This window comes from Leptolyngbya sp. CCNP1308, assembly GCF_034932455.1.
In the GTDB taxonomy this organism is placed as follows: Bacteria; Cyanobacteriota; Cyanobacteriia; order Phormidesmidales; family Phormidesmidaceae; genus Nodosilinea.
The window spans coordinates 56,884-104,869 of the sequence record NZ_JAYGIH010000078.1 but is presented as its reverse complement, the minus strand read 5'-3'; the positions used below and the strand labels follow the sequence as shown (position 1 = coordinate 104,869).

The window sequence follows — 47,986 nt, the reverse complement described above, 5'->3', positions numbered from 1 at the left end:
AATTTAATCCTTGACAGGAACCTTGGCTTTGTTTCTAGACTATGTAGTTGTCGAGGTTCGCTGCTAACCCTCGGTCAGTGGCACCAGTGCGGTGCGCTTCCCTCAGGCGCTTTACTAATATAAGGCGATTACCTGGCTGAGTCAACCCCTTAAGCTGTTTTTTCTCCTATGGCCGAAACCCCTTGCAATGCAAGGGGTTTCGGCATTTTTGGGGGACTTTCCGAGAAGGTTTGACAATTTTTTTTGAGGAAATCTTTTTGGCAGGTACCGCATATGGGGGTCAGCAAAGGCAGGATTACGGCAGGGATAGCGTAGTCAAATTGCCTTTGGGCAAGGGTTAAGGGCTTTAAGATGGCCTTAAGAGCGCTCTGTAATTGGATATACAGACGGCCTAAAAAAGTTTTGCATGAGTTTCTACACTGGGCCGCAGGGCGTGGGCGGTGGCCTGAAGGGATCCGGAGAAGAATCTCTCTACGTTGGGGCCAAGTCTGTTGAATACTATTAAGGGCGATGAGTATGCGTCTAGGTTAACAACCGGGGGGAACTGTGCACTTTCAGTCTGTAATTGCGACGCTGAATGAGTTTTGGGCTAAGCAGGGCTGCGTGATTATGCAGCCCTATGACACGGAGAAGGGGGCGGGAACGAAGAGCCCCCATACGTTTTTGCGGGCGCTGGGGCCGGAGCCTTGGGCGGTGGCCTATGCGGAACCCTGTCGTCGGCCGGCGGATGGTCGCTATGGGGAGAACCCGAACCGCTATCAGCATTACTTTCAGTATCAGGTGTTGGTCAAGCCGTCGCCAAGCGATATTCAGGAAATATATATAGAGTCACTAAGGGCACTGGGCATCAAACCCGAAGACCACGACATTCGCTTTGTGGAGGATAACTGGGAAGATGCGGCGGTGGGGGCCTGGGGCGTGGGCTGGGAGGTGTGGCTAGACGGGATGGAGGTGACTCAGTTCACGTACTTTCAGCAGTGCGGGGGGATTGATTGTCGCCCGGTGTCGATTGAGCTGACCTATGGGCTGGAGCGGTTGACGATGTACTTGCAGGAAGTGGATGCGATCGCCAAGATTCAATGGAATGATCATCTGACCTACGGCGATATCTACATGCAGGCTGAGATTGAGAACTCGACATACAATTTTGAGGCATCGAACCCGGAACTGCTGTTTACGCTATTCGACCTATACCAGCAGGAGGCGGAGCAGCTGATGGATCGAGGGCTGGTGCTGCCGAGCTATGACTTTGTGCTGAAGTGCTCTCACACGTTTAACCTGCTGGATGCACGCGGGGTGATCTCGGTGACGGAGCGCACCCGGTACATTCGCCAGGTGCGGGGGTTGGCGCGGCGGGTGGCGCAGCTGTATCTGGAACAGCGGGAGAAGCTGGGGTTTCCCCTGCTGGAACATGCGCAACAAAAAGTGGCCTAGCAGCTAAGTGGCTACAACAGCAGGGCTTCTCCATAGACTATGGAGAAGCCCTGCTATTTTTTATTCATTGTATAAACTAGGTAAGCAGAGTAGATAGACAGCTTGATTTGTGTTAAGCAACCTGACGCAGAACTGTAGCTAGGGCATGCAGTAGGGTATCCACATGCTCTCGCTGGCTGTTGTAGCCCATCAGACCAATGCGCCACACTCTGCCGCCGAGTTCTCCGAGACCGCCGCCGACTTCAATGTTGTAGTCGGCCATGAGCTGGCGGCTGACGGCTTTGGCATCGACTCCATCGGGCACGCGCACGGTGGTGAGGGTGGGTAGCCGGAGGGTTTCTTCAACATGGCAGCTCAGACCAAGCTCGGCGAGCCCTGACCAGAAGTATTCAGCGGTTTGCTGATGCCGCTGCCAACGGGAGTCTAGCCCTTCTTCGGCTAGCAGGCGCATGGCTTCGCGCAGAGCGTAGGTAAGATTGACCGGGGCGGTGTGGTGGTAGACTCGCTCTGGCCCCCAATACTTGCGCAGCAGGGCAGCATCGAGGTACCAGTTAGCGACGGGCTGGCGGCGGCTCTCTAATTTGGCCACGGCGCGATCGCTCATGGTAAATGGGGAAATACCAGGGGCGCAGCTCAGCCCTTTTTGGCCACAGCTGTAGGCCAGATCCACCTGCCATTCATCCAAAAAAATGGGGACGCCACCTAGGCTGGTGACGGTATCGACCAACAGCAAACAGTCGTGGGCAGCACAGGCAGCGCCTAGCCCTTCGAGGGGTTGACGCACCCCGGTAGAGGTTTCGGCATGGACGATCGCCAATACCGCAGGCCGATGTTCATCTAGAGCAGCCGTTAGCTCTTCTAGCGTAAAGGCTTCGCCCCAGGGTCGATTAATGGTGACGACGTCGGCTCCGTAGCGCTGGGCCATATCTACCAGACGATGACCGAAATAGCCTTTGACCGCAACTAAGACGCGATCGCCCGGTTCAACAGCATTGGCGATTGTGGCTTCCATCGCGGCAGAACCCGTACCGGCCACAGCGTAGGTGAGGGGATTGGCGGTCTGCCAGGTATAGCGCAGCAGATCCTGAACCTCATCCATCATGGTTAGATAGGCGGCATCTAGGTGGCCGATAGGCTGCTGATTCATCGCGGCAATAACGCGGGGGTCAGCGTTGCTCGGGCCGGGTCCCAACAACAACCGTTTGGGTACCGTTAGGGGCGAAAGAGGTGCTGGCGGTGCCAGCCGGGCAGCGAGATTTGAGGATAGGGTGGTTGCCATGGATAACACCGAAGACAATAGAGAGCTGAACCTAATGAATAGACTGGTTTCATTCTCCTATGGATGCGGCATTCTGTAGTATTAAGCACATCGGCAGAACCTTAACTTACTATCTGGATGGCTCTAGACTCCAGGGTCTAGAGCCTTTAGCCAGACTACAAACAAAGCGCCGGGATTTTTGGGATGATTAGCCGCCTCTGGCGGCAGCCACGGCGTGCCTTGAACCGGGCTAATGAGATCGATATGTCCTCCCATACCCTGCACCAGATCTTGCACAATTGCTAACCCTAACCCTGTACCCGGAATATCACCCTGGGCCTGAACGCCGCGAAAATAACGGGTGAACAGCTGGGGCTGATCGCTAGGGGGAATACCTGTACCGGTATCGCCGATGGCTATGCCCTGAAACATTTTTTCGCCTACCCGCTGCACTAGCCCGGCAACGACCCAAACTAAGGATCCGGCAGGCGCATATTTCAGAGCGTTGTCAAGCAGGTTATGGAGCACTTCTCCTAAGGCAGCAGAATCAAGCCAAACCGGGGGTAGGGGGTGAGGAATATGGTGCACCAGGTGCAGTCCCCGCTCATAGGCCAGGGGTGCGATCGACTGCACCAGCGGCATGGCGACCTCAGCGATCGCTCCAGGCTGCACCGTGAGCGATCGCCCCAGGCCATGGCCTGTAATTAGTGCTGAGGCATTGAGGGGATGATCTTTGGCTAAGGTGGCGGTGTCTTCGTTGCCGTCACCAATGGCGCTGGGGCGATCGCTCAACTCACGGGTTGAACCGGGCAGCAACAGGCGAGCCGGTGGAGTGGTGTCCTGCTCCAGCGTTTCATCCCCCTCGGCGACAGCGGTATCAAAGTGCTGGGCTAAATCTTGCAGTCGCCGACTCTCGCGCACAATGCCTTCAGCAATCGGTCGATTGGTGTCTTCGGGAGGCAACCGTTTGACCATCAATTTGCCAAAGGTTTGCAGCGCCGTGAGCGGATTGCGAAACTGGTGCAGCAGGTCGTGGAAGGTTTCGGACTGATCGGCCTGGGTGAGCTGGCGCTGGGTGAGCTGGCGCTGAAGCCACTGACTGCGCTGATCCATCACACAGGCGATCGCCAAGGTACTGGCGACTTGCTCCGCCTGGCGGTAATCGTCCGCCGTCCAGGGCAGGGCTTCCCGCGTACTCACGATCATGCCTATTACCACCCCATCGTGGGCTAAGGGCAGAACCAAGGGGTAAGCCGTCACGTCAGACGCTAGGGTCTGAAACCTTTTTCCAGACTTTAGCCCAAAGGGAGGCGAGAGGGGCTCTTTCTCTGGAGAAGCAGCGTTTTGGGGCTGAGACCAAAGCTGTGATGGGGCGATCGGAGGTTGCGTACTGGAGCTGACTTCACCGGCAGCCTCAGAGATCGCCAACAGCCCTTCACCCAGGTCACTCCAAAGATCGGCGGTCTCTGGGTAAGCCACTAAAGGTATAAGGGTAGGGTTGATCGACTCAGCCGCAGCTTCGGCTAGGTAGACGACGGTTGAAGCAGCTCCCAACGCCTGAGTCAGCAGGAGCACCTGGGACTGACACAGGGCGATAAATTCAGAGCTGGGAGAGCCAATCATGGCAGCGCAACATAAGAGTGTGACGGAAGAAAAATTAAAGTTTTGTCAATTTTTTAACAATTCTGTTCAGGCCTGAGTTCCTTAAACGCCCTTGTATCCGTTGCGGGCCTTGGCATTTAGAGGTTTTAGGTCAGTTTTTAAGAGAAGTTGAAATTCTTATTTTGAGCCTATATACTTGGCCTGGTTAACAAATTTTGTAACCGAAACTACATCCAAATATCCAATGAGAGGGAGGTAGGCAACTTGGCAAGGAGACGCAAGCGTAAGAGTCGTCGTCGCTTAGAAGGCCGTCGCATTTTAGAAGCTGTTCCTCAGTATAGTATTGAGAGCGGCAACGAAAAACCCGTAACCGCAGCTCGGAATTTTATCCATTCCGAGGGCATTGCCCCCCCAGCCCTGCTGCTGGTTAAGCGGAACGAGCACACCACTGACCGGTACTTCTGGGCCGAGAAGGGTTTGTTTGGTGCCCAGTACGTGGAAGAGAATCATTTTCTCTTTCCCAGTCTGCGGGTGCTGCTCGGCGAAGAAGATGAAGAAAACGCCTCAGTTCTAGAGACCTTGACTCACTAAGGTAACCATTCTGGCTGTGAGCATCTGCCTTACCGATGCCTCCGTCAGAGTTACTGTTTACCTAAAAAAGCTAGCCAAAGGGCTAGCTTTTTTTTGGCCTAGCGATCGAAACCTTGATTGAGGGCAATGAGTTCATCCCGGTGGGCTGTAATAGCCACCTTGGCAAGCACACCGTCTGGTGGGCTGTCGATTGCCGCATCGGGCCGCACTTCTAGCCGAATCTCCTCATCGCGATCGGCGCCATGCCAGTAGAACCAGCCCGCCCCTGGACTGAGCGCTAACAGTCCCAAAAAGATAGCGCTATGGGCTGGCCACAGATTGGCCAGTACTAGGGCAAAGCAGAGAGCTCCCACAGCGGCAAGCAGGGTTAAAAATCCCGCTAAAAATAGGCTGGGGCGAACTCTCCCGCGCAGGGTAATGCGCTGAGGCTCGGCTTCGGCGGCGATAACGGCATAGGCCCGCGCTTCGAAATAGGCCGTTAGGTCTTGCAGCAGAGCAAGGGGATCGGCGGGGCGCGTTAGCATCAGGGTTTCAATACGGTCTTTGGTGGAAGCCCGAATGAAAAAAACTAACCCCACTATCATCAGTAGGGTCAGCAACAACGTCGAATAGAGTACGGTGTCAGTCACGCCAGGCCATGCAAAGCTACCTCTCTAGGGTACGAAATGATGGATCATTCAGGTAGGCCTTGCGGGATTGATTCATCGGTGGGGGGCAGAGTAGGCTGGACTTTGGGTGCAAGCAGGCCGGGCGGGATCGCCCATATAGGTTTTCCAAAATTCGGCCAGTTCTTCGGCCTGAAGCCGCCAGTCGGGGTTAAGACGATACATGCGGCGGGGACGACCCCGACCTTCTACTTTCTTCCAGTAGCCGTCAATGGCATTTTCGTCCTCTAGAAACTTAAGTGCCCCGTAAAGCACTGTGTCTGACAGGCGATAGTGAGAATACTGGTGGGTTAACCGCTGGATTAACTCGGTGCCGTAGGAGTCTTGCTGGAGCAATACTGATAACACGTAGCAAACGGCAAGCTCTTTGTTGAGGTAAATTGGCGGTGGATCCTCGAAGAACTGATAAATATCCTCAAATTTCATGGGATCGCTCCAGGTATATTTAAAATTTGCTTGCCCTAGGACAAGCCAGAGTTAAAAAGCAACCTATTAGCAGCCGACAGATTTGTAGGTTAATTCTAAGCACAGGTGATCCCCACAATATCGAAGTCGGGGCAGATGGTAACTATCTGCAAATCTTTTTAGACATTATTAAATATTCGCCACCAAAGATAATTTGGCTTGGATCCCCTTCGGTTTTAGAGCCCTCTAGGGGCGCGGCGGTTTAGGAGCTGATCGCTGCTATCGCCTAGGGGATTGTTCAATTCACCGGTTTGAAATAGAATCCGCCCGTCACGCACCGCCGCCAGATGAATCTGAACTGGCCCTGCTGTGAAGATATCGGTAGCCGCGATCGCCTGAAGATCGACCGCCTGTCCTGATTGCTGCACCGTTTCTAAAAAGTTGAGCACCGTTTCAGGCCGGTTGTCGGCCACTTGCAGCGTGTCGCTAACGACACCATCCTGCCGGGCGCGAAATTGAGCTGCCGCTAGCAGCAGATTGAGACGCTCGACTAGCTGGCGATCGCCCAGGGGAGGGGGGTCGAGGGTAACGGTCGCCAAGCGCTCGCCGAGGGCATAGACCTGCTGATTGGGGGTGGCATCGATGAAGACCTGGACGCAGGGCTCGCCCTGCTGCACGACACAGGGCTCACCCGTGATGTAGTTGGCCGCCGAGAGCAGCCGCACCACATAGTCTTCGCCCGTGGACAGGCGGTCAATCAGCGCCTCGACTTCGCGGTTGCCGATTAGCAAAATTTGCTGGTCGATCAAAGCCCCTGGGGCAATGGCCCGAGACACTAGACGGTTGGCTTCGAGGAGAAAACTCGTGACAAACTCCTCGGCCTGCTCCCGATTTTCGGCGCGTCCCTGCCCGACTAAAATTTCCTGGTTGCGGTTGAGCGCAATATTGCCTCGAAACAACCCCTGGTATTGCGTCTGCAGAACGGCTACCTGCTGCTCTAAAAAGTCTTGCTCGGCCTCTAGGCTAGTGAGGCTGCGCTCACGCTGGGCGATGGCGCGATCGCGATCGGCAATCTGCTCGTCTAGCTCGGCGATGGCGCGATCGCGCGCAGCAATCTGGCTGCCAATGGTGGCCTGCTGCCGCAGCAGGTTATCGCGCTGCACCCGCAGAGCATCCGTCGACTGGCGAAGGGCGGCGGCCTGTTGAGAGACTGCATCCAGCTGGCTAAGGGTTTGGCGCAGTTGCCCCTCAGTAGCCTCCTGCTGGGCCACCGCCTGATTGAGCGATTGATTGATTTCCTGGAGTCGAGCCAGCGCCCGCTGCCGTTCGTCGGTAGCTGACTCCAAATCGGCTTCTACACTCTCCTGGGTAGCCTGAGCCTGAGCGAGATCGGCCTCAGCACTTGCCAGATCATCCTGAATTTTACCCAGCTCAAATACCCCGGTGCGCAGCTGACTACTGACCCCAAACAGCAGAGCCAGCGTAGACGCCGAAATAACGCTGCCCGTGGCGATACTCACTAGGGTGGCCGTTTGTCGAGGGCGCAGGTTGAACAAGCTGAGACGCGCTTTGCCCACCTTGGTGCCCACGCGATCGCCCAGAGTAGCAATAAAGCCCCCCAGAATCAAAACCGCCAAAATCAATACGTAACCAGAAACCATGCACCAGCCACAGGGGAGTTTGCACCTACTCTACTGCATGGGTTAAGCCCCTGGACGCCCCAATATTGCCGATAGCTAGGTTGGCTATCAAACCCAGCAGGCCTAGGCCAAACCCGCGCTAAGTAAACTGCTGACTCAGATTAACCGGATCGTGCACAGTAATCTTCTTTTTATAAATAGAGATCATGCCCTCCTGGCGCAGATCTCCCAAGAGGCGAGTCACGGTCACGCGGGTAGAACCGATGGCCTCGGCAATAGCTTGGTGGGAGAGCTTCAGGTCAATGGTGATGCCGTCCTGGCTGGGCACGCCGAAATCGCGGCAGAGAATGAGCAAAAAACTGACCAGGCGAGAGCCCATGTCTCGGTGGGCCAGAGTTTCAATCATCATCTCAGTCTGCAAAATTCGAGAAGACAGACCCCTCAGCATCAGTAAAGCTAGCTCAGGGTTTTCTTCTAGCGCCTGCTCAACCTGTTCGATAGGCACCGACAACAGTTCTACCGGAGTAAACGCCACAGAGTGATAAAAGCGATCGGAACGATTGCCGGTGATAAGTGATAAAACCCCAAACACACTATTCTCTCGCAGCAGAGCGACCGTAATTTCTTCTCCGGCCTCGTATACCCGCGACAGTTTGACGGCTCCTTTTAGCAGAAAATATACCCGTTCTGCTGGATCTCCAGGAAAAAAAATAGTCTTGCCCCGTTCATAGGACTCGACTACAGGGGGAAATGCTCCTCCAGATAGCTGACGAAAAACATTGGCAAGGGGCTTATCTTGGGTCACTACCATAACGTTCTGCTAAGAGCATCACAGAGAGCATCTGCACTAAATTCGCCGTTCCGATGTCGCTATGACAGCCAAACGTACAGCACAGAACACCTTGGGCATAAAGCATAAAGCAGTCTGACTGGTCTGGCACGTTAGCCAATGCAAACATTCCATGACTTTAGATCAATTAACCTCAACTGCAAGGTAGGTGTTTGTATACCAAGCTACCTTATTCGTCCCAGTGCTGATTTTGCAGTGCCCATAGGAGCTGCCCAGCCGCAGATTGGCGGCGAAACGGCAGCAATTCCCGCAACCGTGCGATCCATCGCTTCTAGGAAATCAGCCCTGACAGGGCAAACCGCTAGCAGATAGAAGCTTCGCCTATACCCGACTTTTTTGGTCGGGTACATTTGACCAAGTATTGTTTCCAGTGTTACGTTCTGGATCAATTGAGCAAAGCTAACGATCGCTCCCCAGTAACCGCAGTAGAGAACGCCATGACACAGTCCCTCGAACAAGCTATCGCCGCAAAGCCCACCTTTTCGGCCTTGAAGTGTCGAGAATGTGGTGAAACCTACGACCTTGGCGCTAAGCATGTGTGCGAAGACGTGTGCTTTGGCCCCCTAGAGGTCGCCTACGACTACGATGAAATTCGCCGACGGGTCACTCGCAGCAGCATCCAGGCAGGCCCGCTCTCAATTTGGCGCTACAAAGACTTTTTACCCGTCAGCACCGACAACCCAATTGATGTAGGAACTGGTATGACGCCCCTTGTGCGCGCCAATCGGCTGGCGCGGCAGCTAGGCCTAAAGGAACTCTATATAAAAAACGACGCCGTCAACATGCCCACCCTGAGCTTTAAAGATCGGGTGGTATCGGTAGCGCTGACCCGGGCGAGAGAACTGGGGTTTACTACTGTTTCCTGTGCCAGCACGGGCAATTTGGCCAACTCTACGGCGGCGATCGCCGCCCATGCGGGTCTTGACTGCTGTGTGTTCATCCCCGCCGATCTAGAAGCCGGCAAGGTGCTGGGTACGCTCATTTACAACCCTACCGTAATGGCCGTACAGGGCAACTATGACCAGGTCAACCGGCTGTGCTCTGAGGTAGCTAATACCCAGGGCTGGGGTTTCGTCAACATCAATCTGCGCCCCTACTACTCTGAGGGTTCCAAAACCCTGGGCTATGAGGTAGCTGAACAACTGGGCTGGCGCTTGCCCGACCACATCGTAGCGCCGTTGGCATCGGGGTCACTGTTTACCAAGATCTACAAAGGCTTCCAAGAATTTGTTAAAGTCGGCCTGGTTGACGATAAGCCTGTACGCTTTAGCGGTGCCCAAGCTGAGGGATGTTCTCCCATTGCTCAGGCCTTTAAAGAAGGCCGCGATTTTGTGACTCCGGTAAAACCCAACACGATCGCCAAGTCCATCGCCATTGGCAACCCCGCCGACGGCATCTATGCCCTCGATATTGCTCGCAAGACCAATGGCAACATCGAATCGGTAACCGACGCCGAAGTGATTGAAGGTATGAAGCTACTGGCCGAAACCGAAGGTATCTTCACCGAGACTGCTGGTGGCACCACCATTGCGGTGCTCAAAAAGCTGGTGGAAGCGGGTAAAATTGACCCCGATGAGTCTACAGTGGTCTACATTACTGGCAACGGCCTAAAGACTCAGGAAGCCGTGCAGGGTTACATCGGCGAGCCCTTTACCATTGAACCTAAGCTCGACAGCTTTGAGCGTGCCCTAGAGCGATCCCGCACCCTCGACCGGCTAGAGTGGCAGCAGGTATTGGTCTAAGGTTTAAGGTATAAGGCTCAAGGTTAATCGGCTTTTTTCCCACATTAAATCTTGAGCCTTCTTCTCTACATTTCTGCTGACAGATCAAACTTACTTTCCCGATTCATTTACTACACCTATGGCTGTCAAAGTACTGATTCCAACTCCGCTGCAAAAGTTTACTAACAACCAGGCTGCCCTCGAATGCAGTGGTAGCAATATCGTAGATCTGCTCAACGATTTGGAGAGCAACTGCCCCGGCATTAAAGCTCGGCTCTGCGACGATTCTGGTGAGCTGCGCCGCTTTGTCAACTTCTACGTCAACAGCGAAGATATTCGCTTTCTCGACGGCAAAGAAACGGCCCTTAACGATGGCGACGAAGTTAGCATCGTCCCCGCCGTAGCTGGGGGCTGATGTCAATAGTTACAGCGCATGATTAAAAATCGCTAGCAAACAGCTTGGCGGCGCAAGTTAGCAGTGATTCTGAAGGTGCCAGGCATGGTTACAGATTCATGCCAGACTGTGTTGGCTACAAGGCCAGCTGAAGGGTTGTTTTCCTTGGGGCTAACATTGACTTATGTGTCTGCCTTGATGCCCTATGTCCAATACCGCTGATGATGTCTGGCGCTTACTGGGCGAGCTGACCGAAGCTCAAAAAGAAACCGAGCACCGGTTTCAAGAGACTGATCGCCAATTTCAGGCAACCAGAAGCCTGATCAGTCAGCAGAAACAGCCGCTCAATTAGCAGCTGGGCAAGTTGGGCAATCGTCTAGGAGAGTTTGTCGAATGGCAGGTACGTCCTGCGGTAGTCAGGCTGTTTCAAGACCGAGGCATTGCCGTGCATGAATTTTACGATGGCGTTTCGGTGCAGCGGGGCGAAGAGGGCATTGAGGTCGACCTGCTAGTGGTCAACACGACTGAAGCTGTTGTCGTGGAGGTCAAAAGCAAACTCACCTAGACCGATGTCGATGAACACCTAGAGCGCCTAGGGAAATTTAAGCGACTCATGCCTCGCTATGGCGACGTGCGGGCCATGGGGGCGGTGGCGGGCATGGTAGTGCCCAAGGATGTAGCTCGATATGCCTATCGCCAAGGATTATTTGTTCTGGCCCAGTCGGGCGATGGGGTAGCAATTCTCAACGACGCTCAATTTCAGCCTCGGTCTTGGTAGGTGCATTACATCGTTCTGGGCAAGTACTTGTTTCCTCCAAATACGGACAGGAAACGGTTACGAAAGAGCCGTAGTTTATCTTGTTTAATACACCAAGATTGGCAGCATAGTGTTTGCAAGCCAAACCAATAAATCGGGGATCAGCTACATCACAATAAGTAGCTAATCCCCGATTTGTTGCTAAAGCGTGTAAGTTAAGCGTGAGCTAATAACCTACAATCTTTTCCAGCCGCCTGCACAATCGGTGTCGTTATTGCTCGAACCGACAGCAAAGTTGGTTAGAGCACCAATAACAGCAGCCTCATCCGCAGCAACTGATTCACAAAGCACTGCAATAGTAGTAGCTTCTTCTGTAGCGCTACCTGAAGATAGCTGCACGCCACCAACATAGCTCTTGAGGGCAGCGTCTGCTCTGTCCGCGAACGCGGCTGCGCCGAAGTTTCCACTGCCACCAATGGTGTAGTTGTAGTAGGTAGTCTGAGAAGGGATACCAATAGCCAGTTCTACAAAACCAGGGGCAAAGGTGGGGTTTTCTAGACGGTAGGCTTGCTGACCACGGTTCATAGAACCAACGTAGGTTTTAGCTTCCGATTGGCGAGCTTTGTTGGCCTGGTTGAGGAAAGAAGGCAGGGCGATAGCAGCCAGAATACCGATGATGATGATAACCACCAGCAGTTCAATTAGGGTGAAGCCGCCTTCTTCTTTTTTAGCGATGAAGTGCTTCAGCAGATTGGCTTTGAGAGATGCTTTCATAGGTGTATGTCTCCTTGGGTTAGGCGGCGGTAGAGGTGTTGTTTGCGCCTGGGTCTAACTTACCCACTTGCTCTCGACTAGCGATCACACCCAATCAAAAAAGTTTTTCGGGCAGGGGGGATGGGGGGAGAATCTCAAAGCGGTTGTTTGCAGCACTGGGTAGGTTAAGCTGCTCAGTTTGAATCGCTTCTACGGTTTGATCGAGCGCCACGAACTCCCTCGGCAACTCTGTAAACAGCCCCAGCAAGTCAGAAATCATCCATTGCTCTAGGCCCTCAAGAGGGGCAATTAAGTTAATAGCTTGGGCATAGCGATTGCGGTAGGTAAGCCCGAGTAAGCTACGGCCAGTCAGTTCAGTTGGTTTTACCATCGCAGTCAACCACGATCGCGCATCCCGAAATTGCCCCAACGATTCGGCGAGGAGTGCCCTCTCTGGGGCAGGCAAATCGGCTTGGGCAAAGTAGGTTTGGGCAAAGGTGGCGGGTGCAAGCCAGGCTCGAAGCAGCAGTAAAGCCTGATCTTGGGGAGTGGCTTCTAGGGCCTGATTGACAATTGCTAGAGCAGCTTCGGCATTTTGATCGGTGGCCAGCAGCGCCTGCGTGATCGGTCGTAACTTGCCAGGCTCTGCTATCAGTATGGGCCGCTGGTACCACCATCGCACCAGCGCCGTTTGGTCGTAGAGGGTGGCGTACCCTGGCGTGTCTGGCGATATGGCCTCTAGCACTGACTGATGATGAGCTAGAGCCTGATCTACCACAGGGTCTTGGAGCGGTGCCAACGGTGCTTGTCGCCACAGAGGCAGGGTTAGAAACTCAGGTTGGCTTAACCCTTCGAGGCTGAAGGCGGTAATCGCCGCGTCGGTTTGCCCCTGGGCCAAATAGGTTTGCCCCAGCAAGTAGCGACTCAAGCTCCGGTTTCTGGGCAGCAGCTGCACGGCCCGCTGGCTGTAAACCTGAGCGGCTGCCGGGTCTTGGGGCAGCAAGAGCACTGCCAGATTGTAGTTAAACCAGGCATCGTTGGGGGCGATCGCAGCGGCACTGTAAAAATTTACCAGGGCGTCTCGGCGCACGGCCTCTTGCTCAGCAGGAGGAACCAGGGGCAAAAGCTGATAGATGTTTTGTCCGGCCAGGGCAGGGTAAGTAGGATCCCAGGGCACAAAGGCGGCGGCGGCAGACAGCTGCTGTAACGAACCAGCTACATCGCCTTGTTCTGCTCGGCCCAGGGCGCGATGGGCAAACAAGAAGCCCAGGTCAGCCACAAACCATACGTAGCTTGCGATCGCCAACCAGGCCACCAGCGCCAGGCTGAAGTAACGGCGCGCCCCCCCTGCAAGGGTTGGCGGCGAGGGCAGTTCTGTTCGCCTGGCTAGGCTGATTAACAACGCCAGCAGGGCCACCAGCGCCGCAGAAATGCCAATATTTTCGAGCTGGTAGTCGGTTAGGCTCGATACGGCGTAGGCCAAGAGACCTCCCCCTACGCCGTACAGCAGCCAGCGATCGGTCGGATCGGTGAGCGTCCGGTAGAGACGCAGCCAGAGCACCGTTAACAGCACCAGCCACAGCAGGTACAGGCCAAGACCCAAGAGCCCCATTTCGCCTAGCAGCTGAACCGGCGTGCTGTGGAGCTGCTGGGAATGGTCTGAACCGAGCCCGGTTTCGATGGGGCGATAGAGGTTTGAGACCCGGCTCATCACCCCTGGGCCAATGCCCACCAGGGGGCGATCGCGCAAAATGTTCAACGCCCGCTGGGCCATAAAATAGCGATCGAGCAGCGGCCCATCTTGCACCACAAAGCCGGAGGGATGGTTGAAATCTAGGCTGGTAAATAGGCTACGCACCCGCGAGTTGCTGGCCAGAACGCCGATCGCTACAGCTAGCCCCAGCCCCCCCAGTAGCCAGCGCTGGGTTCTCCCCTTGGCGGACGGGTTGAGGACAAAGGCAATGACTGTGACAAGTAACCACACTAAGATTCCCAATAGTGCGCCCCGCGACCCGCTGACGTAGAGGGCGATCGCAGTTAAGGCCGAGGCCGCCACCGCCAACCACCGCAGCGATCCCTTAAAAGCCACAGCACAGGCTGCAACAAACGGCAACGCTAGGGCAAAGTAGCCGCCCACGAAGTTGTGGTGACCAAAGGGCATGGCGTTGCGCAGGGCAGTAGAGAAACTGTCGCCTAGCTCTGCCCCGGTCTCAGGTCGCCATAACACCAGAGAAATTAGCGCCGTGCCCAGCATGGTTGTGGCGATCGCAGCGGCTACCTGAGTAGTGTTGACCTGGGCTTGGTTGAACCAATTGATCCCACAGTACAGCGCAAAAAAGTAACCCGTCGCCAAAATCACATTCCACAGGGCCACGGTTTTGAAATCGCTGGCCAGGCTGCAAATGATTAAGCTAGCACCGGTGCCCGTCACAGCCCAGTCGAGACCGTAGCCCAGCGGACGAAACGGCAGCTCAAACTGACGCAGTAGCCAGATCAGCCATCCACCAAAGGCCAAAAACCCCAGCTGCCAGACCAACGCCCAGGGCCAGCCCACCATCCGCATGTAGCTGTGGGGTAGCCAGGTCATGACAACAACCGCAACCAGTCCTATTCCTCCCAGCCACCCTCCCTTAAAGGCGGCGGGTTGTTGCGACGATATATCTTGGGCCATGGGCGATGCCAATAGGGGATAAAACAGCCGGGGCGATCGCAGCGAAGACGCTGAATTGAACCGCATCAATGCGATCGCGGCCCCGGTGGGTAGACTTATTCTAGAACCACCCCAAAACCTAGAGCCCGCTCTACAGGTTTCTTACCGTTGCCCCAAACCCATGCCGATCTCTTCCAGCCAGCGCCATCCCCTTCGCAGAGTTAGTACACTGGCCCTTTGGGTACTGCCCATTGTTTTGCTGGTGGCGTTGATTCCCTTGCAGCGGCAGCGCCTGGCCACGCTACAAGACCGCAGCGCCACTGACCAAAGTCTGGAGCGGCAAGACCAGGCAACGGCAGCAGCTCTAACGCTGGGTCAGAAAATGCCCACCTTTGGGTTCGACAATCTCGCGGCTGACTGGTTTTTTCTGCGGTTTTTACAGTACTTTGGCGACGACGAAGCGCGGGCCAAAACGGGTTATGGCCTCAGCCCAGAGTTCTTTAAAGCCATCATTCCAAACGATCCGTACTACCGGATGTTCTATTTATTTTTGTCGGGCAGCACCAGCAACTTTGCCGTCCAGCCCGAGCAAAGCGTCGCCATCACGGCCCAGGGGTTAGAGCGTTTGACCCCCACGCTGCCCCCCGACAGCTTCTACATTTGGCGCTACCGCGGCGTAGACGAATTGCTGTACCTCGGCGATGGCCGCGCGGCGCAGCGCTCTTACCAAACCGCCGCCGACTGGGCCAGGCAGTCACCCCACCCAGAAGCCCCCTACATTGCCGAAAACTCTCAGCGGACCGCCGACTTTTTAGCCCAAAACCCCCTTAGCAAACAGGCCCAGGTCAACGCCTGGGCCAGCGTACTAGGTACCGCCTTTGACGACGCTACCCGTCAGCGGGCGATCGATCGCATCAACGCCCTGGGCGGCAGCGTTTTCATCAGCGAAACTGGCGAAGTCAGCATTCGGTTTCCGCCCGACGATTAGGCCAAGGCGATCACTCAGGTAAATAGTCTGGCGACAAAATTTGCTGGGCTGTGTAGCTACAACTGACGGGCAACTCATCGTAGGTTAGCGGAGTCTCTCGCACCACCAGATCAAGCCCCGACTGAAAGCCAGCGGCAATGGCTTCTGACAGGTAAGGCTTGAGGCTGGGGCTCTCTGCCAAGAGGTCTAAGATTTCTCGCCGCTGTTCCCGCAAAGTAGCGACCCCATTCTTCGAACGTCGCTCAGCCTGAAATTCCCACTTCAGTAGATGACCTAGCAAAATCCCCAGTCAATTTCTTAGCTCTTGGCGCTGCTGCCGACCCAACGACTCAATTTCCTCTACTAGATTTTTAACGTCTAGGGCAGACCACTGCTGAGTTTGAAGCAGATGAGACTGCGCTAGCGTCCAGGCGTAGAAGTCAGCCTCGTAGAGAGGCTGGGGCTGAGCCAATGCTTTGACAGATTGATTCTCTGCAACCACTGTGATGCCCCCAGCAAATGACCTAGACCTAGGATAGCCCAGGGTCACTGGCCAGGGGCTAGGGCCAACGTAGAATTTACAACTGACCGCAGTCAGCGATCACAACCGGCGCAGAGGTCTGGCCGTTGCGGCTGCCCACCTTTTCCATGGCGCTGACCACATCCATGCCTTCGACGACGCTGCCAAACACCACGTGCTTGCCGTCGAGCCAGGGGGTAGCCACGGTGGTTAAGAAAAACTGTGACCCATTGGTGTTAGGACCAGCATTGGCCATGCTCAGCAGGCCGGGGGTGGTGTGCTTGAGGGTAAAGTTTTCGTCAGCAAATTTCATGCCGTAGATCGACTCACCGCCAGTACCATTGCCGCGCGTGAAGTCTCCCCCCTGGCACATAAATTCGGGAATAATGCGGTGAAAACTAGAGCCTTTGAAGTGTAGCGGCACACCAGAGGTGCCCATGCCTTTTTCGCCAGTGCAGAGGGCGCGGAAGTTCTCGGCAGTTTTGGGGGCGACATCGGCCCGTAGCTCCATGACAATGCGGCCTGCGGGGGTGCCGCCAATGGTGATATCAAAAAATACTTTGGGATTGGTTGCTTCAGTCATAAATCGCTCTCTTAGTGCAAGATGCAGGGGGTTTAACCTCTGCCATTAACCCACAGTTTAGGCTGGATGAATACATCCTCAGTGGGTGAAAAGGAACCCGGTTCCTTTGAGAAACCAGGTTCCTGACCTCAAGCCTAATCGACCCCCTCGATCGGGGCAAAGCCTTGGCGTTGCACGTTTTCGCTGACGTGGCGGGGCTCTAGAAATTGCAGCAGGTAGTCGGGGCCACCCGCCTTAGAGCCGACACCGGACATTTTGAAACCGCCAAAGGGCTGGCGGGAGACGATCGCCCCCGTGATCCCCCGATTGATGTAGATATTCCCCACCGCCAGTTCGTTCTGGACCCGCTCGATGTGCGACGGGGTGCGCGAATAGAGGCCGCCGGTTAACCCATAGTCGGTATCGTTGGCGATGCGTAGGGCATCGTTAAAGTCCTGGGCCTTGATCACCGCAAGGACGGGACCAAAAATTTCTTCTTGGGCGATCGCAGCGTCGGGCTGCACGTCGGTAAACACCGTCGGCCCCACAAAGTAACCATTGGCGGGGGTGGGCATCTCTAGCGCCAGGGTAGCCTCGGCTTTGCCCTTCTCGATGTACTCCTTGATTTTGGCCTGGGCATTGGCGTCGATCACGGGGCCGACCTTAGTGCTAGCTTTCACCGCTTCGCCCACGTTGAGGGAGCGGGCGGCCTCGATCAGCCGGTGGACAAAGGTGTCGTACACCGAGGCGACGACGATCGCCCGCGAGCAGGCCGAGCACTTCTGGCCGCTGTAGCCAAAGGCGGAGTAGACCACGCCCTGGACGGCCTGATCCAGATCGGCGCTCTCGTCGATGATGATGCCGTTTTTGCCGCCCATCTCAGCGATCACCCGCTTGAGGTGGCGCTGGCCGGGTCGCCACTGGGCGGCTTCGGCGTAGATGCGGCAGCCCACCTCGCGGGAGCCGGTGAAGGCAATCAGGTGCACGTCGGGGTGGTTGACCAGGTGCGCCCCCACGGTGGAACCCCGCGCGGGCAGGTACTGAAACACGCCGGGGGGCACGCCCGCCTCAATCAAGATTTCGGCGATCTTGGCGGCAATCACGGCAGAGTTTTCGGCGGGTTTGAGGATGGTGCAGTTGCCTGTGGCCAGGGCGGCGACGGTCATGCCGGTGGCGATCGCCAGCGGAAAGTTCCAGGGCGAGATCACCACCGCAATGCCCATGGGGAAGTAGCGATAGCGGTTGGTTTCGCCGGGGTAGTCGTAGGCGTAGCCCGCGTCGAGCCGCTCCATTTCGTCGGCGTAGTAGCGGCAGAAGTCGATCGACTCCGAGACTTCGGGGTCGGCCTGGCCCAGGGGCTTGCCGACTTCGTACACCATCCAGGCGTTGAGCTCGTGGCGGCGTTCTTCCATCAGGTCGGCGGCGCGGCGGAGGATGTCGCCCCGCTCTTTGGCTGGGGTGGCGGCCCAGGCTGGGAAGGCGGCTTTGGCCGCCGCGATCGCCCCATCGGCCTGTTCTTGACTGGCCAATCCCAGCTTACCAACCAGCTCCGCCGGCTTCGAGGGGTTGACCGAGTCGGCGGTGGCTTCGGTATCCACCGCCTCGCCGCTGATGATCGGGTTGTAGCGCTGGCCCAGCTGGGCGTGGACGGTCTTGAGCGCCTCGGTGGCCTGGGCGCGTTTGGTGGCGATCGCAAAGTCGAGGTCAGGAGCGTTGGGAAAGGGAACGGCCCCATAGGCAATGGTCTCACCCGCCAGATCTTCGGGGGCAAACTCCGGCGCGGCCAGCAAATCCTCCACGGCTACATCTTCCTGGTTTTGGCGCAGAAAGGAGCTATTGGCGGTGTTCTCTAGCAAGCGGCGAATCAGGTACGACATGCCGGGGATGAGCTCGCCAAAGGGGGAGTAGACGCGCACGCGGTAGCCTTTGTCGGCCAGGGTTTTGGCCAGTTTGTCAGCCATGCCGTAGAGCACTTGTAGCTCGATGTTGCGGCGGGGGATGTGGAGTTCTTCGGCGATCGCCATGGCGTGGGCCTGGGACCTGACGTTGTGGCTGCCAATCGCTGCATACAAATACTGGTGATTCTCCAGCAGCAGCCGGGTCATGCGCTCAAAGTTGGCGTCGGTGGAGACTTTCTGGCTATAGACCGGGGTGGGCCAGCCGTTTTGCTGGGCGGTGATGGTCTCTTGATCCCAGTAGGCCCCTTTGACCAGGCGCACAGTGACGGGGGTGCCCCGGTTTTTGGCCCACAGCACCAGATCTTTGAGGTCGTTGTAGCTGTCGCGCAGATAGGCCTGCAGGGTGACGCCCAAGTCGTCGCGCTGGCGAAACTCAGCCTCCATCAAAATGTCTTTGAGAATTGCCAGGGTGAGCGCCTTGTAGCGATACTGCTCCATGTCAAAGTGGACAGCGACGCCGATTTCCTGGGCACGGCGCAGCAGGGTGCGAATGTGCTCGCTCACCTTGGCGCGGCTGCCCTCCGCATCCAGCGGGTCAAACTGGGAGTAGAACGCAGTGAGCTTAACGGAAACCTGGACTTTGGACAGTTCCTTACCGTCTGCCACATCAATGGCATCTACGGTCTTCCAGTTTTTCGCGGCCTGGGACAATTGCGCCATCAAATCCAGGTAGCGCTGAAGGTAGGCCTGAGCCTCCTCTTCGGTGATCACCGCTTCACCCAGCAAATCCATGGTGAAGGTGAGCTTGTCCTTGCGCATCCGCTCGATCGCCTTGATCGCCTTCTCAATGGTTTCGCCCGAGATGTAGCGGTAGGCCAGGGTCTCCACCGCTGGGGCCACGGTGGTGGCGGCGAGCTGGCCGGGCACCGAGTCGGGGTTGGTAAAGTTCAGCAAGCCCTTCAGGGCGTTGGGCAGCTCCACCTCGTCTGCCGACAGATACTCTTGCAGGTGACGGGCAATCTCGGGCTTGCTGCGCAGGGCGGGCAGGGCATCGATGAAGCGAAACAGCTGCACCTTCAGCCCTGGGTTGCCCATGGCGAAATCCATAATTTTGTCGTCCCAGCGCATTTGGTCGCGCATTTGGGCGAAGAGGTTTTTCTTCTCGCGGGTGGCCACTAGCAGGGCATTTGCGATCGCCAGGGTCTTAGCTTCGTACTGTAGCGGGTTGGTCTGGGGCTTGATTGCGGGGGCTACCACGGTATATCTCTCCTTATTCCCTTAGCTCTATCTTGAGCGAAAAAAGCCGGGTTAAGCCACCGTGTCAAGATTCTATGGGAGATGGGGAGATAGATTCAGAACCCCCTCTCCCCTAGGAAAAGAGGCAGGGGTGTAGCTTGCTTCCCAAAGGGTGGGTGAAGGGCCATGGCAAATGGATAGTTGTTTTCATGGAGTACTTTAAACAACTCTGCCCGCCTCTCTGGAGACCCGGTTTTGCCTGGCCTTATGCTAAATATGGCATTAGTCTGGTAGTAGTAAGGCACTTCACCGAACACCATGAAAGCTTACGAGCTACCTGCAACGGTTATGGCCAATGGCTCTTTGACCTGGCCTGATTTTCAGCTAGATCCTGCGCTTAAGGATGCTCAGGTTAGAGTCATTGTTTTGGTTGAAGAGACCGAAGAAGATGGCGAGATTGAAGACGATGAGTGGGTACGGGCTGCGGCTCGAAATACTGCTTTCGATTTTCTCCACGATCTTGAAGAAGACATCTACAGCGTGAGCGATGGCAAACCCTTCCAGCCCCAAGGGTAAGGTTGTCTCAGTCCCTGTCCCGTTTGACGATCTATCGGCGACTAAGGTCAGACCAGCTGTTTGTCTCACCCATGCTCTGGGCTCCTATCAGCATGTTTTGTTAGCCTTGATCACCAGCCGCATTCCAGACCACCCGCTGCCGACAGACATCGTTTTTGATGAATCTCATCCTGACTTTGTTAGCAGCGGATTGCGCAAACCTTCTACGATACGGCTGTATTTTCTGATGACGGCGCGCACTTCACTGATTTTGCGAGAGCTGGGAGCTTTATCTGACATCACCCAGAGTGATATTGCCAAACGATTATGTGCGCTGTTTGCAAATTGAGTTTTTTTAATCCATGACCGACGATACCCGCGATCGCGCCAAAACCCGCTACGCCCAGGGTCAAGCCGCCTTTGAGCGAGGCAGCTACCGCGAGGCGGTGGAGTGCTTTGAGGAAGCGGTGACGCTGGCCAAGGCCGCCACCCCCCTGGGGGGCGAGATTCAAACCTGGCTGGTGAATGCCTACAGCGCCGTGGGCAGACACCAGGAGGCTGTGGCCCTCTGCCAGGCCCTGGCCCGCCACCCCGACCTCGACACCCGCAAGCAGGGCAAAAACCTACTCTACATTTTGCAAGCGCCCCAGCTTCAGCGCCCCACCAACTGGATGACGGAGATCCCCGACCTGGAGGCGATCGCAGAGGGCGGCGGCAAAAAGTTAGGATCCTCGGGCTATGGAACGACGACCGCTAAGCCGCGATCGCGCCCCAAACCCGAAGAGCCACCCATCGACCCTAGCTTGATCAATCGCAGCGACAACGGCTTTTTGTGGGCGGCGCTAGTGGGCATTGCCCTGGTGCTGGGCGGTCTGCTGTGGCTGAGCTGACCCTCCCAGAGAATCCCTAGGGGAGGGCATTGCTTTAGGTAGGATCCGCCCCCTATGATTGAGAGCTGCTGTTTTAGACGTTAGTTAACAACTATGGTGAGCATTCGTCGTTCGTGGATTGTCGGGGTGTCGAGCCTGTTATTGCTGCTGCCTTTGGGGGCCTGTGCGCCCTCTGAGCCCGGGCAAGAGGCCTCTGGGGAAGGCGGCACAGCGACGGAGCAGAGCACCATTCCCCTGACGACCGGGGCGATTCCTGACCAAGACCCAGAGCTGCTTCAGCGTCTCTACAGCAAGCTAGCCGACTACCTAGAAGCCGAACTGGGTGTTCCCGTCGAATATAAGCCCGTGACCGACTACGCTGCCGCCGTTACGGCCTTTAAGGTGGGCGACCTAGATTTGGTTTGGTTTGGCGGGCTGACGGGGGTGCAGGCAAGGTTGCAAGTACCGGGGGCCGAGGCGATCGCCCAGCGCGACATCGACGAACAGTTCCACAGCGTCTTTATCGCCAACACCGCCACCGGCCTCAAGGAATTCTCAGAGATTCAAGAACTCCCCCAAATCAAGGGCCGCACCTTTACCTTTGGCAGTGAGTCTTCCACCTCCGGACGACTGATGCCCCAATACTTTATGGAAGAGGCGGGCCTCGACACCACCCAAGATTTCAAGGGGGAAGTGGGCTTTTCGGGCAACCACGATACCACTATCAAGCTGGTGGAAGCGGGCACCTACGAGGTGGGGGCACTAAATGAGCAGGTGTGGCTCGATCGCGTCGCGGAAGGGGCGGTCGATACCACCAAAGTCGCGGTGATCTGGCGCACCCCGCCCTACTACGACTACCACTGGGTGATCAGCCCTGAGGTTGACGAGCGCTACGGCGACGGTTTCGCCGAAAAGGTGCAGGCCGCATTGATGGCCCTCGACCCAGCGGTGCCCGAACACAAGGAAATTCTCGATCTGTTTGGGGCCGAGCGATTTATTGCCACCGAGAACGACAACTACGCTGAGATCGAAGCGGTAGGCCGCAAGATCGGCAAAATTCAGTAGTGCAGAGTTCGGGAACAGTAGCGCCGATCTTTCAGCTAGAGGGGGTGAGCTGCCGGTTTGGGGCGGTGGCGGCCCTTACAGATTGCAGTCTGAGCATACTCCCCGGCGAGCGCGTGGCGCTCATCGGCCCCAGTGGCGCGGGCAAAAGCACGCTGCTGAGTCTGCTCAACGGCAGCCAGGTGCCCACCGTTGGGCGGGTGGCAATCATGGGACTGGAGATCAACCGCCTGGGCACCAGAAAGCGGCGGCGAATGCAGAGACTAGTGGGCACGGTGTACCAGCAGCATCACCTGGTGGGCAATCTGGCGGTGATCCATAACGTCAATGCGGGGCAGTTAGGCCGCTGGCCGTTGCCCCTAGCGCTGTGGTCGCTGGTGTGGCCCCAAGGGGTGCAGCGGGCGGCCGAGGCGCTAGCTCAGGTGGGCATTGCCGACAAGCTCTACGCCCGCACCGATCGCCTCTCGGGCGGTCAACAGCAGCGGGTGGCCTTGGCCCGAGTGCTGGTGCAAGACCCAGCGGCAATTTTGGCGGATGAGCCGATCTCTAGCGTGGATCCGGAGCGATCGCGGGCGATGATGGACCTACTGCGCCAGCTCAGCGAGACGACCGGCAAAACCCTGGTGATCAGCCTCCACGAGGTGGAGTTTGCGGTGAAATACTGCGATCGCATCGTTGGCCTACGCCAGGGCCAAATCTTCTTTGATGCCCCAGCTACAGAAGTCAGCAAAGCCATGATGACTGACCTTTACGAACTTTAGAGCGAGTTCAAGCGAACTTTGTCCCAAAAAAGTCTTGAAAAGGCAACAGATAGGCAATTTTGTATTGAGGAATATATGCAAAAGGCAGACTCCCAAGGTTAAGTAGTGGCTGCTACAAAAAGTGCCCTCTGTAGCAGCCCGTTTACCTCCCCTGAATGAAAATCGCCACCTGGAATCTTGAGCGCGCGATGCCCCAGTCTGTACAGGCTGAGCGCCAGCAAAAATGGCTCAGCCGCATCGAGGCCGACATCTGGATTTTGACCGAGACTCACCTGGGCATTGCCCCCAGCGAAGGCTACTACTCCGTGGCCAGCGGACCACCCGATCGCCCTGGGGACGACGGCGAACGCTGGGTACAAATCTGGGTCAAAAACGGAAAACTCACGCCCCTAGCCACCAGCGATGCCGCTCGTACCGCCGCCGCCCTGCTAACCCTATCCCACGGCCAGCAGTGGGTGCTGTATGGCACCGTGCTGCCCTGGTTAGGCAGTAGCTGGCGAGAATACCCTGCTTCTCAGGGCCAGGCTTTTGCCGCCGCCCTAGCCACCCAACAGGCCGACTGGCAGCGGCTGCGAACCACCTATCCCCAGGCAGTTTTAGTCGTGGCCGGAGACTTCAACCAAGACCTCAACGCTCTGCACTACTACGGGTCGCGCCGCAACAAGCAGGCTTTGCGGCAGGCGATCGACAGCACTCGGCTAGTCTGCTTTACCGCCGGTGAAAACGACCCGGTGCACCAGCTAATCCATGGGCAGCACTCCAACATTGACCACATCTGCTTGAGCCAGGACCTGCCGGGGCAGTTCCAGCGGTCTTTTGCCTGGCCGTCCCGGTTAGACGATCTGCGGGGCTTGTCTGACCACTTTGGAGTTGGTGTTGAGATTAGCGTTGTGCCGTAGCAGGGTGCTGGGGATGGTGGAGGTCGGGTGATGGGGGGGTAGAGGAGTTAGCTACCACAGACAGACTTTGGTCACCGCAATGTTGCCGCCAAAGCACACTGCCACATCTGAGTCGGGGTCGTGGCGGCGATCGCCATACTTGCCCGTATAGTAAAACTGGCCCTGGTCGACCTTAAATTCGGTAGGCAAAGGCTGAGTACAGGGAGGGCAAAAAACCACCTCAGGCTCGGCATCGCCCGGCTGCAAGTGGGGCAAATTTACGTTCCAAAAGCAGCCGGGCGGCAAACCTTCGGCCATCAGCAGGTCAATCACCCCGGTTGTCAGGCGAGTCGCCAATTCCCAGTCAACCGGGCGACGATTTTGAATGTAGTGGGAAACGGCAATCCCTGGCACTCGTAGCAGGGCCGCTTCCCGTACCGCCGCCACGGTGCCCGATACATGGATATCGGCTCCCATGTTGCCCCCCGCGTTGATACCCGAAAGTACCCAGGTGGCCTGAGGGCACAGGTGACTGAGGGCCACGCGGGTGCAGTCGGCGGGGGTGCCGCCAATGGCAAAGGCGCGATCGCTGCGCGGGTCAATGGCGATCGGGCCGCCCCGATTCATCTGGTGGCTACAGCCTGAGAGATGCTGGTCAGGGGCCACCACCCAGGTGGGATAGTTGGCCAGGGCATTGCGTAACGCCTGAATGCCTGGAGCATCAATGCCGTCGTCGTTGGTGAGCACAAAGGTCATGGGTGCAACAGCAGAAATTCTCTGCCAAAAAACTAGAGCGTAGCCCTGACATCATAGGGCTACGCTCTAGGAATCTCTAACCTGTGGGGAGGATTGACCGAGCAGTCCTGACAGCAGCCCCAAAAAACGGTGGTGGGCAGTGCCCACTCTACGGCAAGGGGTTAACCCAGCCAGCGGGCCACGTCTTTGGCATGGTAGGTCAAAATCAGGTCGGCCCCGGAGCGTTTGAAGCTGGTCATGGTTTCCATCACCACTTTTTGCTCGTCGATCCAGCCGTTGAGGGCGGCGGCTTTCACCATGGCGTATTCGCCCGACACGTTGTAGGCCGCTACCGGCAGATTGGTGGCCTGCTTCACCCGCCAGATAATATCCATGTAGGCCAGGGCGGGCTTCACCATCAGCATGTCGGCCCCTTCGGCGATGTCCAACTCAATTTCCTTCAGGGCTTCGGTGCCGTTGGCGGGATCCATCTGGTAGGTGCGGCGATCGCCAAACTGGGGCGCACTCTCCGCCGCATCGCGAAACGGCCCGTAGTAGGCAGAGGCATACTTCGCCGCGTAGGAGAGAATCGGCATGTCTTCAAAGCCGCTCTCATCGAGCCCAGCGCGAATCGCCTGCACAAAGCCATCCATCATCCCCGAGGGCGCAATGATGTCAGCCCCGGCGTTGGCCTGGGCCACGGCGGTTTTCTTCAGCAGTTCTAGGGTGGGGTCATTGAGCACCCGACCGCTGAGGTCGCCCACCTCCAGATAGCCGCAGTGACCGTGGGAGGTGTACTCACACAGGCAGGTATCGACAATCACCATCAGGTCGGGTACCGCTTCTTTAACAGCGGTGGTGGCCTTTTGCACAATGCCGCAGTCGTGCCAAGCCCCGGTGGCGTCGGTGTCTTTTTCGTCGGGAATGCCAAACAAAATGACGGCGGGAATGCCCAGGTCATAGACTTCCTTAGCTTCTTCCACGATCTTGTCGATGGAGAGCTGGTAGACCCCCGGCATCGACGAGACTTCCTTCGCCACCTGATTGCCCGGCACCGCGAACAGCGGATAGATCAAGTCAGCCTGGGTCACCAGGGTTTCTTGCACCATGCGGCGGAGTTGCGGGTGCTGGCGCAGGCGGCGAGGGCGATGGGTCGGGAACATAGCCTGTAGTGTGATGGGGATTGATCTAAAAATGAAGCTTCATTAAACTAAAGCTCCATTTCGGGACGAAAACAAGCGCTTGGTTACGTTCCGTAACTAAGTCCTTGGGCCACGCTGAGGTTTGCATCGTAGAAGGATTTTTTAAGACGCATTGCAAAATCCCCGTGGCGGTATGCTATGTTTATAAGCCGTGTCTGGTTAACGACCAAACACGCCCTCCCCGCAAGGGGGTCGCTAGCTCAGCGGTAGAGCACTCGGCTTTTAACCGATTGGTCCTGGGTTCGAATCCCAGGCGACCCATAGCTGTAGGTTAATCTTTGTCTGCTATCCAGTAGCAAAGTTCACGGTTCGTGCCCCTCAGTGTTTTATGATGGGGCAGAGCAGCCGGGCAAACACACCCAGGCTGAGTGGGGAGTTCTTTTAAGCTTGACTTTAGCTTGTCAAAACATTTCGTTATATGTCCATCGATCTATCCTAAGATTGATGAGTAAGGCTACCTACTAAAACGTCTGAAGGCCTAACGGCGAGAACACACTAGGAGGATTTTATGGCGCTTGTCTCACTGAGGCTACTGCTGGATCACGCGGCTGAGAACGGCTACGGCATTCCGGCTTACAACGTAAACAACCTGGAGCAAATCCTGGCGATCATGAAGGCGGCGGATGAAACCGACAGCCCCGTGATTTTGCAGGCTTCTCGCGGCGCTCGCTCCTACGCTGGCGAAAACTTTCTGCGTCACCTGGTATTGGCCGCCGTTGAAACCTATCCCCACATCCCCGTGGTGATGCACCAAGACCACGGCAACTCTCCCGCCACCTGCTACTCGGCGCTGCGCAACGGCTTCACCAGCGTCATGATGGACGGATCTCTGGAAGCTGACGCCAAAACCCCCGCCAGCTTTGAGTACAACGCCGCCGTCACCGGCGAAGTGGTGAAAGTGGCCCACTCTATCGGTTGCAGCGTGGAAGGCGAGCTGGGCTGCCTCGGCTCCCTCGAAACTGGCGCGGGCGAAGCCGAAGACGGTCACGGCTTTGAGGGCACCCTCAGCCACGACCAGTTGCTCACCGACCCCGACGAAGCGGTGCAGTTTGTCGAAGCCACCCAGGTGGATGCTCTGGCCGTCGCCATCGGCACCAGCCACGGTGCCTACAAGTTCACCCGCAAGCCCACCGGCGAAATTCTGGCCATCAGCCGCATCGAAGAGATCCACCGCCGCCTGCCCAACACCCACCTGGTCATGCACGGTTCCTCTTCTGTGCCCCAGAAGTGGCTAGACATGATCAACGAGTACGGCGGCAATATCCCTGAGACCTACGGCGTGCCCGTGGAAGAGATTCAGAAGGGGATCAAGAGCGGTGTGCGCAAGGTCAACATCGACACCGACAACCGTCTGGCCATCACCGCTGCCATCCGTGAAGCGGCGGCTAAGGATCCTTCAAACTTTGATCCTCGCCACTTCATGAAGCCCTCGATGAAGTACATGACCGAGGTTTGCAGCGAGCGTTACACCGCCTTTGGTACCGCCGGTAACGCCAGTAAGATCAAGCAAGAGCCCGTGGAGGTCTACGCTGTCAAGTACGCCAAGGGCGAACTCGACGCCAAGATCGCAAAGGCTGCTGCGGTTTAGATAGGGATTGACCAAATTCCCAAGGGAATTTGATCTGACTTAAAGGTCAGGGTTTCTTCGTTGAAGAAACCCTGACCTTTTTTGTTTTTCCCCAGAACCTGTGAGATGGTCAAAAGCTCTGGCTACCCACCAAAGAACCCTGGGTTCTGCCTTACATTAGGGGTGCTCTGCCACAAAAATATCCCCCATGCTGCCTTCAACTACCCCCCGAGACATTCTGGCGACGCTGCTGCCCTATCTCAAAACCGCTGGAGCTTATGCCCAGCAGGTGCAGACCCAGATTGCGGCCCAGCCCGACAAAGACGGCAAGGGCGACAACTTTTTTGCCTCGGCCCTCAGCGATGCAGATCTGTCGATTCAAACCATGGTCGAGGTGGTGCTGCTGGGGCTGTTCCCTAACGTGCGCTTCTACGGCGAAGAGCATGAGCAGACCTACAACACCAAGTACTTTCGCGCTATTGACCTGGGGCCGCAGGGCGACTACCTGATCACCCTCGACCCCATTGACGGCACCCAGTTTTATCTGGACGGCCACTCGAACTACCAAATTATTCTGGGGATTCTCAATGCGGATGAGTACGAGGCGGCGATCGCTATTACCCCTAGCCAAGACCGCTACTACTACACCCTGCGGGGAAAGGGCACGTTTACGGGGAGTCTGGCTCAGTCTCTCGATGACTGCACCCAGATTAAGGTGAAAAGCCCGACTCCAGCGATTTGTCTGGGGTGGCAAATGGGGGAGTTGGTGCCCTATTTGAGCGATCGCTACCGGGTCTACCACACCAAAACCGACTATTCAAAGGAGACCCAGATTCCTAACTTTAATGGACTGCTCAGCGGCGACATAGCCGGGGCCGTGCTGGCCCGTGGGCAATTCATTGACGGAGCCGTGCTGGCTTTTATGGCCCAGGAGATGGGCCACATTGTCACCACGTTTACCGGCGACCCACCGCCGCCGCTGCACACCTGTAGCAACTATCTGCGACCGGGTATGGTAATCGGCAGCTCTAAAGCTGTGCATAGCGATCTGTTGGCCGCTGTCACCGCCGCTAGAGTAGTTGGATCCTAAAGATTCAGAGTCCGAAGGATTTACATATTCAAAACTTCCTCCATTCTTTACTGCCAGGCGTCTAAATCTTGCCCCCAGCTCTGGGTGAGCTGGAGCCACTGATCGCGGCGACGCTCCACATCAGCGGCAATCCAAATCAGGGCGATGCCGACTACAATGCCCACCACCCACTTGATGAACGGGAATGCCGCGTTAAGCACCACCAGCTGGTTGAGAGCGTTGAGGGCAAAGACAACGGTGCCCACGTAGAGCAGCGCGCGAATGCGGAGCAGCAGCCCGGCGGCGATCGCCCCCAAGGCCATTGCCCCCACCGGCAAGCCTGCCCAGCGTTCGCTCAGCAGCGCCGTGAGCAAAATTATCGCCAGGGTAATCAACCGTAGCCAGTGGCGTTGTTCTTTACCCTCGGGGCGCTTCATCGCTGGATCGACCTGGGCGATGTAGAGCAGAGCCAGCCCCAGGGGCAAGACCCAGGCAAGGCTGTCGTCGATGGATCGATTCTCAAGCCAGACCCAGATCGCCCAGGTCGCACAGAGTACTGAGAGGTAAGATACGCGAATTTTGCCGCTGTGCCAGGCCAGCCAGCCGTAGAACCCGGTCAGCACCCACAGGGTCGGAATGTGGTCAAACCCTGCCGTGAGCAGGGCAATCAGCAGCGGGAGAACTACGGCCATTACCCGCCAGGGACGCTGGGGCCAGCCCCAGGTGGCCCAGGGTAGCCAATACACGGGCACCGCCACGGCGCAGGCCACCACTCCCCACCAGCTATCGAGAAATCCTAGCGTTGGGAACAGCGATCGCCCCAGGGCAAACCAGCCGACAAGTTCTATGAGTCCGGCATAAACCCAGGCTTGCTTGACCGATTCGGCAGTTCCGAGGCGACCCTGGCTGAGGGCGTAGAGCACCAGGGCGGTGGCGATCGCCAATCCCAGCCATCCCAGCGTCGCCTGCCCAAAGCCAAACCCAATCCCACCCCCCAGCAGGAGCAAGCTACCGATAAACCAGTGTAGGTGCGCCGCCCAAACCATTTCTAGTTGGGGAATGCCCAGGGTGCGATCGAGCTGTCCTGCCATCAGGCGATAAACCGTCATGACCAGCGTCGCGACTCCTGCTAGCACCAGAAGGGCATCCGCTGCCTGGCCGCCAGAGCCTTGCAACATTTGGTAAATTACCAGCTCGTACCAGCCCACCGACAGCAGCCCCAGGGCCAGCCAGCGAGCCAGAGCGGTTTGAGAACGCCGCCCCACTTCGAGCACCAGCAGGGCCGCGACGACGACTAGCCAGCCCGTCCAGGCCGTTGCGGTATAGGCGCGTAGAGCCAGAGCCAGTCCGGCATAGAGCAGCGTGAGGGTTTGTAGGGGCGGAGCCAGGGCTGGGCGAGAGCGTCCTACGATTGCAGACAGAACCAGGGCGATCGCCCCCAGTCCCAAAGTTGGCACCGCCAAAGCAACCACCGGGGAATAGCGCTCTACCACTATCCCGGCGACCAGGAGTTCTATGCTCCAGCCCGCCAGGTAAATAGTAAGAGGCCTCACGGTTCCCCAATAGCGGAGGAGCAGCGTCGCCAAGAATGCAGCCAGGACAACCACGATCAAGGGGCGTGGTTCCCGCCAGACAAGGTAGTAGAGGGAAACTGCAATGGTGGAAAGGGTCAGCAAGCCAATGGCTAGGATGTGACCCCAGCGATCGCAGGCCACTCGATAGAGCGTTGTCAAAGATAGCGTTTCAGTCTCCTGGGACACAGGCAGCAATCGCCACGCAATCCACAGCACCGCCATCAGCCCTACCGTCACCAGCCCCCAATCGGCCAAATGACGCGGAAAGCCCACAACCCAGTCGGCCAGACTGCTATAGACCCAGCCCAGGGCAAAGCCCACCGCTAAAAACGCCACCCCAGGTCGCCGATAGACCGTGCTATTCACCGCCGTTAAGGCCGTTGCCGAGCCCAGGCCCACTAGACGGGTCCAAGGCAGCCCTAGGGTAAAGGGCAGCGCAATGCCTGTGGTCAACACGCTGGCGCGGTGGCGACCGATCAGCAGCAGCACTAGCGGTATCACCAACCCCACCCAGCTTGTGCTGGCACGCCAGCCGCTATCGAGCAGATCGGCCCACAGCAGCGCGTAGCTCAGGGCAGACAGCCCCACTCCGTAGAGCCAGGCCGTGCGACCCCAGAGTGCGTGCAATACCTTACTCAGCACCAGGGCCACCGTAGACAGGGCCACCATGACCAAAATCCAGCGACCTAGGGGTAAATTTGGCCAGCGATCGCCAATGGCAACCACAATGCTCCCTAGAGCCAGGCCGTAGGTAACGACAATGCGCCACTGCGCCGGAGAAGACCGCCGCAGGGTTACCACCAGCGCCGCGATCGTAGAAGCAATCAAATTCACCACCAGCACCGGGCCGCTGGCCAGACTGATCAGCGTCAATAGAACGTTGCTACCCAGGGCAATGCCGTCGCTAAAGCGGCCCAGTTTCAGCTGGTTTCGCCGCCGATACCAGTCGGCCAAGGCCACCATCCCCACCACGTAGGGAAATAGCGAAATCCCCAGCAGCGGCCAGGTGCCCATCGCAAATTCATCCCACCGAGCCAGGGGGGCCAGCATGGTCTGCCGCAGCGATCGCGGCAGCATCTCCCAGCCAACGAAGCCAAGCTGTACAGCAATGCCATAGGCAATCAGCAAATCTCGCCGCTTACCCAGCTTGGCCAACGCTTGAATACGCAGCGCTAGCCCAAGCAGACCGATGCCAAACGCCTGGATCAGCCAGTCGGTGATTGCCAGCAGCCAACCCCACCACAGCAGCCCCCGCCCCAGCGCAATTCCGCCGCGAAAAGGGCGGTCTGTGGCGATCGCAGGCTGTGAATTAGCGTCTGAAGTAGGTTCGACCTCGGGTTTGGGCACCAGCCGTCGCTGGCCCAGCCACACCAGGGTGGCTCCGTAGAGGCCAAAGGCCAAGCCAAATTGCCCTGCCTGAATCGACTCCCCTGGGGTTAGTCCCCGTGCCAGCAAAATACCAAGGGCGGCAGTAATTACCACCGTAGGCCAGCGCAGACCAGGCGTGGCGGGCTGTTGCCGCTGGCCGTAAACAGTAGCGGCGGCGGTACCCAATACTCCGGCGTAAACCGCCAGCAGCGGCCCACCACCAAGACTCCAGCCCGTGTGGAGATAGGCCAGGCCCAGGGCATTGGCCTGCTCTAGGGGATTGCTGTTTTGCTGGCGCAGCACCTGCAGGGCTGTGAAGGTCAGCAGAATGGCGGCGATCGCCCCCACCAGCACCCCGCCCCCGCGCCACACACCCAACCCATCCAGCGCCCAAAAATTCAGCGGCACCAGCAGCAGGGTGATCATTTGCAGGGTTTGGGCCGTCAGCTGTAAACGAGGATTGCGGCGACACCACAGCCCCGCCGCCCAAAACACCAGGGTGTAGGCCAGCAGCACCAGATACTGCCCCGTCGCGTTAAACCTGGCCCATTGGGTCGCTGCCAGCACTGCCGACGACAGCACAACTAAAAATACCCCAAGACCCAGCAGCCACACCACGCTCAGTTCGCTCATTAGGCGACCGAGCCACAGGTTCGTAGGGGCAGGTGGCTGGGCGGTGCCCCGAGGTTGTCGCTGGGTGGACGGGCGGATATTTCGGGGTCGGGGCGAGTCGCGCGGGAATCGCTGGCTGCGAGGGCGAACAGTAGGCTCAGCGGGGACAAAATCTGTAATCGGCGCATCTCCAGCGGGAGAATCCGTGGAGGGCGTCTCTCCTGCCGCCAGGGAGCCTTCAGGATCTAGAAAAGGATTGACCGTATCGACCAAATTTGATTCTGAAGTGGCTAAGGTTGCCGCTGCTGGCAACCAATCACAACTGAGGTTGATCCGCCCCAGGTCGCGCACCTGCTGGTCAGTGATCAGACCCAGCCGCAGCCAGGTATCCAGCCCTTCCAACAGCCCTGGCTGGTCAGGCGACAGATCTAGCTGTAGTCGAATCGTGGGGTCGCGATCGTCAGCCATGCTCTGCCTTGGGGGACGGTTCTAGAATTATGGGCGCTGCCATAGCGAGTAGATTCTCAAGCCCGAGATTCTTAACCTCAGGTCGGGTCTACTCCATATCGGCATAAAGTCGCCCGTGCTTGCCCAGGGTAGTGGCCAGTGTGTAAACCGTATAGAGCCAGCCCAATCCAAAAAACAGCCCTCGACTCAAAATTTTCAGCGGATGGCCGCTCTTATTGCAGGGGGGGTGCCCCAGCACGTGACAGTCGAACAAGCGACCGTAGAGGCGCAGGTTTTGCCCCAGGGTAAGGTTTTTCAGGGCCAGCAAAAAGTGGTTGTGGTAGAAGTTCATTTGGTAGCTGAGCGATCGCGTCGCAATGTCGTGACAGCCCCCCGTCTCTTCCCCCAGGTGCACCAGATGAGCCGCCGGGTTGTACCAAATGATGTAGCCCGTGGCGCGAATGTGCAGGCAAAAGTCAGATTCTTCGCGCACGGCACTGCCGTAGAAACGCTCGTCGAACCGCAGACCGTGCTTGTCGAACAGTTCCCGGCGAAACGACATGTTGCACCCCCGCGCCGTCAGCACCCGCTGGGGCTGGGTGGTGTGCACCAGATCGATGTGGTACCAGGCAATTCCTGGATCCATCGCCTGGGGGGGTAGGTAGTCAATTTCCAGATCCGCTTGCTCCGCCAGCTTCATGCGGTCGAAGACTCGCCCTGCCACCGCCCCCACCTCGGGCCGCTCTAAAAAGGTGCGGGCGTGGGCGTAGAGGTAGCCGGGGGGCAGCACTACGTCGTCGTCAATAAAGAGGACGAGATCGGAATGCGATCGCTCTATACCCAGATTCCGAGCCGCCGGCAAGCTCGCCCAGGGCACCGAGTACCAGGTGATTTTCCCCGCCTCATGCCAAGCCTGAAGCTGCTGCTGAGTCTCTGTCTGGTGGGTTTGAGTCTGGTCTACCACCACTACTTTGTAAGCCGGATAATCTTGGGCCAGCACACTGCGCAGCGTGTCGCACAGCACCGCCTCCCGCTGGTAAGTGGGAATAATCACAGCAATGGTGGGCCAATCCATAGCAATCGGGGGTGTAGGGCTCAGACCAGTATTCCCACTGAGCCGCCCCGAGTTGTCCATCCACCCACCCATTCACCCGATGCAGAGCAGACATAGGGGTCTGCCCCTACCCATCCACCCATCCACCCACCTAACCCCTCACGGCAGTTCCACCGACGTAGGCTTAGCAATATGGGGCAGCCCCCAGCCCAGCTTCTCCCGCAGCACGGTAAAGAACTCAGGCGGCTTTAGCCGAATGAACCGAGCCGAGTAGGGGGCGCGGCAGGCGCTTACCTCGTCTTTAGTCATCACGTAGCAGCCCGCGTTGCCGTCCACGATTAGCACCAGGGGGTCGGGGTTGGCCGAGCGAATGTTCACCTGTTCGCGATCGGGAAACACCAGCCCCCGCGACGCCAGCGAGTGGGGGCAAATGGGAATTAGCTGAGTCACAGACACCCCAGGGACAATCACCGGCCCACCCGCCGAGAGGGAGTAGGCCGTAGACCCCGTGGGCGTCGACACAATAATGCCGTCCGCCGCAATATCGACCGGGGAGTGGCAGCCGATCGCCACTTCAAAATGGCACATGCTGGTCAGGGGCTCACGGTGCAGCACCATCTCGTTCAGGCAGAGGGCTTCCCACACCAGGGCAGACTCGTGGAACAGGCGCACCGCCAGCATGCCCCGCTCTTCAATTTCGTAGTCGCCCGCCAGCACCTGCTCCATCGCCTGGGGCAGCTGGTTGAGGTATGCCTCGGTCAAAAAGCCCATGTGGCCGGTGTTGACCGTCAGCAGGGGCACCCCAATGGGGGCCAGCTGTCGAAAGGCCGACAGCACTGTGCCGTCGCCCCCCAGCACTACGGCGAAGCTCATATCGGCATCGAAATTGGGCGGCACCAAGCTATCGAGGGGAGTGTGGCAAACCGGGCGATCGGGCTGAGAATAGCCCAAAATGCCGCCCATGCCGGTGGCCAGACTCACGGTGTAGCCTCGGCGAATCAGTTTTTCCTCCCATTCGAAAGCGGCCTGGCAGGCCACAGGCTTAACGTCGTTGTAGATAATGCCAACCTTGGGCACAGGCAGGGTCCAACCTTACAATTCGGTGAAATGAGGTGAACAAAACGTGCCCTGCACCCGCTAAGATGCCGAACACGCTGAAGGGAATCATAGTTTAGCTTCTCCCTAGGCTACCGTTTTTTCGTCTAGGGTAAAACAGCCTGGGGCTGAATTGCCCGATGACCCGACCCATTTGGGGGGCTAGGCCGTATCGTTGCCCACAACATCGGGGTAGACCACGGCCTACGCTACGGTTATCGTACCTGTGGGGGTTTGCCTAACCTGGCTCCGCTAACCGATCGCATTTTTGTACTGCTTGTATTGCCGTGACCCGTCGCCATTCAGAAACCACCGCCTACGTTCGCATTACCCACCAGTCGTGGAGCCAGGGCCGCATTGAGGGCGAAGTGCGGGCCAGCACCTACGAATGGCAGTTTCAGTGGCGCTTTCGCCAGGGCAACCTCCGGGTGGAGCCATCCCTAGGGCGAGCGCTGATCTGCGAACCCCTCAGCCGCTTTCTAGAACGCTTCGACTACCAGCTCGAACCCGGCGGCGACTACTCGTTTACCATTCGGGCAAAGCTATAGCTTAGGTCAATGCCGATGGGCGATCGCCCCTACCGTGAGCCCAACCGCGATCGCCACCAGCCCAAACAAGCCGTAGACAATCAACGTTCAATTCCAGATAACGTCTCGCTCACGTGGGGGGGCGGCTCTATCAGCAGTGGCAGGCCCAACAGCGCTACTCCCCCGTCAGACGGTTCAAATATCGCTCTATCAGCAAAATGGCCACAATGTCATCGATAGGGCGAGAAATTTTGCGCAGCGATTGGGGAATCAACCCCGCCACCCCCGACGGGGGATACATTTGCCAGTAGCGATCGCGCGCCTCCAGCGTGGTATATCGCTCATCCACCAGCATGATGCGCGGCGGGTCAGGGAGCTGACTAAGGGTGTCTTTCCAGTTCCTCGATTCGGTCTGATCGCCCAGCACAATGGTCGAAATCGGAAATCGCTGGCGCAGGGTAGCGATCTCATCGATCACCGCATCGGCGGCAACTACCTGTTGGTAGCACAGCAGTCGATCTAGCCCCATAACAGCCAAGCCACATTTTTGTCTGCCGGGGTCAAAGCCTAAAATCATCGGCTGAGACAGAGGTGGTGGGGTGAACTGGCTCACGAGAACAGGGGGTAGATTTTCCCCTCCATTGTGCCACCCCAGTCTAGATTTCTCTGGCAGATAAAGCACTTCTATCCACACACAAAAAATTGAGAGAATTGACTGGCATATCGGGCAGCAGCCCCGCTATCTAGCGTACAAATAGGAGAATTTACACTAAACTTAGGCGGCATCAGCCTCAGATAGGGGGCATGGATCCTAGTTATTCGAGTCGTGTGGTCAAAACCCCTTCTCCTGTAGTACACTTGTTTCAAGCCTGAGGTAACGCTGGCCAGTGCACATTAAGCGTGTCGAGCTATCCCACTTTAAATCGTTTGGGGGTACGACCCAGGTTCCACTATTGCCTGGGTTCACTGTCATATCTGGGCCTAATGGTTCAGGTAAGTCGAACATTCTAGATGCGCTGCTGTTTGGCTTAGGGTTGGCCAGCTCTAAGGGTATGCGGGCCGATCGCCTGCCCGACCTGGTGAACCAAAACCAGATGAGCCGCCGCGCCACCTCTGAGGCCAGCGTTACCGTCACCTTTGACCTCAGCGACGTGGCCGCCGATCTGATGATCGATGGCGACGGGGAGGCGATGGCACAGGGGAACGATGCCAATGGGAACGGTGCGTTGGCGAAGCCTCCCTTTCAGGGAATCGCCAGCACCAACGGCCACAACGGCAGTTCTCCCACTCTTGAAATTTCTGAGTCAGATGACGCCGCCAATGTCGTCACCCTACCCACGGGCCGCGAATGGAGCGTGACCCGGCGGCTGCGGGTGACCAGCCAGGGCACCTACACCTCTAATTACTACATTAACGGCGAGCCCTGCACCCTCAACCAGCTCCACGAGCAGCTCCAGCGGTTTCACGTCTACCCCGAAGGCTACAACGTCGTGCTCCAGGGCGATGTCACCAGCATTATTTCGATGAACTCCCGCGAACGCCGGGAAATCATCGACGAGCTGGCCGGGGTCGCCGCCTTCGATCGCAAAATTGACCAGGCCCGGGGCAAGCTAGAGGCCGTGCGCGACCACGAAGAGCGCTTTCGCATTGTCGAGCGCGAGCTGCAAGCCCAGCTAGAGCGCCTGGCCCAAGACCGGCAAAAGGCCGAAAAGTACCAGCGCCTCAAGGAAACCTTTCAGACCAAAAGCCAGTGGGAGGCGGTGCTGCTGTGGCAGAGCCAACAGCGGGCGATCGCCGCCCTGCACCAAACCCTAGAGCGGGGCGAGGCTAAATCGACTCAATTGGCCGAGGCGATCGCCGCAGGGCAGGGGGCGATCGCCGCCCTCGATGCCGAACTCGCCGCCCTCAACGCCCGCATTCGGGCCATGGGCGAAGACGAGCACCTAGCCCTGCAAGCCCAGGTAGCCACCCACGAGGCCGAGCTGCGCCAGCTCCAGCGCCAGGAGCAGGAAAGCCGCAACGCCACCAACCAGGCAGCGGCCCAGCGCCGCGACACCGAGATCGCCCGCCAGCAGCAGCAGCGCGACCTGGAGCAGATTGGTCAATCCATTGCGTCACTGACCACAGGGGAACTGGTGGCGCTCACCGAGGCCAAAAATCAGGTACAGCAGGCTTTAGAAGAACGCCGCCAAGCCACCTTGGCGATCGCCTCCGAATCCCAGACCAGCATCCAGCAGCAGACCCAGCTGCGCCAGGCGATCGACCATCTGCGCGGTGACATCGAACCCCAGCGGGCTGAGCAAATTCGCCTGCAAGAGCGTCTGCGCCAGCTTGAACAGCAGATCGAGGCTCTGACCGAGCAGCGCCGCACCCTCGGGTCAGAACCAGCGGAGTCTGAGGCCGACGCCGGGCTCGCCCAGCGGCTAGCGGCAGCGGAAACAGAGATTCAGAACACTGCCGCTAAAATTGCCGCCGCCGAAGCAGAACTTTCCGTGCAGCGCGACACCCAAACTCGCCTACTCAAAGAACAGCGCGACAAGCAGCGCGAACTCGACAAGCTCGAAGCCCAAACCCAGGCCCTGCAAGAGAGTCAGGGCACCCACGCCACCAAGCTCCTGCTCGACAGCGGCCTGGCGGGCATCAGCGGTCTAGTAGCTCAGCTAGGCAAGGTCGATCCCAAGTATCAGCTGGCTTTAGAAATCGCCGCCGGGGCACGCCTGAGCTATCTAGTGGTCGAGAACGACCAGGTGGCCGCCAAAGGCATTGAGTTTCTCAAGCAGCGCCGGGCCGGGCGGGCCACCTTTTTGCCCCTCAACAAAATTCGCGCCCCCCGCTTTACCCCCGTGCCCGACTGGAAGCGCCCCGACGGCTTCCTCGACTACGCCGTCAACCTAATCGACTGCGACCCCCGCTACCGCGATATTTTTGGCTACACCTTTGGCAGCACAGTGGTGTTTGACAGCCTGACCTCGGCCCGGCAGCACCTGGGCGACTACCGCATCGTCACTTTAGAAGGCGAAATTCTCGAAACCAGCGGGGCCATGACCGGGGGCAACGTGTCGTCGCGATCGGGCAGCCTGCACTTTGGTACCGTAGAACCGGCGGAATCGACCGAGGCCCAGACTCTGCGCCAGCGGCTCGGCGATATTGAGGTGATGCTAGAACGCTGCGATCGCGACCTCAACGCCACATCCGAAACCCTCCAAACCCTCTCCCAAAGTCTGATTGCCCAGCGCCAGCAGTACCGCGAGCTCCAGATGGCGGGCGAACAGCAGCAGAGCCAGCAGCAGCAGCAGGCCCAGCAGCGCGCCCAGCTCGAAGCTCAGCTCACCCAGCACCAGCAGGAGCTGACCAGTACCCAAGCGCGCCTGCAAGAACTCGCCCAATCCCTACCTGTCCAAGAAGCTGAGATCGCCCGGCAGCAGCAGGCTCTCAGCGAGCTAGAGCAGTCTGTGGCCCACAGCGAGTGGCAGACGGCCCAGGCGGCAGTAGGGCAGCTAGAGAGTGAGCTGGGCAATCGCCAGCAGGCTCTCCAAGATGCCGAGCGCCACCTGCAAGAACTGCACAACCAGCGCCAGCAGCTTGAGCTAGCCCTCACCCAGGCCCAGCAGACCCTCACTGCACTGGCCCAACAGCAGAGCGATCGCGACCAGCAGTTCACCCAGATCCAGCAGCAGCAAGCCGCCTTAAATCACGAAATTGCCCAGCTGCGCCAGCAGATGGCCGCCCTCGACCAAACCCTAGCCGCCGAAAAAGCCGTCCGCGACGACCTAGAGCAGCGCCTGCGCGCCCAGCGCACCCAGACCCAGCAGCAGGAGTGGGAGCGCCAAAAGCTGCTCGAAACCCAGCAAGAGCGTCGCCAGCAGTTGGCCGAAGCCCAGGAGTTGCTCGCAGCCCAGGCGGCAGAGCTGCCCGAGCCACTCCCCGAGATTCCTGCCGAAACGGATTTGGAGGAGTTGCGGAAAGAGCTGCGATCGCTCCAGCGCCGCATGGAGGCCATGGAGCCGGTCAACATGCTGGCCCTCGAAGAGTACAACCGCACCGAAGAGCGCCTCACTGAGCTGACCCACAAGCTCACCACCCTCGAAGAAGAGCGCACCGAGCTGCTGCTGCGCATCGAGACCTTCACCACCCTGCGCCGCCAGGCCTTCACCGAAGCCTACGACGCCGTCAATCTCAACTTCCAGTCCATCTTTGCCGAACTCTCCGACGGCGATGGCCACCTCCAGCTCGAAGACCCCGAAGACCCCTTCAACGGCGGTCTCAATCTCGTCGCCCACCCCAAGGGCAAGCCCGTACGCCGCCTGGCCTCTATGTCCGGGGGCGAAAAATCCCTCACGGCCCTGAGCTTTATCTTTGCCCTCCAGCGCTACCGCCCCTCGCCGTTTTACGCCTTCGACGAAGTCGATATGTTCCTCGACGGGGCCAACGTGGAGCGCCTCTCCCGCATGATCAAGCACCAGACCGAGCAAGCCCAGTTCATCGTGGTCAGCCTGCGCCGCCCCATGATCGAAGCCGCCCAGCGCACCATTGGTGTCACCCAGGCCCGCGGAGCCTACACCCAGGTGCTCGGCATCGATCTGGAGACCCAAAGTGCAACGCTATAGTCTTAACCAAGGTAGACACGACATGTAGCAAAAGAGATATCAGGTTTAGCATTCCTCTATTCCCTAATCCCTGAATTTATCGGCTAAATCCAGCCAGTAGACTACTCCCATCCGTCTGGTAGTTCGGTCTTCCCTCCTGTAGAATTAGACGATTCTGGTTAAGATGACTATTCAGGTTAAGGTATCGTTTTACCTCGGTAACGCGGTCTGCTGCCGGCCTAGCTTGTCCCAGCGCTCTGTTGTCTCGGTCCACGAGATGGATTAAACATGACCTTAGACAAATATCGTCTTCGCTCCGACTTCTTAGGTACCCAAGTAATTACCCGCAACTCTGGCCAGCGGTTGGGAATTGTCAGCCAGGTCTGGGTTGATGTAGACCAGCGAGAAGTCGTCGCCATTGGCCTGCGAGAAAATATTATGTCTGGGCTGGTGTCGAGCACCCAGCAGGTCATGGCTCTGACGAATATTCGTCAGATTGGCGACGTCATTTTGGTGGATGACGAAGCCGCGATGGACGACGAAATGAGCGTCGCTCCCTACAGCACCCTGGTCAACTGCGAAGTCATCACCGAAACCGGAGAACCTCTAGGCCGGGTGCGCGGCTTTAAATTCGACGTCACTACTGGCCGCATTGAAACTATTGTAATTGCCTCCTTTGGGCTACCCCAAATTCCGGATCAGGTAATCAGCACCTACGAACTTTCCATTGACGAAGTGGTCAGCAGCGGCCCCGATCGCCTAATCGTCTTCGAAGGCGCTGAAGAAAAAATGGTGCAGCTCAGCGTGGGCCTGCTAGAGCGCTTAGGCATCGGCAGCGCCCCCTGGGAACGTAACGATGACAGCGAATACATCATGCCGGTCTCTACGGCTAATCAGCTGCCCTCTGGAGTACAGGTACCCGCCGAATTCAGCAAGGCCCGCCCCGCCACCGCCGAAGAGCGCTGGAGCGATGACGACTGGGGCGAGCCAGAGCGCGTTGAAGCGCCGCTTCAGGCCCAGCAGCCTGCGGAGCGCTACCAGGCCGCCACCCTCGATGACCCAAGCAGCTACAAACCTTACGACGCCGATTTTCAAGACGTCACCGAAGATGTTTGGACGGAGGAAGACGAGGGTGCACCCTACGAAGCCAAGCCCCTCAACATTCCCCAAAAGAAAAAGGTCACCGAATACGAAGAAGAACTGGACTATTAGTCAGTTTGGGGCTTCGTCCTCTTTGGCTGGGTCGCTGGTGATTGCCTCCAATTGACTCACCAGGAAGGTGAGCTTGTATGGGCGACCCAGTTCTCGCGCTAGAAACTGCTCCAGCAGCATAATCTGGTTAGGCGACACAGGTTCTGAGGTTCGCACCGTTAGGGATATCTCAGGCGGGGTAGTCAGCCAGTTTGCCTGCATATCCACTAGAGTGACCCGCTGAAAGGTCAGGGTGCGATCGAGCAGAGCACTTTTCACGCTCGCCTCTAGCTGGTTTTTCTGGAGCAGCCGCAGGGTTGTAGCCCCCAGGGGAAACACCAGCAAAGCGGTAAACACAAGGGTAATACCCAAGGGGCCGCGCGCGCGGTGAACCATGGAGTAGCCAAACAGCACAAAGGCCACCATACAGGCTAGAGTGATGCCAAATAAGTTGGTCATGTAGAGCAAAAGTGCCCCCCGGCTCAGCTCCAGGTTGCCTCTACCCAGCCACAGGCCCACAACGCAGATGGGGGGCATTAGGGCAACTGCGATCGCCGTTCCCGCCACGGTACCCGCCACCTTAGGCTCAATTTTCGCTACCCCAGCCAGCGCCCCAGCGGTGATCGCAATGCCCAGATCGAGCAGCGTGGGCTGGGTGCGAGCCATTACCTCGCTGCCAAACTGCACCACCCCCGTGAGCACTCCCAGCAGCGCCGCCATGGCTACCGACAGCAGAGAGCCCACAGTCAGAGCCATAGCACTGGCACGAATCAGGAGGCGATCAGCCTCAATAATGCCAAAGGCAGCACCGCGAATGGGCAGCATCAGCGGCGCAATCAGCATTCCCCCAATAATTACAGCGGTGCTATTAGAGAGCAGCCCCAGGGTGGCAATAATGCACGATCCTATGACCAGCACCAGGTAGTGCCAGCTGAGCTGCGACTCCTCCAGAAGATCCTGGCGCAGACGAGTGAGGTCGTCCGCCGCCACCGGTCGGCGCATCGGCGATAGAATGCTTTCGAGCCAGGCGGCAGCGCTTAGTAGCGCATCCCACAATCGGCTCTGAGCCATCAACCAGACCCGATACCCCTGCTGGGCCAATCGCTCAGCCTGCTGTCGCAGTTTGAATGGCTTAAATTTCAAGACATTTCTCCCTGGTCGCCCGATACGATGGTTAAGGACCGGACGTTAGAGGCAATTGGCGCAATCACCCTAACCCAAAACGCAGGCCATTGCCATCACCTATGCCCCTCACCCATGAATAGTGCCGTCGGGCATCGTGGCCCCCGTCAGCGTGACGTTAACCATGGTAGTGCTGCTAATCTCTGCTCGATCTAGAATGGCCTCGCTAAGGTCGGCCTCGCTGAGGTCGGCCCGGCCCAGATAGGTTTCAACCAGTAGAGCCTTAGTGAGAATAGAACGGCGCAGGCTGACCCGAGCCAGATCGGCGCGGCTAAAACGGGCATTGGCCAGGTTGCAATCATCCATCTGGGCCAGGGCCATGGTGGCTTCGGTAAAATCAGCGCCCTTGGCGCTGGCGCGATTGAGGTTAGCCTGGCCAAAATTGCTGCGGGGAAAGCGGCAGTGGGTGAGATCCGCCGATTCCAAACAGCTCTGGCTGAGATTCACGTCGCTGAAGTTGGCATCGCGCAGCAGCGCCCCGCGCAGATTCGCCCCCTTGAGATTGGCATCGCGCAGCACGGCCTCGCTGAGGTTGGCGCCACTGAGATCGACATAGGCCAAGTCGGCCCCTGAAAGATTGGTACCCCGCAGGTCGGCCAAATGCAGCTTAGCACCGCGCAAATTGGTGGCATATTTGCGGTTTTCCTGGCGCAGGTTGGCCCCGCGCAAACAGGCCCCCGTCAGGTTGGCCCCGCTGAGGTCGGCGTTGCGCAGATCGGCCCCGGTGAGATTGGCATCGAGCAGATCGGCCAGGGTCATGTTGGCGCTGCGCAGGTCGGCTCCCTGGAGACTGGCCCCGTGCAGATCGGCGTCGCGCAGCATTGCCGCCGACAGGTCGGCCTGGTTGAGGTTTGCCCCCCCCAGCCGCGCCCGCGACAGATTGGCCTGGCGAAACCGCACCCGGGTTAAAAACGCCAGCATGAGGTTGGCATTTTCCAGATCGGCCTGCACCAGGTTGGCCCCAATCAAGTCAGCCCCAGCGAGGTCGATGCCCACCAGGGTCTTACCCCTAAAATCCATATCGCCACGGGCATAGGCATCGAGCAGTTCACGGGCATTCATATCGAAAACCAGGGGCTTAGGCAGAAGAGCGGGCGGATACACGAACCGCTACAGCAGGGCGATCGCCAGGATTAGACGACTCAGAGACAGCTTCAGGATGGGTGGGCTGGCCTGGGGCAACCGCCTCTGCCGGCTCTAGCAGACTGTTGGGGTCTTGGGGATAGTAGGCGCGCATCGCCTGGGCAATGGCCATCGCCACCTGCCCCCCATCGCCGACCTGACCTAGGCAGTGGGCGATAATGGATAGCTTACTGTCTAAATCGGAGTAGGTGGGGCAGTATTCAAAGGTTTCTTGCAGCAAGTCATCGAGAGTGCGACGGCTGAGGCTAGACCAGTCTTGGGTAGTGTAGCCAAAGGGGCCGTAAAGACAGGAGTACAGCAAAATTTTGGCCCGCAGCGGGTTAGCGTACTGAATGATATCGCCCCTCAGGTCAAATAGGGACGAGCGATCGCGCCGGGGGCCACCTAGCTCAGATCCCCCGACTAGGGGGTTAGAGAGAGTGCCGTGGAGCGTCGTCAGATCCGCTGGCTGGTCATAACCGCTGCTGGCGAGGGTGGTATAGACCTCAGCACTGGGGCTAGAGGGGCTAGAGGGGCCAGAGGGCTCAGCCAGCACGGTGGACTCGGCCATAACCGTCGATTCGACCAGGGCTGTGGCCTCGGCTAGCGCCTCAGGCTGATTTTGGTAGAGGGGCTGAAATCCCACCATAATCTGGTTTGCCAGTCGGGTGTACTGCTGGCGGCGGTTGAGGTGCTTGACAATGCGGCTCAGCCGATAGCGCAGATCTTGCGGCTTGGGTGCAATGGTGAGGGTCTGCTGAATTAGCCCCGGCAAGTAGGTTTCATTGAGGAGACGGTTGGGGTCATTCTCCCAGCCGCCGTGGCAGAGACAGTGCAGCAGCTTACGCAGCCGCAGGGCCTCGGGGCTTTGATCAAACTGGTCGGCAATGGCCTGGCAGCGCTCTTCTACAGAGCGCACGGTGAGCTGGGTAAAACCTTCGGGGGTGGCCTCGGGGTTCTGAAACAGCGATCGCCCGTACCAGGGCTGGAGCTGCCTAACAATGGTTTCGGCGACTTCTCGGTAGAGGTCTTGGCGATTGAGCCCGGCCACCACCCGCTGAAGCTGATCTTCGAAGTCAGCCAGGGTAGGGCAGCGATCGCGCAGCGACAGCAGCAGCGACCTCAGGTCAAACTGCTCTAGCACCGTTGGGTCGTTTTCCCATGCCTGCTGATAGCTGGCAAACACCAGTTTTTTGATCCGCAGGCTGTGGGTATGGGTACTGAGATTGCGCAGGGCATTGGCCAGCAGCGCCTCCGTCGTCATCGGTAAGGTACAGGTGTGGTCTTCTGACCCCTGGGGGCCAGGCTCAGTATCTTCAGCATGGAGCGCCAGCTGGTAGGCGGGCACCGGCTCTTCAATATTTTTGAGGTGTAAAGGGCCTAAGAAGGTGGCGTGCAGGTTGAGCCGGGCCTTGACCACATCGTAGATGGTGCGCGATACGCACAGCCCCCGAGGTTTGGCATAGGTTTGCAGCCGGGCGGTGATATTCACCCCATTGCCCATCACATCCTGCTCGCTGACCAAAATATCGCCCAGGTGCACGCCAATCCGGTGGTCGAGGTACTGATTGGGCTCTAATCCCTCAGCCAGATCAACCAGCCGCCGCTGCATCTCTAGCCCGCAGGAGACCGCCTCCACAGCGCTGAGAAAGTAAATCAGTAGGCCGTCACCGGTCGATTTGAGCACGGTGCCGCCAAACTCTCGGCAGATATCGCCGATCAGCGTTAGGTCGCGGTCGATCAGTCGCAGGGTGCATTCTTCGTCGGTTGACATGCGGGTGCTAAAGCCCACCGCATCGGTAATCATGATGGCGGCTAGTAGGCGTTGCCCCTGGGATAGCGATGACACTCGACGTTCCATGGCGACTCGCGATGGTGCTCAGTAGGGACAGGCTGACTCTGGGTCGGGGGCCAACCCCAGAGACTCATACCTTACATATTGCCCGTCTAGACCCCAGGATGCGCTAAATAGAGGCCGGAAATCGAACGGTTTACCCAGTCTTCATATCGGCGATCGCGCCTCGGGCCATAGAAGCGATGGCCTGATCGGTGGCTTTGGGCAGTTGGTAGTAGCGACCGCCAGCGGTCTTAGCCAACTCTTTACCAAACCCCGTTGAGACAAACTTGCGCTCGGTGTCAATAATCAGCAGTTGATAGCCCACCCCGCGAATCCGCCCGGCAATCTCCAGCAGCTCCTGCTTGATGTCGGGCTTGGGGGCATCGGGTTCGGGAATGTCGCCCAGGGAGCGCGACAGCGGCACGTTGCCGCGACCGTCGGTAATCGCCACAATTACCACGCTGCCCACATCCCCCGACTGCTGGGCGTTAATGCCCACCCGCACCGCCTGGGTGAGGCCGTGGGCCAGGGGCGAACCGCCGCCGCAGGGCATGCGCTCTAGCCGCCGCCGCGCCATGGCAATCGAGCGGGTCGGGGGCAGCAGCACCTCGGCCTGCTCCCCCCGAAAGGGAATCAGCGCCACCTGGTCGCGGTTTTGGTAGGCTTCGGTGAGCAGCTCTAGCACCGCCCCCTTGGCGCTCTGCATGCGGTTGAGAGCCATAGAACCCGAGGCATCGACCACAAAGATAATCAGCGAACCGGCTTTGCGGGCCAGGCGCTTGGCGCGAATATCCCCCTGCTCCACAATCACTCGGCGACCGGGCTCGCGATCGCGGCGGGCCTTTTGGTAGGGGGCAGCGGCCCGCAGGGTGGCATCGACCGCAATGCGGCGCACCGGCCCCTGGGGCAAAAAGGGCTTGATATAGCGGCCCCGCTCTTCGGAAAAAATCAGGTTGGCATTGCCCGACTTGCCCTGGCGGCCCATGGTTTGGGCAAACAGCAGCATCGACGGATCGATAATCACGCCCTCGGGGTCGAAGACAAACTCCTCCGGAATGCTGGGGGGGCTGTCATCGTCGTCGGGGGTGTCGTCCTCCTTTTCATCGTCCTTGTCTTGATCTTCCGTGTTGTCCTGAGGCTCGTCTTGATCCTGGTTGGAGGGCGGTGGCGGCGGTGGTGGCGGCGGCTCTTCGGGCATGTCTTGGGGAAGCAGGGAGCGGGGCACAATCACCAGCTCCACCGCCACCCGCAGGTCGTCGGCGTTGACTTCAGCGCGGCCCTCTAGCGCCGCGTGGGCCTTGGCCACCCGCACCGCAAACAGCTCAGCCCGGTGGCCCTGAATGCCGCCCCGCAGGGCCTCGGTCACCAGGTACTGAATCTGCTCGCGGCTGGTGGTGACATCCTTGAGCCACTCGCGGGCGAGAATGATCTGGGTTCTGAGGGCGTCGATCTCGTCGGCATAGGCGGCAATTACCGCCTGGGGATCGTTGGCAAACTGGGTGGATTGCTCGACGGCGGCGACTCGGTCTTCCAGGGCCAGGGCGCTGTCTGCCGAGAGGGCGATCGCAATCCGATCTAACAAATGCTGGCGCAGCGGCCCCGCTTCTGGGTTGTAGGTAGCGATCAGCAGAGGCTCGCAGGGATGCTGAAAGCTCAGGCCCTCGCGCTCGATCTGGTTGCGGCGGGCGGTGAGGGCGGCCAGCAGCAGGTTGGCCACCTGGTCATCCAGCAAGTTAATGTCATCGACATAAAGCACGCCTCGGTTAGAGGCGGCCAGCAGCCCCGGTTGAAACACGCTTTCCCCCGCCTGAATGGAGCGAGCCACATCCACTGAGCCCAGCAGCCGGTCTTCAGTCACCCCCAAGGGAATTTGCACGAAGGGGGCGGGCACCACGCGGGTGGGCAGATCGGGGTAATCATTAATAGAGTCGCCGAAGCGATCGCGGGTTTGGTCATCCCACAGCTGGGGCGCGGTGGGGTCGGCGTTGCAGCAGGAGCCCTCGACCACTTCAATGGGGGGCAACAGCTGGTGCAGCGCCCGCGCCATCACCGACTTTGCCGTGCCGCGCCGTCCGGCAATCACCACCCCGCCCAGGTTGGGGTCTACCGCCGCCAGCAGCAGGGCCATTTTGATCGCCCCCTGCTCAACGACCGCCGCCAGGGGAAATACAACCGGAATTGGGGAATCTACTGTGGCCATCATGGCGTGGTCAACGTACTCAGGGAGGGCAATGGTTCAGTCTTTCACCATATCAGGAATTGCCAAACCCTAACCCCAGCCTGACTTATCCTGAGCAGCGGATTCTGCGCGGGAGGGCGATCGCGCCTCCCCTTAAACCCCCGCGCTGTGTTGCATTGTGTTGCAAACCGCAAAAAGTTTCCGTATTTTCCCCGGCCAATGCTTATTTAAGCCAGCAAAACCTCCGTTATTTCAACATTGGGAAAATACTGACCATCCCCCATGCTGTTGGGTAAACCTACTGTGTTACCGGGGATAGTCCCCGTAACGGCCCCACCCACTGCCATCTCCCCTGCCCTATGAGCGTTTCCCCTCGCCTCGATTCTCTGGTTTCCCTAGCGTCTGCCCCAGGCATGGCCTGCAAGCTGCTGTTCGACCGCGACCTGTACACCCCCTGCCACATTCGGGTACCCGACGCCGACCATCGGCTGCCGGCAATCTACGTCGACAACCAGTTCTACAGCTTTCTCAAGATCGTGCCCGAAGCCCGCAAGGCGCTAGATGTGGTGAACCGCCTGGGCAAGCGCGACCATACCGCAGCCCTGACCCAA

General features: G+C 58.2%; 40 protein-coding genes, 1 tRNA gene and 1 pseudogene (1 of these 42 cut by a window edge). 21 read left to right on the top strand and 21 right to left on the bottom strand.

The annotated features are described in order from the left end of the window. Positions 1–546 precede the first annotated feature (546 nt). Positions 547–1,434, top strand: coding sequence for a glycine--tRNA ligase subunit alpha (gene glyQ / locus VB780_RS23620; RefSeq protein WP_323353637.1), 888 nt, complete (start codon positions 547–549; stop codon positions 1,432–1,434). Positions 1,435–1,546: 112 nt separating this feature from the next. Here glyQ and VB780_RS23615 read toward each other — a convergent pair whose 3' ends face one another. Continuing rightward, positions 1,547–2,713 carry an alanine--glyoxylate aminotransferase family protein gene (locus VB780_RS23615; protein WP_323353636.1) on the bottom strand — a complete coding sequence of 389 codons (1,167 nt, stop codon included), beginning with the start codon at positions 2,711–2,713 and terminating at the stop codon, positions 1,547–1,549. Positions 2,714–2,836: 123 nt separating this feature from the next. Next, entirely contained in the window at positions 2,837–4,315 is a 1,479-nt protein-coding gene (locus VB780_RS23610) for a HAMP domain-containing sensor histidine kinase (protein WP_323353635.1), read from the bottom strand. A 243-nt stretch (positions 4,316–4,558) separates the two neighbouring features. Between VB780_RS23610 and VB780_RS23605 the strand changes: the two genes are divergently transcribed. Then, complete coding sequence (locus tag VB780_RS23605; RefSeq protein ID WP_323353634.1) at positions 4,559–4,885, top strand: DUF3155 domain-containing protein; 327 nt, start codon at positions 4,559–4,561, stop codon at positions 4,883–4,885. A 98-nt stretch (positions 4,886–4,983) separates the two neighbouring features. Here VB780_RS23605 and VB780_RS23600 read toward each other — a convergent pair whose 3' ends face one another. The 4 genes from VB780_RS23600 to ntcA all read right to left on the bottom strand — a co-directional run bounded on the left by VB780_RS23600 (position 4,984) and on the right by ntcA (position 8,406). Continuing rightward, positions 4,984–5,514, bottom strand: coding sequence for a cofactor assembly of complex C subunit B (locus VB780_RS23600; RefSeq protein WP_323353633.1), 531 nt, complete (start codon positions 5,512–5,514; stop codon positions 4,984–4,986). Positions 5,515–5,586: 72 nt separating this feature from the next. Then, positions 5,587–5,976 carry a PadR family transcriptional regulator gene (locus tag VB780_RS23595; RefSeq protein ID WP_323353632.1) on the bottom strand — a complete coding sequence of 130 codons (390 nt, stop codon included), beginning with the start codon at positions 5,974–5,976 and terminating at the stop codon, positions 5,587–5,589. A gap of 215 nt (positions 5,977–6,191) precedes the next feature. Then, positions 6,192–7,616: a DUF3084 domain-containing protein gene (locus VB780_RS23590; protein WP_323353631.1), complete on the bottom strand. Its 1,425-nt coding sequence runs from the start codon at positions 7,614–7,616 to the stop codon at positions 6,192–6,194. Between the two features lie 118 nt (positions 7,617–7,734). Beyond that, positions 7,735–8,406 carry a global nitrogen regulator NtcA gene (gene ntcA, locus VB780_RS23585; RefSeq protein WP_073607508.1) on the bottom strand — a complete coding sequence of 224 codons (672 nt, stop codon included), beginning with the start codon at positions 8,404–8,406 and terminating at the stop codon, positions 7,735–7,737. 476 nt (positions 8,407–8,882) lie between these two features. On the opposite strand from ntcA, the gene thrC reads away from it, so the two are divergent. The 5 genes from thrC (at position 8,883) to VB780_RS23560 (ending at position 11,338) form a co-directional block, all read left to right on the top strand. Next, complete coding sequence (thrC, locus tag VB780_RS23580) at positions 8,883–10,187, top strand: threonine synthase (protein ID WP_323353630.1); 1,305 nt, start codon at positions 8,883–8,885, stop codon at positions 10,185–10,187. A gap of 118 nt (positions 10,188–10,305) precedes the next feature. Continuing rightward, entirely contained in the window at positions 10,306–10,581 is a 276-nt protein-coding gene (locus tag VB780_RS23575; protein WP_323353629.1) for a MoaD/ThiS family protein, read from the top strand. A 184-nt stretch (positions 10,582–10,765) separates the two neighbouring features. Continuing rightward, positions 10,766–10,912, top strand: coding sequence for a hypothetical protein (locus tag VB780_RS23570; RefSeq protein ID WP_323353628.1), 147 nt, complete (start codon positions 10,766–10,768; stop codon positions 10,910–10,912). A gap of 12 nt (positions 10,913–10,924) precedes the next feature. After that, positions 10,925–11,125, top strand: a complete 201-nt coding sequence (locus tag VB780_RS23565) for a hypothetical protein (protein WP_323353627.1) — start codon at positions 10,925–10,927, stop codon at positions 11,123–11,125. A gap of 48 nt (positions 11,126–11,173) precedes the next feature. Continuing rightward, entirely contained in the window at positions 11,174–11,338 is a 165-nt protein-coding gene (locus VB780_RS23560; RefSeq protein ID WP_323353626.1) for a hypothetical protein, read from the top strand. A gap of 213 nt (positions 11,339–11,551) precedes the next feature. Here the strand turns inward: VB780_RS23560 and VB780_RS23555 are convergent, their stop codons facing one another. Beyond that, positions 11,552–12,091, bottom strand: coding sequence for a type IV pilin-like G/H family protein (locus VB780_RS23555; protein WP_323353625.1), 540 nt, complete (start codon positions 12,089–12,091; stop codon positions 11,552–11,554). 94 nt (positions 12,092–12,185) lie between these two features. Then, the gene (locus tag VB780_RS23550; protein WP_323353624.1) at positions 12,186–14,807 is read right to left on the bottom strand and encodes an O-antigen ligase family protein; all 2,622 of its coding nucleotides are present in this window, start codon (positions 14,805–14,807) and stop codon (positions 12,186–12,188) included. 94 nt (positions 14,808–14,901) lie between these two features. On the opposite strand from VB780_RS23550, the gene VB780_RS23545 reads away from it, so the two are divergent. Continuing rightward, entirely contained in the window at positions 14,902–15,708 is an 807-nt protein-coding gene (locus VB780_RS23545) for a hypothetical protein (RefSeq protein ID WP_323353623.1), read from the top strand. Positions 15,709–15,718: 10 nt separating this feature from the next. Here VB780_RS23545 and VB780_RS23540 read toward each other — a convergent pair. From VB780_RS23540 to pruA, 3 genes and pseudogenes are all read right to left on the bottom strand, one after another. Next, positions 15,719–16,189, bottom strand: a pseudogene (locus VB780_RS23540) (DUF29 domain-containing protein). A gap of 76 nt (positions 16,190–16,265) precedes the next feature. Beyond that, the gene (locus VB780_RS23535; protein ID WP_323353622.1) at positions 16,266–16,790 is read right to left on the bottom strand and encodes a peptidylprolyl isomerase; all 525 of its coding nucleotides are present in this window, start codon (positions 16,788–16,790) and stop codon (positions 16,266–16,268) included. A gap of 134 nt (positions 16,791–16,924) precedes the next feature. Further along, positions 16,925–19,924 carry an L-glutamate gamma-semialdehyde dehydrogenase gene (pruA, locus tag VB780_RS23530; RefSeq protein ID WP_323353621.1) on the bottom strand — a complete coding sequence of 1,000 codons (3,000 nt, stop codon included), beginning with the start codon at positions 19,922–19,924 and terminating at the stop codon, positions 16,925–16,927. 297 nt (positions 19,925–20,221) lie between these two features. On the opposite strand from pruA, the gene VB780_RS23525 reads away from it, so the two are divergent. The 6 genes from VB780_RS23525 (at position 20,222) to VB780_RS23500 (ending at position 24,049) form a co-directional block, all read left to right on the top strand. After that, positions 20,222–20,479: a hypothetical protein gene (locus VB780_RS23525; RefSeq protein WP_323353620.1), complete on the top strand. Its 258-nt coding sequence runs from the start codon at positions 20,222–20,224 to the stop codon at positions 20,477–20,479. Continuing rightward, positions 20,451–20,807 (top strand): type II toxin-antitoxin system PemK/MazF family toxin, encoded by a 357-nt coding sequence (locus VB780_RS23520; RefSeq protein WP_323353619.1) that lies wholly within the window; start codon positions 20,451–20,453, stop codon positions 20,805–20,807. The genes VB780_RS23525 and VB780_RS23520 overlap by 29 nt, the downstream gene beginning before the upstream one ends. A 13-nt stretch (positions 20,808–20,820) precedes the next feature. After that, a complete protein-coding gene (locus VB780_RS23515) occupies positions 20,821–21,348 on the top strand; it encodes a tetratricopeptide repeat protein (protein WP_323353618.1) in 528 nt (175 codons plus the stop codon). A gap of 93 nt (positions 21,349–21,441) precedes the next feature. Next, positions 21,442–22,392, top strand: coding sequence for a putative selenate ABC transporter substrate-binding protein (locus tag VB780_RS23510; protein WP_323353617.1), 951 nt, complete (start codon positions 21,442–21,444; stop codon positions 22,390–22,392). Continuing rightward, positions 22,392–23,150, top strand: a complete 759-nt coding sequence (locus tag VB780_RS23505) for a phosphonate ABC transporter ATP-binding protein (protein WP_323353616.1) — start codon at positions 22,392–22,394, stop codon at positions 23,148–23,150. Before VB780_RS23510 ends, VB780_RS23505 begins: the two co-directional genes overlap by 1 nt. A gap of 188 nt (positions 23,151–23,338) precedes the next feature. Continuing rightward, a complete protein-coding gene (locus VB780_RS23500) occupies positions 23,339–24,049 on the top strand; it encodes a hypothetical protein (protein ID WP_323353615.1) in 711 nt (236 codons plus the stop codon). 51 nt (positions 24,050–24,100) lie between these two features. Here the strand turns inward: VB780_RS23500 and surE are convergent, their stop codons facing one another. Both surE and hemB read right to left on the bottom strand, forming a co-directional pair. Then, positions 24,101–24,784 carry a 5'/3'-nucleotidase SurE gene (gene surE / locus VB780_RS23495; RefSeq protein ID WP_323353614.1) on the bottom strand — a complete coding sequence of 228 codons (684 nt, stop codon included), beginning with the start codon at positions 24,782–24,784 and terminating at the stop codon, positions 24,101–24,103. Between the two features lie 161 nt (positions 24,785–24,945). Continuing rightward, positions 24,946–25,926 (bottom strand): porphobilinogen synthase, encoded by a 981-nt coding sequence (hemB, locus tag VB780_RS23490; RefSeq protein ID WP_323353613.1) that lies wholly within the window; start codon positions 25,924–25,926, stop codon positions 24,946–24,948. A gap of 228 nt (positions 25,927–26,154) precedes the next feature. Between hemB and VB780_RS23485 the strand changes: the two genes are divergently transcribed. The 3 genes from VB780_RS23485 (at position 26,155) to VB780_RS23475 (ending at position 28,622) form a co-directional block, all read left to right on the top strand. Continuing rightward, a tRNA-Lys gene (locus tag VB780_RS23485) sits at positions 26,155–26,226 on the top strand. Between the two features lie 247 nt (positions 26,227–26,473). Next, positions 26,474–27,553 carry a class II fructose-bisphosphate aldolase gene (gene fba / locus VB780_RS23480; protein ID WP_323353612.1) on the top strand — a complete coding sequence of 360 codons (1,080 nt, stop codon included), beginning with the start codon at positions 26,474–26,476 and terminating at the stop codon, positions 27,551–27,553. 187 nt (positions 27,554–27,740) lie between these two features. After that, positions 27,741–28,622: an inositol monophosphatase family protein gene (locus VB780_RS23475; RefSeq protein ID WP_323353611.1), complete on the top strand. Its 882-nt coding sequence runs from the start codon at positions 27,741–27,743 to the stop codon at positions 28,620–28,622. Between the two features lie 47 nt (positions 28,623–28,669). Here the strand turns inward: VB780_RS23475 and VB780_RS23470 are convergent, their stop codons facing one another. The 3 genes from VB780_RS23470 to VB780_RS23460 form a co-directional block, all read right to left on the bottom strand. Beyond that, the gene (locus tag VB780_RS23470; protein WP_323353610.1) at positions 28,670–32,623 is read right to left on the bottom strand and encodes a hypothetical protein; all 3,954 of its coding nucleotides are present in this window, start codon (positions 32,621–32,623) and stop codon (positions 28,670–28,672) included. A gap of 88 nt (positions 32,624–32,711) precedes the next feature. Next, complete coding sequence (gene hpsN, locus VB780_RS23465) at positions 32,712–33,677, bottom strand: hormogonium polysaccharide biosynthesis glycosyltransferase HpsN (RefSeq protein ID WP_323353609.1); 966 nt, start codon at positions 33,675–33,677, stop codon at positions 32,712–32,714. Positions 33,678–33,815: 138 nt separating this feature from the next. Then, positions 33,816–34,733: an NAD(+) kinase gene (locus VB780_RS23460; protein WP_323353608.1), complete on the bottom strand. Its 918-nt coding sequence runs from the start codon at positions 34,731–34,733 to the stop codon at positions 33,816–33,818. A 305-nt stretch (positions 34,734–35,038) separates the two neighbouring features. Between VB780_RS23460 and VB780_RS23455 the strand changes: the two genes are divergently transcribed. Beyond that, a complete protein-coding gene (locus tag VB780_RS23455; RefSeq protein WP_317035691.1) occupies positions 35,039–35,299 on the top strand; it encodes a DUF3146 family protein in 261 nt (86 codons plus the stop codon). 154 nt (positions 35,300–35,453) lie between these two features. Here VB780_RS23455 and VB780_RS23450 read toward each other — a convergent pair whose 3' ends face one another. Continuing rightward, positions 35,454–35,891 (bottom strand): resolvase, encoded by a 438-nt coding sequence (locus tag VB780_RS23450; RefSeq protein ID WP_323353607.1) that lies wholly within the window; start codon positions 35,889–35,891, stop codon positions 35,454–35,456. Between the two features lie 274 nt (positions 35,892–36,165). Here VB780_RS23450 and smc point away from each other — a divergent pair, with 274 nt between their 5' ends. Then, positions 36,166–39,885 (top strand): chromosome segregation protein SMC, encoded by a 3,720-nt coding sequence (gene smc / locus VB780_RS23445; protein WP_323353606.1) that lies wholly within the window; start codon positions 36,166–36,168, stop codon positions 39,883–39,885. Positions 39,886–40,152: 267 nt separating this feature from the next. Next, positions 40,153–41,076 (top strand): PRC-barrel domain-containing protein, encoded by a 924-nt coding sequence (locus tag VB780_RS23440; protein ID WP_323353605.1) that lies wholly within the window; start codon positions 40,153–40,155, stop codon positions 41,074–41,076. Here VB780_RS23440 and VB780_RS23435 read toward each other — a convergent pair whose 3' ends face one another. The 4 genes from VB780_RS23435 to bchD all read right to left on the bottom strand — a co-directional run bounded on the left by VB780_RS23435 (position 41,077) and on the right by bchD (position 47,396). Further along, the gene (locus tag VB780_RS23435) at positions 41,077–42,198 is read right to left on the bottom strand and encodes a DUF389 domain-containing protein (RefSeq protein ID WP_323353604.1); all 1,122 of its coding nucleotides are present in this window, start codon (positions 42,196–42,198) and stop codon (positions 41,077–41,079) included. Positions 42,199–42,306: 108 nt separating this feature from the next. Beyond that, positions 42,307–43,299 carry a pentapeptide repeat-containing protein gene (locus tag VB780_RS23430; RefSeq protein WP_323353603.1) on the bottom strand — a complete coding sequence of 331 codons (993 nt, stop codon included), beginning with the start codon at positions 43,297–43,299 and terminating at the stop codon, positions 42,307–42,309. Positions 43,300–43,315: 16 nt separating this feature from the next. Continuing rightward, positions 43,316–45,220, bottom strand: a complete 1,905-nt coding sequence (locus tag VB780_RS23425; protein ID WP_323353602.1) for an adenylate/guanylate cyclase domain-containing protein — start codon at positions 45,218–45,220, stop codon at positions 43,316–43,318. A 130-nt stretch (positions 45,221–45,350) separates the two neighbouring features. Further along, positions 45,351–47,396, bottom strand: coding sequence for a magnesium chelatase ATPase subunit D (bchD, locus tag VB780_RS23420; RefSeq protein ID WP_416349258.1), 2,046 nt, complete (start codon positions 47,394–47,396; stop codon positions 45,351–45,353). A gap of 338 nt (positions 47,397–47,734) precedes the next feature. On the opposite strand from bchD, the gene VB780_RS23415 reads away from it, so the two are divergent. Then, positions 47,735–47,986, top strand: the beginning of a protein-coding gene (locus tag VB780_RS23415) for a hypothetical protein (protein WP_323353600.1). Its footprint extends 351 nt past the window's final position; 252 of the gene's 603 nt are visible here — the first part of the coding sequence; it begins with the start codon at positions 47,735–47,737; its stop codon lies off the right edge, out of view.

What these genes read in the sequence shown, in the direction of transcription:
- VB780_RS23525 (WP_323353620.1), top strand. Translation starts at nt 20,222, where the DNA reads ATGAAAGCTTACGAGCTACCTGCAACGGTTATGGCCAATGGCTCTTTG.
- VB780_RS23595 (WP_323353632.1), bottom strand. Translation starts at nt 5,976, where the DNA reads ATGAAATTTGAGGATATTTATCAGTTCTTCGAGGATCCACCGCCAATT.
- VB780_RS23535 (WP_323353622.1), bottom strand. Translation starts at nt 16,790, where the DNA reads ATGACTGAAGCAACCAATCCCAAAGTATTTTTTGATATCACCATTGGC.
- VB780_RS23545 (WP_323353623.1), top strand. Translation starts at nt 14,902, where the DNA reads ATGCCGATCTCTTCCAGCCAGCGCCATCCCCTTCGCAGAGTTAGTACA.
- VB780_RS23430 (WP_323353603.1), bottom strand. Translation starts at nt 43,299, where the DNA reads ATGAATGCCCGTGAACTGCTCGATGCCTATGCCCGTGGCGATATGGAT.
- VB780_RS23615 (WP_323353636.1), bottom strand. Translation starts at nt 2,713, where the DNA reads ATGGCAACCACCCTATCCTCAAATCTCGCTGCCCGGCTGGCACCGCCA.
- VB780_RS23590 (WP_323353631.1), bottom strand. Translation starts at nt 7,616, where the DNA reads ATGGTTTCTGGTTACGTATTGATTTTGGCGGTTTTGATTCTGGGGGGC.
- VB780_RS23475 (WP_323353611.1), top strand. Translation starts at nt 27,741, where the DNA reads ATGCTGCCTTCAACTACCCCCCGAGACATTCTGGCGACGCTGCTGCCC.
- hpsN (WP_323353609.1), bottom strand. Translation starts at nt 33,677, where the DNA reads ATGGATTGGCCCACCATTGCTGTGATTATTCCCACTTACCAGCGGGAG.
- VB780_RS23610 (WP_323353635.1), bottom strand. Translation starts at nt 4,315, where the DNA reads ATGATTGGCTCTCCCAGCTCTGAATTTATCGCCCTGTGTCAGTCCCAG.
- VB780_RS23575 (WP_323353629.1), top strand. Translation starts at nt 10,306, where the DNA reads ATGGCTGTCAAAGTACTGATTCCAACTCCGCTGCAAAAGTTTACTAAC.
- thrC (WP_323353630.1), top strand. Translation starts at nt 8,883, where the DNA reads ATGACACAGTCCCTCGAACAAGCTATCGCCGCAAAGCCCACCTTTTCG.
- VB780_RS23520 (WP_323353619.1), top strand. Translation starts at nt 20,451, where the DNA reads ATGGCAAACCCTTCCAGCCCCAAGGGTAAGGTTGTCTCAGTCCCTGTC.
- bchD (WP_416349258.1), bottom strand. Translation starts at nt 47,396, where the DNA reads ATGGCCACAGTAGATTCCCCAATTCCGGTTGTATTTCCCCTGGCGGCG.
- VB780_RS23560 (WP_323353626.1), top strand. Translation starts at nt 11,174, where the DNA reads ATGCCTCGCTATGGCGACGTGCGGGCCATGGGGGCGGTGGCGGGCATG.
- VB780_RS23510 (WP_323353617.1), top strand. Translation starts at nt 21,442, where the DNA reads ATGGTGAGCATTCGTCGTTCGTGGATTGTCGGGGTGTCGAGCCTGTTA.
- VB780_RS23425 (WP_323353602.1), bottom strand. Translation starts at nt 45,220, where the DNA reads ATGGAACGTCGAGTGTCATCGCTATCCCAGGGGCAACGCCTACTAGCC.
- VB780_RS23470 (WP_323353610.1), bottom strand. Translation starts at nt 32,623, where the DNA reads ATGGCTGACGATCGCGACCCCACGATTCGACTACAGCTAGATCTGTCG.
- VB780_RS23570 (WP_323353628.1), top strand. Translation starts at nt 10,766, where the DNA reads ATGTCCAATACCGCTGATGATGTCTGGCGCTTACTGGGCGAGCTGACC.
- VB780_RS23500 (WP_323353615.1), top strand. Translation starts at nt 23,339, where the DNA reads ATGCCCCAGTCTGTACAGGCTGAGCGCCAGCAAAAATGGCTCAGCCGC.
- VB780_RS23440 (WP_323353605.1), top strand. Translation starts at nt 40,153, where the DNA reads ATGACCTTAGACAAATATCGTCTTCGCTCCGACTTCTTAGGTACCCAA.
- surE (WP_323353614.1), bottom strand. Translation starts at nt 24,784, where the DNA reads ATGACCTTTGTGCTCACCAACGACGACGGCATTGATGCTCCAGGCATT.
- VB780_RS23550 (WP_323353624.1), bottom strand. Translation starts at nt 14,807, where the DNA reads ATGCGGTTCAATTCAGCGTCTTCGCTGCGATCGCCCCGGCTGTTTTAT.
- VB780_RS23515 (WP_323353618.1), top strand. Translation starts at nt 20,821, where the DNA reads ATGACCGACGATACCCGCGATCGCGCCAAAACCCGCTACGCCCAGGGT.
- hemB (WP_323353613.1), bottom strand. Translation starts at nt 25,926, where the DNA reads ATGTTCCCGACCCATCGCCCTCGCCGCCTGCGCCAGCACCCGCAACTC.
- ntcA (WP_073607508.1), bottom strand. Translation starts at nt 8,406, where the DNA reads ATGGTAGTGACCCAAGATAAGCCCCTTGCCAATGTTTTTCGTCAGCTA.
- VB780_RS23555 (WP_323353625.1), bottom strand. Translation starts at nt 12,091, where the DNA reads ATGAAAGCATCTCTCAAAGCCAATCTGCTGAAGCACTTCATCGCTAAA.
- fba (WP_323353612.1), top strand. Translation starts at nt 26,474, where the DNA reads ATGGCGCTTGTCTCACTGAGGCTACTGCTGGATCACGCGGCTGAGAAC.